The sequence below is a fragment of the Pyrofollis japonicus genome (assembly GCF_033097485.1).
In the GTDB taxonomy this organism is placed as follows: Archaea; Thermoproteota; Thermoprotei_A; order Sulfolobales; family Pyrodictiaceae; genus Pyrofollis; species Pyrofollis japonicus.
This window is the reverse complement of sequence record NZ_AP028634.1, coordinates 1900486-1958156: the sequence shown is the minus strand read 5'-3', so window position 1 is coordinate 1958156 and position 57671 is coordinate 1900486. Positions and strand designations below refer to the sequence as shown.

55 protein-coding genes (2 of these 55 only partly in view) are annotated in these 57671 nt (G+C 48.1%); 13 read left to right on the top strand and 42 right to left on the bottom strand.

All coding sequences use genetic code 11. From position 1 onward, the window contains the following. The 7 genes from SBG41_RS10255 to SBG41_RS10225 all read right to left on the bottom strand — a co-directional run. Positions 1 to 569, bottom strand: the 5' portion of a protein-coding gene (locus SBG41_RS10255; protein ID WP_317895442.1) for a hypothetical protein. 253 nt of this gene lie to the left of the window's left edge; 569 of the gene's 822 nt are visible here — the first part of the coding sequence; it begins with the start codon at positions 567 to 569; its stop codon lies off the left edge, out of view. A 168-nt stretch (positions 570 to 737) separates the two neighbouring features. Then, positions 738 to 2144, bottom strand: a complete 1407-nt coding sequence (gene guaB, locus SBG41_RS10250; protein ID WP_317895441.1) for an IMP dehydrogenase — start codon at positions 2142 to 2144, stop codon at positions 738 to 740. A gap of 185 nt (positions 2145 to 2329) precedes the next feature. Then, positions 2330 to 3682 (bottom strand): RuvB-like helicase, encoded by a 1353-nt coding sequence (locus SBG41_RS10245; protein WP_317895440.1) that lies wholly within the window; start codon positions 3680 to 3682, stop codon positions 2330 to 2332. A gap of 99 nt (positions 3683 to 3781) precedes the next feature. Beyond that, positions 3782 to 4153: a hypothetical protein gene (locus SBG41_RS10240; protein WP_317895439.1), complete on the bottom strand. Its 372-nt coding sequence runs from the start codon at positions 4151 to 4153 to the stop codon at positions 3782 to 3784. Between the two features lie 43 nt (positions 4154 to 4196). After that, positions 4197 to 5159 carry a radical SAM protein gene (locus tag SBG41_RS10235; RefSeq protein WP_317895438.1) on the bottom strand — a complete coding sequence of 321 codons (963 nt, stop codon included), beginning with the start codon at positions 5157 to 5159 and terminating at the stop codon, positions 4197 to 4199. Between the two features lie 201 nt (positions 5160 to 5360). Beyond that, on the bottom strand, positions 5361 to 7583 hold the full coding sequence (locus SBG41_RS10230; protein WP_317895437.1) for a DEAD/DEAH box helicase: 2223 nt from the start codon (positions 7581 to 7583) through the stop codon (positions 5361 to 5363). Between the two features lie 264 nt (positions 7584 to 7847). Further along, a complete protein-coding gene (locus tag SBG41_RS10225; RefSeq protein WP_317895436.1) occupies positions 7848 to 9260 on the bottom strand; it encodes a phosphoadenosine phosphosulfate reductase domain-containing protein in 1413 nt (470 codons plus the stop codon). A gap of 199 nt (positions 9261 to 9459) precedes the next feature. Here SBG41_RS10225 and SBG41_RS10220 point away from each other — a divergent pair, with 199 nt between their 5' ends. Continuing rightward, positions 9460 to 10698, top strand: coding sequence for a phosphoadenosine phosphosulfate reductase domain-containing protein (locus SBG41_RS10220; protein ID WP_317895435.1), 1239 nt, complete (start codon positions 9460 to 9462; stop codon positions 10696 to 10698). Here the strand turns inward: SBG41_RS10220 and SBG41_RS10215 are convergent. Next, a complete protein-coding gene (locus SBG41_RS10215; protein ID WP_317895434.1) occupies positions 10654 to 12411 on the bottom strand; it encodes an ABC transporter permease in 1758 nt (585 codons plus the stop codon). The two genes, SBG41_RS10220 and SBG41_RS10215, sit on opposite strands and share 45 nt — an antisense overlap. A 9-nt stretch (positions 12412 to 12420) precedes the next feature. Further along, positions 12421 to 13785 carry an ABC transporter substrate-binding protein gene (locus SBG41_RS10210; protein WP_317895433.1) on the bottom strand — a complete coding sequence of 455 codons (1365 nt, stop codon included), beginning with the start codon at positions 13783 to 13785 and terminating at the stop codon, positions 12421 to 12423. 249 nt (positions 13786 to 14034) lie between these two features. Between SBG41_RS10210 and SBG41_RS10205 the strand changes: the two genes are divergently transcribed. Further along, the gene (locus SBG41_RS10205) at positions 14035 to 14799 is read left to right on the top strand and encodes a hypothetical protein (RefSeq protein WP_317895432.1); all 765 of its coding nucleotides are present in this window, start codon (positions 14035 to 14037) and stop codon (positions 14797 to 14799) included. Here the strand turns inward: SBG41_RS10205 and SBG41_RS10200 are convergent. Both SBG41_RS10200 and SBG41_RS10195 read right to left on the bottom strand, forming a co-directional pair. Beyond that, the gene (locus SBG41_RS10200) at positions 14796 to 16157 is read right to left on the bottom strand and encodes a TldD/PmbA family protein (protein ID WP_317895431.1); all 1362 of its coding nucleotides are present in this window, start codon (positions 16155 to 16157) and stop codon (positions 14796 to 14798) included. The genes SBG41_RS10205 and SBG41_RS10200 overlap by 4 nt on opposite strands. A gap of 17 nt (positions 16158 to 16174) precedes the next feature. Further along, on the bottom strand, positions 16175 to 17548 hold the full coding sequence (locus SBG41_RS10195; protein WP_317895430.1) for a TldD/PmbA family protein: 1374 nt from the start codon (positions 17546 to 17548) through the stop codon (positions 16175 to 16177). Between the two features lie 197 nt (positions 17549 to 17745). Here SBG41_RS10195 and SBG41_RS10190 point away from each other — a divergent pair, with 197 nt between their 5' ends. Beyond that, positions 17746 to 19104, top strand: coding sequence for a rhomboid family intramembrane serine protease (locus SBG41_RS10190; protein WP_317895429.1), 1359 nt, complete (start codon positions 17746 to 17748; stop codon positions 19102 to 19104). A 136-nt stretch (positions 19105 to 19240) separates the two neighbouring features. Here the strand turns inward: SBG41_RS10190 and SBG41_RS10185 are convergent, their stop codons facing one another. Both SBG41_RS10185 and SBG41_RS10180 read right to left on the bottom strand, forming a co-directional pair. Next, positions 19241 to 19549, bottom strand: a complete 309-nt coding sequence (locus SBG41_RS10185) for a transcriptional regulator (protein WP_317895428.1) — start codon at positions 19547 to 19549, stop codon at positions 19241 to 19243. Between the two features lie 42 nt (positions 19550 to 19591). After that, positions 19592 to 20419 (bottom strand): sugar phosphate isomerase/epimerase family protein, encoded by an 828-nt coding sequence (locus tag SBG41_RS10180; RefSeq protein WP_317895427.1) that lies wholly within the window; start codon positions 20417 to 20419, stop codon positions 19592 to 19594. Positions 20420 to 20533: 114 nt separating this feature from the next. Between SBG41_RS10180 and SBG41_RS10175 the strand changes: the two genes are divergently transcribed. Beyond that, positions 20534 to 21427 (top strand): hypothetical protein, encoded by an 894-nt coding sequence (locus SBG41_RS10175; protein ID WP_317895426.1) that lies wholly within the window; start codon positions 20534 to 20536, stop codon positions 21425 to 21427. Here SBG41_RS10175 and SBG41_RS10170 read toward each other — a convergent pair. Further along, positions 21417 to 22706 carry an aminotransferase-like domain-containing protein gene (locus tag SBG41_RS10170; RefSeq protein ID WP_317895425.1) on the bottom strand — a complete coding sequence of 430 codons (1290 nt, stop codon included), beginning with the start codon at positions 22704 to 22706 and terminating at the stop codon, positions 21417 to 21419. The two genes, SBG41_RS10175 and SBG41_RS10170, sit on opposite strands and share 11 nt — an antisense overlap. Positions 22707 to 22779: 73 nt before the next feature. Here SBG41_RS10170 and SBG41_RS10165 point away from each other — a divergent pair, with 73 nt between their 5' ends. After that, positions 22780 to 23529 carry a hypothetical protein gene (locus SBG41_RS10165; RefSeq protein ID WP_317895424.1) on the top strand — a complete coding sequence of 250 codons (750 nt, stop codon included), beginning with the start codon at positions 22780 to 22782 and terminating at the stop codon, positions 23527 to 23529. Here the strand turns inward: SBG41_RS10165 and SBG41_RS10160 are convergent. Then, positions 23507 to 24067: a hypothetical protein gene (locus SBG41_RS10160; protein ID WP_317895423.1), complete on the bottom strand. Its 561-nt coding sequence runs from the start codon at positions 24065 to 24067 to the stop codon at positions 23507 to 23509. The two genes, SBG41_RS10165 and SBG41_RS10160, sit on opposite strands and share 23 nt — an antisense overlap. Positions 24068 to 24294: 227 nt before the next feature. Then, positions 24295 to 25068, bottom strand: a complete 774-nt coding sequence (locus tag SBG41_RS10155; RefSeq protein ID WP_317895422.1) for a KaiC domain-containing protein — start codon at positions 25066 to 25068, stop codon at positions 24295 to 24297. A 149-nt stretch (positions 25069 to 25217) separates the two neighbouring features. Between SBG41_RS10155 and SBG41_RS10150 the strand changes: the two genes are divergently transcribed. Continuing rightward, on the top strand, positions 25218 to 25718 hold the full coding sequence (locus SBG41_RS10150; RefSeq protein WP_317895421.1) for a DUF2299 domain-containing protein: 501 nt from the start codon (positions 25218 to 25220) through the stop codon (positions 25716 to 25718). A gap of 178 nt (positions 25719 to 25896) precedes the next feature. Further along, positions 25897 to 27465, top strand: a complete 1569-nt coding sequence (locus SBG41_RS10145) for a cation:proton antiporter domain-containing protein (RefSeq protein ID WP_317895420.1) — start codon at positions 25897 to 25899, stop codon at positions 27463 to 27465. Between the two features lie 246 nt (positions 27466 to 27711). On the opposite strand, the gene lig is transcribed toward SBG41_RS10145, so the two are convergent. The 7 genes from lig to SBG41_RS10110 form a co-directional block, all read right to left on the bottom strand. Further along, positions 27712 to 29535: a DNA ligase gene (lig, locus tag SBG41_RS10140; protein WP_317895419.1), complete on the bottom strand. Its 1824-nt coding sequence runs from the start codon at positions 29533 to 29535 to the stop codon at positions 27712 to 27714. Positions 29536 to 29608: 73 nt separating this feature from the next. Then, the gene (locus SBG41_RS10135) at positions 29609 to 30112 is read right to left on the bottom strand and encodes a hypothetical protein (RefSeq protein WP_317895418.1); all 504 of its coding nucleotides are present in this window, start codon (positions 30110 to 30112) and stop codon (positions 29609 to 29611) included. Between the two features lie 66 nt (positions 30113 to 30178). Then, positions 30179 to 30832: a 4Fe-4S dicluster domain-containing protein gene (locus tag SBG41_RS10130; RefSeq protein ID WP_317895417.1), complete on the bottom strand. Its 654-nt coding sequence runs from the start codon at positions 30830 to 30832 to the stop codon at positions 30179 to 30181. Between the two features lie 13 nt (positions 30833 to 30845). Beyond that, on the bottom strand, positions 30846 to 33479 hold the full coding sequence (locus SBG41_RS10125; RefSeq protein WP_317895416.1) for a molybdopterin-dependent oxidoreductase: 2634 nt from the start codon (positions 33477 to 33479) through the stop codon (positions 30846 to 30848). 16 nt (positions 33480 to 33495) lie between these two features. After that, entirely contained in the window at positions 33496 to 34668 is a 1173-nt protein-coding gene (nrfD, locus tag SBG41_RS10120; protein ID WP_317895415.1) for an NrfD/PsrC family molybdoenzyme membrane anchor subunit, read from the bottom strand. A 343-nt stretch (positions 34669 to 35011) separates the two neighbouring features. Beyond that, on the bottom strand, positions 35012 to 35269 hold the full coding sequence (locus SBG41_RS10115; RefSeq protein ID WP_317895414.1) for a hypothetical protein: 258 nt from the start codon (positions 35267 to 35269) through the stop codon (positions 35012 to 35014). Positions 35270 to 35435: 166 nt separating this feature from the next. After that, on the bottom strand, positions 35436 to 36104 hold the full coding sequence (locus tag SBG41_RS10110; RefSeq protein WP_317895413.1) for a metallophosphoesterase: 669 nt from the start codon (positions 36102 to 36104) through the stop codon (positions 35436 to 35438). Positions 36105 to 36267: 163 nt separating this feature from the next. Here SBG41_RS10110 and SBG41_RS10105 point away from each other — a divergent pair, with 163 nt between their 5' ends. Beyond that, the gene (locus tag SBG41_RS10105; RefSeq protein ID WP_317895412.1) at positions 36268 to 36906 is read left to right on the top strand and encodes a hypothetical protein; all 639 of its coding nucleotides are present in this window, start codon (positions 36268 to 36270) and stop codon (positions 36904 to 36906) included. Positions 36907 to 36992: 86 nt separating this feature from the next. Here the strand turns inward: SBG41_RS10105 and SBG41_RS10100 are convergent, their stop codons facing one another. From SBG41_RS10100 to SBG41_RS10025, 16 genes are all read right to left on the bottom strand, one after another. Further along, positions 36993 to 38102, bottom strand: a complete 1110-nt coding sequence (locus SBG41_RS10100) for an SPOUT family RNA methylase (protein WP_317895411.1) — start codon at positions 38100 to 38102, stop codon at positions 36993 to 36995. 165 nt (positions 38103 to 38267) lie between these two features. Further along, entirely contained in the window at positions 38268 to 38918 is a 651-nt protein-coding gene (locus SBG41_RS10095; protein WP_317895410.1) for a 30S ribosomal protein S3ae, read from the bottom strand. A 7-nt stretch (positions 38919 to 38925) separates the two neighbouring features. Next, positions 38926 to 39258, bottom strand: coding sequence for a KEOPS complex subunit Pcc1 (locus tag SBG41_RS10090; protein ID WP_317895409.1), 333 nt, complete (start codon positions 39256 to 39258; stop codon positions 38926 to 38928). Then, positions 39227 to 40510: a hypothetical protein gene (locus tag SBG41_RS10085; RefSeq protein WP_317895408.1), complete on the bottom strand. Its 1284-nt coding sequence runs from the start codon at positions 40508 to 40510 to the stop codon at positions 39227 to 39229. Before SBG41_RS10085 ends, SBG41_RS10090 begins: the two co-directional genes overlap by 32 nt. Positions 40511 to 40666: 156 nt before the next feature. Next, positions 40667 to 41146 carry a 30S ribosomal protein S15 gene (locus SBG41_RS10080; RefSeq protein ID WP_317895407.1) on the bottom strand — a complete coding sequence of 160 codons (480 nt, stop codon included), beginning with the start codon at positions 41144 to 41146 and terminating at the stop codon, positions 40667 to 40669. 146 nt (positions 41147 to 41292) lie between these two features. Further along, positions 41293 to 41868: an XTP/dITP diphosphatase gene (locus SBG41_RS10075; protein WP_317895406.1), complete on the bottom strand. Its 576-nt coding sequence runs from the start codon at positions 41866 to 41868 to the stop codon at positions 41293 to 41295. Further along, positions 41853 to 42521: a Kae1-associated kinase Bud32 gene (locus SBG41_RS10070; RefSeq protein ID WP_317895405.1), complete on the bottom strand. Its 669-nt coding sequence runs from the start codon at positions 42519 to 42521 to the stop codon at positions 41853 to 41855. The genes SBG41_RS10075 and SBG41_RS10070 overlap by 16 nt, the downstream gene beginning before the upstream one ends. Then, positions 42512 to 43603: a KEOPS complex N(6)-L-threonylcarbamoyladenine synthase Kae1 gene (gene kae1 / locus SBG41_RS10065; protein ID WP_317895404.1), complete on the bottom strand. Its 1092-nt coding sequence runs from the start codon at positions 43601 to 43603 to the stop codon at positions 42512 to 42514. Before kae1 ends, SBG41_RS10070 begins: the two co-directional genes overlap by 10 nt. Next, positions 43557 to 43748 carry a 30S ribosomal protein S27ae gene (locus tag SBG41_RS10060; protein ID WP_317895403.1) on the bottom strand — a complete coding sequence of 64 codons (192 nt, stop codon included), beginning with the start codon at positions 43746 to 43748 and terminating at the stop codon, positions 43557 to 43559. Before SBG41_RS10060 ends, kae1 begins: the two co-directional genes overlap by 47 nt. A 51-nt stretch (positions 43749 to 43799) precedes the next feature. Then, entirely contained in the window at positions 43800 to 44180 is a 381-nt protein-coding gene (locus tag SBG41_RS10055) for a 30S ribosomal protein S24e (RefSeq protein ID WP_317895402.1), read from the bottom strand. 63 nt (positions 44181 to 44243) lie between these two features. Continuing rightward, complete coding sequence (locus tag SBG41_RS10050) at positions 44244 to 44678, bottom strand: DUF359 domain-containing protein (protein ID WP_317895401.1); 435 nt, start codon at positions 44676 to 44678, stop codon at positions 44244 to 44246. Positions 44679 to 44806: 128 nt separating this feature from the next. Beyond that, positions 44807 to 45022 (bottom strand): transcription elongation factor subunit Spt4, encoded by a 216-nt coding sequence (gene spt4 / locus SBG41_RS10045; protein WP_317895400.1) that lies wholly within the window; start codon positions 45020 to 45022, stop codon positions 44807 to 44809. A 78-nt stretch (positions 45023 to 45100) separates the two neighbouring features. Continuing rightward, positions 45101 to 45664 (bottom strand): DNA-directed RNA polymerase, encoded by a 564-nt coding sequence (locus tag SBG41_RS10040; protein WP_317895399.1) that lies wholly within the window; start codon positions 45662 to 45664, stop codon positions 45101 to 45103. A 122-nt stretch (positions 45665 to 45786) separates the two neighbouring features. Then, positions 45787 to 46197 carry a PIN domain-containing protein gene (locus SBG41_RS10035; protein WP_317895398.1) on the bottom strand — a complete coding sequence of 137 codons (411 nt, stop codon included), beginning with the start codon at positions 46195 to 46197 and terminating at the stop codon, positions 45787 to 45789. Further along, the gene (locus SBG41_RS10030; protein WP_317896524.1) at positions 46176 to 47426 is read right to left on the bottom strand and encodes a translation initiation factor IF-2 subunit gamma; all 1251 of its coding nucleotides are present in this window, start codon (positions 47424 to 47426) and stop codon (positions 46176 to 46178) included. Before SBG41_RS10030 ends, SBG41_RS10035 begins: the two co-directional genes overlap by 22 nt. A gap of 164 nt (positions 47427 to 47590) precedes the next feature. Then, positions 47591 to 48241, bottom strand: a complete 651-nt coding sequence (locus SBG41_RS10025; protein ID WP_317895397.1) for a 30S ribosomal protein S6e — start codon at positions 48239 to 48241, stop codon at positions 47591 to 47593. 229 nt (positions 48242 to 48470) lie between these two features. Here SBG41_RS10025 and infB point away from each other — a divergent pair, with 229 nt between their 5' ends. Both infB and SBG41_RS10015 read left to right on the top strand, forming a co-directional pair. Next, positions 48471 to 50285: a translation initiation factor IF-2 gene (infB, locus tag SBG41_RS10020; protein WP_317895396.1), complete on the top strand. Its 1815-nt coding sequence runs from the start codon at positions 48471 to 48473 to the stop codon at positions 50283 to 50285. 100 nt (positions 50286 to 50385) lie between these two features. Next, positions 50386 to 51897: a hypothetical protein gene (locus tag SBG41_RS10015; protein ID WP_317895395.1), complete on the top strand. Its 1512-nt coding sequence runs from the start codon at positions 50386 to 50388 to the stop codon at positions 51895 to 51897. Here SBG41_RS10015 and SBG41_RS10010 read toward each other — a convergent pair. After that, complete coding sequence (locus tag SBG41_RS10010; protein ID WP_317895394.1) at positions 51861 to 52739, bottom strand: N-glycosylase/DNA lyase; 879 nt, start codon at positions 52737 to 52739, stop codon at positions 51861 to 51863. The genes SBG41_RS10015 and SBG41_RS10010 overlap by 37 nt on opposite strands. 233 nt (positions 52740 to 52972) lie before the next feature. Here SBG41_RS10010 and SBG41_RS10005 point away from each other — a divergent pair, with 233 nt between their 5' ends. The 3 genes from SBG41_RS10005 to SBG41_RS09995 all read left to right on the top strand — a co-directional run bounded on the left by SBG41_RS10005 (position 52973) and on the right by SBG41_RS09995 (position 54853). After that, on the top strand, positions 52973 to 53968 hold the full coding sequence (locus SBG41_RS10005) for a DHH family phosphoesterase (protein WP_317895393.1): 996 nt from the start codon (positions 52973 to 52975) through the stop codon (positions 53966 to 53968). After that, entirely contained in the window at positions 53947 to 54501 is a 555-nt protein-coding gene (locus SBG41_RS10000; protein ID WP_317895392.1) for a DUF429 domain-containing protein, read from the top strand. The genes SBG41_RS10005 and SBG41_RS10000 overlap by 22 nt, the downstream gene beginning before the upstream one ends. A gap of 106 nt (positions 54502 to 54607) precedes the next feature. After that, positions 54608 to 54853: a ferredoxin gene (locus SBG41_RS09995; RefSeq protein ID WP_317895391.1), complete on the top strand. Its 246-nt coding sequence runs from the start codon at positions 54608 to 54610 to the stop codon at positions 54851 to 54853. A 65-nt stretch (positions 54854 to 54918) separates the two neighbouring features. Here the strand turns inward: SBG41_RS09995 and SBG41_RS09990 are convergent, their stop codons facing one another. Both SBG41_RS09990 and acnA read right to left on the bottom strand, forming a co-directional pair. Then, positions 54919 to 55677 carry an ERCC4 domain-containing protein gene (locus SBG41_RS09990; RefSeq protein WP_317895390.1) on the bottom strand — a complete coding sequence of 253 codons (759 nt, stop codon included), beginning with the start codon at positions 55675 to 55677 and terminating at the stop codon, positions 54919 to 54921. A gap of 127 nt (positions 55678 to 55804) precedes the next feature. Continuing rightward, positions 55805 to 57671: the 3' portion of an aconitate hydratase AcnA gene (gene acnA / locus SBG41_RS09985; protein WP_317895389.1), read on the bottom strand. Its footprint extends 860 nt past the window's final position; the window shows 1867 of its 2727 coding nt (coding positions 861-2727); its start codon lies off the right edge, out of view — the gene reads right to left on this strand; its stop codon occupies positions 55805 to 55807.

Below are 57671 nucleotides of genomic sequence, written 5' to 3'. Positions count from 1 at the left end.
TACTCTGCAGTTATGTACGCAAAGTCTGATCCCTTGGTAAGATAGTAGTCAAGATACGCCTTTAGAATGGCGTCAAGTGTTCCGAGCACTGCTACGAAGTATGGTAGGCGTCTAAGCTGCTCCGAGGGATGTAGTCCAGCCAGATGGAGGACTACCTTGTCTCCCGTGAACGATGAATAAGTTATAATCCATGCAGGGACAACTATTCCGGGCGAGAGGTCGGCGTGCATTTTTACGAGTAGCTTTTTCAGCGAAGAATTAAAGAAGCTGGATACGCCGCCAATTCTTGTACCGCTCTCGCTTATAGCTGCCTCTATGTCGCGACACAACCCCATGAACTCGGAAGAGACGCTACGACAATAATCTTCCCATACGAGCCAGAGCCCGGCCGTCCTACTTATCATTGACACGTAGATGGCGGCGAACTCTGGCTCCGAAGACTCCTCTAGCATGCGTACAACTTCGTCGAAGCCTTGTAGAGGCATAGAGGCGAGCTCCTTCAAAAATTCACGGAACTTGGTCCTATACCGTGTATACACCGGATTTGTGCCAGTATCAACGGGATTCATGGCTTAGCTTGATCCCCTCAGAGAGTTTCCTGTACACTGCTCCTATCTGTCTCTACCTACTACCCCCTTATCTATAGCGCTTCAGACATTAAGGATGCTGGGTAAGGACAGGCAAGGCAGGTAACGAGGATGCTTCATTTTGGAAAAACTTCGTGAACAATATCATGCTTACTCGTTAATTTCGCCTATTGTGTACTTGCGCGGCGCTATACCGAATACCGCTTTCTCCCAGAGTTCGGCAATATTGCGTGCACCTGCGTATCCTAGGCCAGCCTTTATTCCTTCAATGAACTCTTTGAGCACCTTGGCTGCCGGTCCCTTGTAGGCAACGAGTCCTTCTACTCCTTCCGCGGCTCGTTTAACTAGCCTAGTATAGCGGTCTGCTGCAAAGCGCCGACTCATCGCCCCCTTGCTTGCCATTCCGCGATACGGCTTGTAGAGCTTCTCTCCCATAGCTATTAGTGGTGCTGCTGCCTCATCGGTACCCGCGAACACATAGCCCAACATGACGCTACTAGCTCCTGCGGCTAGCGCCTTAACTGCGTCGCCGCTGCTCCTTATACCTCCATCAGCTATCACTGGTGTATCGTCTGCTCCCATCTCTTTTAGGGCGTCTCTTACTGAGGCAACTGCCCACAGTGTTGGCGCATATGCACCGCCGACGAAAGCCGTGGTACATATGGAGCCGCCAGCTATGCCAACTCTCAGCCCGTCTATGCGTTCAATTTCGGACACAACGTCTATCGCTGCGTTATAAGTTCCAATATTCCCTGCAACAAAGTCTGACGTGATTTCTTTTACTAGGTTGCGTGCAGCCTTGATCACATTGGAATTGTGAAAGTGTGCTACATCGCTAACAAGCGCATCAACATGCTTGTCCAGTTTTAGTGCGCGTTCTTTATCGAAAGGTGATATCGCTGCTGCTACTCGCAACCTTCCTTCATTGTCCAATAAGGGGGTTAGCTCTTCTAGCGCGTCGCTAACAAGTAAGGTGCCAACATAGTTACCATTTGACAAGACTATAGCAGCCGCATCAGTAACTCCCCTTACAACATCGAGACGTGCTTCATTAACACTCTTAACACTATAGGTCTTTCCAGGCTTAGTGCTATCCCGGACTCGTTCGTGACCACTATGGCACTCCTTCTCGAGCTCCGAGAAGTATACGTATCCGCTAACAGTAGTGCCGTCAACAACTGGTAAGGAACGTACGCCTAGCTGCCTCATAATCTCAAGGGCATAAGCACATGAATCGCTTGGCCTCAGATAGGCTATTCGGAGCCTTATCGGAGGATGCTCCTTAACCTTGCGAACTTCCTCTACTTGCTGTTCCACTGGCATATTCCTATGAATGACGCCGAGGGCCCCATGAAGAGCAAGTACTATGGCGAGTTCGTGCTCGGTAACAGTATCCATAGGCGACGAGACCACGGGTACTAGCAAGGGGACGTTTCGGCTAAACCTCGTCCTAATGTCTACCTCGTTTGGCTCAACTTCTGCACGGCCCGGAACAAGGTAGACCGTGTCAAAACCAAAGAGTTGCTCAGCTCTTGCTAGCTTATCCTTAAACCCCATTGAGCAACACCATCTTCCGAGCCGATAGGGGCAAGAAATGACTCTTTCCTGGCTAGGCTTTGATTCGACTATATCTTCTCTAGAGGTTAATAAGTAGTCAAAAGAAGGCGTTATGAGTATGTGTCGGTAACATGCATTATTGGAAAAGCAGTACCAATATAGTCGCAACACCGGAGGCCGACGAGTTATTTGAGGAATTTCTCTTCGTACTCTTGTACGTACCTTGTGCTCTCCCTTACATCTACGAAGTATTTTGCTGCCCTCCTCACGTCTTCTGCGGTAACCTTTGTTCTTCCCTCGCGCTCTGCTAGTATGCGTGCCGGCTCCATTAGCTGTACGGCGTAGCGTAGGCTTCTTTCAGCGCCTAGCTTAGTTAGCTCTTCTAGCGCGTCTTCACTTAGTGGTATGTCTTCCTCATCTGCTCTTATCCTTAAGATTTCCTTTATCTCATCAGCAGTGTACGGCCTGGTACGTATAATCAGTAATCTATCAAGGAGGTCAAGAGGTATACCGTGCGGCGACTCTATGTCTGTCCCACGTATCTTTGTCATACCACGGTTCGTTGCTAGTACCAGTATTGGGCTCATCTCACTCTCCATTGCTCTTGTGAGGAAGCTAAATGCTTCTATGTCTAGCATATGTGCGTCATCTATGAAGAGGACGCCCGGTATTAGCTCTGCCTTGCCGCTCTCTATCAGCTTCTTTACCTCCTCGTCCACTCTCTGTCTGACTTCGTTTGGTATCTCCCTTGTAGGAGGCATGCCAAGTAGTGATGCAAATGCTGCCCTCTGTGCAGCAAGGCTTACGTCTAAGTCGTGTAGCGTTAGCGTATAGACTATTTCCTTGTCCTTTTTCACAGGGCCGCTTGGCTCCTCTACGCACCGGTAAGCAGAGACGTCGTATCGCTTCTCCTTGCACACGCTACCAGTTTTGTGGACCTCGCCTGTCTCCGCGTCTATCCATATAACATCGCCTTTGCGGATGCGTAGCTGGAGCAGCTGAACAGCAACATCTTCGCCAACTCTTAGTGTTAGACTATCATCCCTTGTCTCAAGCGTGATCTCTGCTTCACGTGGTATTCTTACGTAGGGGTTATAGGGGTGTTTAACATAAGCGACCCTTATCTTTGAGACAACGCCTTCATAGACTAACCTTCTCTCCTTGATTCTTACGCCTATTGATTTTCGTATTGCTTGCATGAGTACTTCCGTCTTCTTTAACTCGCTGCTATAGATCTCTGCGCCGCTCATTGCGACGAAGGGGGTGTCTTCGCCTAGTTCCTTAGCAATGCCTACTGCTATGGCGGTCTTACCGGTCCCGGATGGGCCTACTAGAAGGACTCCACGACCAGCCATCTTGCCTTCTTTTATCATCTGTACGACTATTCCAGCTGCTTCACGCGCCTCTGTTTGCCCAACCATGCCGTCCGCTATGAACTTTGCGCGTCCTTTTTCGTCAAGTCCGAGGCCACGGATATGGCTATGAGCGCCAACTCTACGTAGCTCTCTTACTGGTTTTACCTCCTTTATTGAAGCCACTTTCTTCACCGAGAGTCTTCATGGGAAGCGCTTCTACAAAAATATTTCATTAAAATCTATAAAGCACTTCTCGGCCACACAGTCTCAGTGTCGCCGAAACTAAGTCCCGGAGAGCTCGTCAAGAAACTCGCGGAGTGCACCTAGAAGGAAAGCTAGCTGCTCCTTATCGTCGGGCCTCTGCATGACGGCCTTGAGAGCATCGTAGAGACTACGAGGGATATGTCTGCCATATACCCCTCTAACAACCCTATACAATTCCATAAGAGAGCTCTCGATATCGTTGCCCAATTCCTTTCGTGCAAGAGGATCACTAACAACGACAAATTTTGATACAAAGTCAAAGAGTTCTGTTACACTGAATGCCACTGAGTCGTCAAGCATGCAGATACGGGCAGCTATCTCGCTGGGTATCTTGATTCCCAGCCGACTGGCTATTAAGAGGAGTTTCCTTGACCAAATACATTCTGTCAAAGTGCATTCACACCTTTTTGTGAGAGCGTGATCCGCCTATATTCTATTTCTTAGCGATTTCAGCTCTTGGTCTCCTTACAAGGAATTTTTCGCCCCCATAGCTTACGACTTCGACGCCATACTTGTTGATAAGCTCCTTAAGGGCAGCCTCTATGCTTAGACCTTTTTCCTCGAAAATTCTTTGCACATAGCTCAGTCTTAGTGGATGAACAGCTACTGTTGCTGCCACAAACCGTAGAGGGTCTTCATGGGGTGGTGGCGGTGGTGGCTCAGGCCTGCCAAGTATCTCTGCCCCTATACCGCGTTCCTCCAACATTCTGTAGAGAGCGACCAGTGCCTCGGCACTTGCTGGCCTAACCCAGGGCTCTGCCGGCGGGCGGACAGGTACCATGATGTATGCCGTTGCCGGCCTTATCTCCTCTATGAGGACGGCTATCTTTCTGAGCTCCTCTATACTGTCATTAACGTCTTTGACAAGCATTGTCTCTGTTATCAGTCTTCCACCATATTCGTCCCTAAACTCAAGTATACCTTCCACTACCTTGTTGAAGCTAAGCGATGGGTGAGGTCTGTCAACCCTCTTCCAAACCGCTTCGTCACCGGCATCTACTTTTACTGAGACGGTGTCGGCTGAGGCTAAGTCTTCTCTAACCTCTTTAATCCATAGGAGAGAGGCGTTCGATAAGACTGCTACTCTTACTCCTAGTTCTTTTTTCAAAGCCTCTATGTCGCGGCCGAGCATTGTGTCTAGCGTCGGTTCTCCACCTGGAACAAAGGTTACATAGTCTACTGGTTTGTCGAGCCCGGCTAGTTTCTCGGCAACGGCTCTAACGATTTCATTGGGGTTGGAGAATGGTTTTCTCTCAATTGTCAATCTTATAGTTCTGCCTAGCTGACAGTATATACATGTATAGCTGCAATACTTGTAGGGGATATTGTTGATACCTAGAGAGAGTCCGAGGCGCCGGGAGTATACGGGCCCGAAGACTATGTCGAATCGAGGCACAACGGCCCACCACCGGTTAAAAATTAAGTTAATGCTCAACGTATACAGTAGGGAAGAAACATGGTTTTGCTTTTTAAGTTGTTCTAGCGTTAAAGGAGAGGCTCTGGTCGGCGAAGCTGTCCTCATCGATTACGGTTCTCAGTCACTGGCGGTCACTTCATAGCCAGTAAGTTGTTGTATTCCCGGGGCTCTTTCTTAAGCTTAGCCGCCCATATAGTCGAATAGTGTCCTCTTGCGCTTGTCATTGTTTTTCTCCCTTGTATTTCTATCTATGGTTCTGAACTGTTGTGCCCTTTCAAGGGCTAGCCGTGCTCTATGCTCGCCGAGGCCTCGTAGAAGGCTCGCTAACTGTTCAGGGCTTAGTTTGGCCACTTCGTCTGGGCTTGTATATCCCTTCTCGTAGAGTATTCTTGCGCGCACCCTTCCTATACCGGGGAGCTTTACTAGTTCCAATAACTCGCGCCGTACACCGTGCTTTATCATCTGCGAGAGGTCTTCGAGGAAGACTGCCCCGGGGTGTGCCTGGAGGCGGGCCAACTGGGATGCCGAGTAAGCGAGCCATGAGGCAGTTTCTACCACTGTTCTCAAATCGCCTGGGTCTGCGCCGTATTGCGAGAGGATTGCGTCCTCGTGAACCTCGTTTATCCAATCAAGTAGTGCCTGTGCAGTATAGAGGGCTTTAGCCGCAACTGCGACATCCATCTCCGTGTAGTCGCTGGGGTACTCGAATCCTAGCTCGTTGAGCATGTCCTCAGCTTCTGCTTCAAGCTCTAGATGCAGACTACGTGGGGGACGAAGATGTACAGCATCGGGGTTCCACAGTATTAGGAACAGAGTTTCTAGGACATAGTGCTCGGGTTCATGTATATTCGATAAGCCTTTTACGATTCTGTGCGCTGTTAATGGGTCTACATAGAGCTCTACAACCCTCTTGCCTATCGGCGTGGCCGCGTAGTATCCTGGTCTCAGCTCCTCGACGAAACCATAGATTTCTAGCTCTGTTAGCGTCTTCTCAACAGCTTTCGCTGGGCTCCCGAACTGCTTCGCGTATAGGGTCTTCTCGAAGACGGAGATCACGTTATCTATTGATGCCTCACCTAGGCCTGCAAGAACTGCTAGGACTTGTGAGCGCATCGACGCCTCTGAGACGAGTTTTGAGACAATAGGCTCCGGGCTTCCCCGTACATATTTAAATAAGAAGCTCCAAGCTTGGTTAGAGTTGCGCGCAATTATCACAGCCTCTCCTTGTTCGTCGAGTCCGGGGCGCCCAGCTCGCCCAGCAAGCTGCTTATACTCCATAACATCTATTGGCTGCGATGAGCCCTTGCTGTAACGATAAAGAGAGTCCACTACGACACGTCGTGCAGGTAGGTTTACGCCGGCAGCAAGGGTCGGTGTAGCAAATATTACGTATATTGTCCTTTCCCTGAAGGCCCTTTCTACAACATCCCTCTGATAGCTTGCAAGGCCAGCGTGGTGTATTCCTATTCCTCTACGGAGGAGCCTTGCAAGCCTCGTGTTGAGTTCCACGTGCTCCGTGCGCGACAGAAGCTGCTCGACATAGGCCTCTACGCTATCAGGAGGATCTAGGAGCTTCTGCAAATCCTGCCTAACTTCTACTATGCGGAGAAGCTTTTCTGCCAGGTCTAGCGTCTTCCTGCGAGACTGCGTAAAGACTATGGCTTGGCCGCCCTGGGCAACCACCTCAAGGGCTGCATCAAGGCTAGGTGTTCCTGTCCTTTTCTCAACGCTCGTTTCTTCGCCATCATCCCAGTATATGGTGTAGTTATTGAAGACGCCTTCCCGGAGAGGGACTGGGCGCCAATCATCCCTTACAAGGCGAGCCCCAAGCCAATTGGCTATCTCATCCGCGTTCGCTATAGTAGCACTCAGCGCAACTATCTGTAGAGAGCCTACAATGTCCGAGAGCCGTGCTATAATCGTTTCGAGAACGGGGCCCCTCTTCGTGTCCGCCACGTAGTGTATCTCGTCAACGACAAGTAAGCATACTCTTGGAAGCCAGTAGGCGCCATGCCTTATCAGCGAGTCAAGTTTCTCGTACGTAACCATTATTGCGTCTGCTTCGCCGAGCCAAGGCTCTACTTTATCATAGTCTCCGGTAGAGACTGCCACGCGGAGCCCAATATCGCCAAGGATTTTCTTCCACTCTGCTGCTCTCTCGTAGACGAGGCTGCGAAGAGGGGCTGCGTAAACAGCCTTGCAGCCAGGCATCTTTGTCAACGCTGCAACTGCGGCAAGAAGCGCTACAAGGCTCTTACCGGAACCCGTTGGTGACGAGACAACAATGCTTTTCCCTTCTAGGAGGCCAGCTTTTATGGCCTTCTCTTGTATTGGGAACAGTTCCTTTACACCTATGCTTAGTAATAGCTGCCTCAAATCCTCTGGCAGCGCCTCGATACCCATTGTGCTAGGCACCACTGCTTCATAGAGACAAGGGGCACACTACCCGGTGATCCTCTAAGGGCGTTCAGCTTAGTATCAAGTATACGAGGGGCCAGCGTAACTATTCGCCCCACTACATGTCTAACCGTATCTTAGGTGCTCAGTCGCCGCTGAAGTCTTCACAGCCCCCCGCCCCTCAGGGGCTCTGAAGCAACAGGGGTTATCAGCACCATAGAGAGGCTGAAAAGAGGCCCGCCCTTATAAAGGAAGTTAGGGGCTAATGAATCACTGGCTACAAATTGCTACACTGTCTGCATCACATCCTTCGCTGTCGAAACCATGCTTGTAACGCCTGCGCAGCCGCATAGAGATAAATCTTCGAAAAATGGGGCTTCTAAGCAACCTCAAATACTCTTTCCTATACTCGCTTATCGCTAGCAACTCCCAGCTACGAAGAGCGGGGCACATGTAGCACCCTATCCTATAGAAACCGGCATAGTACATTGGGTTGAGCCTTAGCCCCCGTGAAAGTATGTATAGTTGTATATGAGCCCCGCTCCACATCTTGAGAGGGGCTGCAGCGATCACATTGCTAGCCGGCCCCGGTCTTACAGGTGGCCGCTGGCTCCTTCGAGGAGACTCGGCATCTCTATCACCTATTACGAGGAGTGTTCTTCCCCTAGCGAGCTCGCGTACCTTTTTCTCGATAGCCTCTATCTTCAGCCCGGTACACCAACGGTTATCGTGGCTAGGCATTGGCATGCTTCCGCTCAGTAATTCCTTATCTATGCCAGCATATGCCTCGACCAGCTTTACTCCAAGCTTTTCGGCGACCTCGTACACGTAGCTCTTCGAGGATGGGAACTCGGTGCCGGTATCAACATACAACGCCGTTACTTTATCGGCTCCAAACGCCTCTATGGCTAGTAGGAGGGCTGCAGTGCTGTCCTTTCCACCGCTCCAAGGCACGATAACAGTGTCGAATTCGCCTAGTCCGAGAAGGAACTCCTTAGAGTAACTTGCTAAGAGGTCTATCGTCTCCCTATTCGCATCTACTAGGCTGTCTAGGCTAACACTTACTGGTTTCGAGCCAACTATGCGCGCGCGAGGCGCTACTCCATAATCTGGTATCTCGAGCTCCGCCCTAACAAGCGGACCATTGTAAACAAGGTGTAGATTCCCATGAGTGCGAAGAACAAGAGGATTATCCCCTATCTTACCCCCTGCAAGCACTGATACAAGTCGGCTAAAGGAGCCAAGACCTATGAAGAGTTCAAAGCTTGGCTCAAAGCCTAGTTTCTCAAGCCTTTTTCCACGAGCACCAAACACGTATATGTTCCTCTTGTCATCCCAGGCTGCGAGGAGGCGAAACTTTGCCCGGGCACGTGCAATCTCGGCAGCGATGAGCTCTAGCCGTGCATTCCTCACGCTTCGCCTTGGCACAACGTGAGCTACTACGCCTGGAGGAAGCTTTTCCTCGATAACAGGTATCTTAGCCTCATCTTCTCTTCCGAGAAGAATAATTGTTGGCTTGGATCCATCCTCCTCGAGGATAGAGTATATATTTGCAAGCATATCATCTACTTTGCGAACGCCTTTAAGCGTCTTAACCTCAATACCCCATCCAGGGTAGAATCTCTCAAGAGCAGCCTTAACAGCCGATGCATCCTTGCTGGCACGCGTCACGATTCTAAACATTCCCAGTATACCTTGTAGTCACCTATGACCGAAAAGCTCCTTATCATTCTTTACTCTAGCATAAAATATTATCGCTGAATAAGGTAGCTTCACTGACTAACGGAGCGGCCGAGCCGTGATGAGGGGTTGAGTCGCCGCGGTATATGAGGAGACCGCCCCCTACAGTCTCTGAGCACCCCATTGCCTAGAGGAGCTTGCCATGACAGAGCTTTACCCGCTCATAGATGGAGGGAGACTTGTTGGCGTTATAGGAAGCGGTGGCGATGCCACCCTGATTTGCAGTCCTAGTGGACAGTGCAGATACTTTCTATGGCTTAACGTAGAGAGAGCAATCGACATTACTGAGTTACTAGACAACCGGGGTGTGCTACGAATTAAGGGCGACAAGGGTGAAGGATTTGCACCAATCGGCCCCTGGGTTATGGCCCCACCATATGTTCATGCACGTGTAGTAGTTGACCTAGACGAGTACGCAAGGTGGCTTGCCCGCCTCGTTGGCAAAGAGATTAGGGGTAGGAGGGTTCTCCTCGGTTTCAGCGGTGGCAAGGACTCTTTAGCAACTTTACTAGTCCTTCTCAAGCTCCAGGAATACATTAGCTTCAAGCTCCACATAATGTATATTCATATTCCTTTTCTCGAAAGCCCCAGAAACGTTAGATTCGTCGAAACAGTTGAGGAGAAGCTGGGCGTCACTATAGAGTTCGTTGAGGCTCCTAGGCGGGAGATGAAGGCATTACTGAAATGGAAAGGCATGCCTAGGCGAGGCTACCGGTTCTGCACAATGTATAAGGCTAAACCCATGCGCAAAGTCCTAAAAGAGGATCCTCGTGCAGTCGAGGTTGTAGGCGATAGGCTTACAGAGTCGCCTAAGAGGTTTGAGCGACTCTATAAGGCGGCTGCTGCCCGCCTTGTACTGGCTGGGCGAAAGTTTAGGCCAACATACATGCTTACACTGCTAGACATAATTAGCCTGGTAAGACAGTCGGGCTTAATCCACCCGGCCTATCTCGAGGGATCACCCCGAGTGGCTTGCGACCTATGCCCTTACCGCGTGCTATACGAGTTTGCCGAGCTACCTGAGCTTGAAGACCCTAGGCTTATAGAGAAGGTGTTTGAAAAGACGTGGAAGAAATGGTATAACTGGACTAGCTATGAGTACTTTAAGGAGCAACACTTGTGGCGCTTTCCCGCGAAGGTAGCGAAGCCGATAGCTTATGCGAAGCAACTTATCGGCGAGAGATCCGAGAATGAGAGGTGTGAAATTCTCAGCAGAGAGAATGTTGTGAAGAGCCTTAGAAAGCTATGGCTAGAAGAGTCCCTGGACGCGCCAGTTGTAGAAGAACCCTGGCTAGTTGCAGAGGCGGCGATTAGGGCATGGAAGAGGAAGATGCCTTTAGCTATGCTTGAAAATGGTGCCAAGCATGTGGGCAACAACTAGGACTGTGGGTAGCAAGGTGAGATAAAGTATTGTTAATGCAAGTGAAAGCGTACCTGCATATTTCAAGCCACTGAGGCTCATATAGCTCGCAACAAGGTTTGTGAGTGGAGCCGGATGAGAAGAACCACTTGCTCCCCCCAAACCTCCTATGGTTATTGACAAGCTTACCTCAGATGCAATGCTTAGTGCAACAAGGATGAGTATACCAGCTGACTTGGACACAAGCTGGGGGGCAATAATCGACCTATATACATAGGTTATCCCTGCACCAAGATTCATTGCCGCCTCCTCCATCTCAAGTGGAAGTGATGAGACAAGAGCAACAAGGGGCTTATAGAAGAGAGGAGCACGTCTAACCACGTAGCCGGCTACGAGGTAAAGCCATGGAATAGATATGGGGGATAATGCAGAGCCGGGGCCAAAGAGACGGGTGAATACTTGGAAATATGCATATGCTAGAACTATTCCTGGTATAGCCATTGTTGACATTACTATCGCGTCCACGAGCTTGCTTCCAAACACTCTCTGTCTAGCAATAACATAGGCTGCGGAAGGTGTTATAATTGAGAGCACTATGATGGATGCCAAGCTGTACAAGTAGCTGTTTACTATGGCTCTTAGGATGTCGGGTGAAGCAAACAACTGCTGCGCTTGCCCAGAGCCGAGCACAGGCAGAGGAGACGCAACCCACTTGTTAGAGAAGCCATAGATTATTGCGAGTGCTTTAAGCATGGCAGGAGGAAGAAGAGCTAGGAGCAGCATTATTAACGGTATACTGGCGTTCTTGTCAAGCCTGGGAACTATGCCCTCCACTTTTCTACCAGTTGTTATACCCCTATACGCTATCGCAATGCTTGGATAACTTATAGCGAAGATGGCTGCCGATAATAGGAGGAGAACGATTGCATAGCCTAGCGCTGTGTATGAGAATCCGCCGTATACCGAGTTTAGAAAATAGGTATAGGCCCGGTAAGCTAGCAAGCTACGAGCACTCGGATCCTGCTCAAAGACAAGAGGGCCAGCAACGTCATCAATGCTTAGTACTGCCGTGAGAGCCAGCGCAGCGACAACGGCTGGGCGTGCTAGCCTAAGCAGCAGCCAAGCCACTCCCCGTAACCGTGCTCCTAGCTGGACTGCTGCCTCGAATTGTTCATGAGGAAGGGAGAAAGCATAACCTGCGAGTATGACGTAAGCAACTGGGATGAGCACAAGAAGCTGATAGACAAGTACACCAGCAGCACCACGCAGGACAAGGACTACGCCAAAATGCTTGAGAACAGCATTGACAAGCCCAATATTGGGGTCAAAGACACGCTGTACGACATATGCCTCAATAAACGGGTAGGGAAGCAAGCCCAGGACGACTAGCATTGTTGAGAGTTTTGCAAGCCTCCGGTAAAGTATGGCTGAAACAACCGCGACAATAGCAGCCAAGACGGATAGTGATGACGCAAGAAGAGCTACCAGCAAGCTTAGCCAAAACGACCCTATTAGAGGAAAATCTACAACAATGACAGTATAGTGTTCGTTTCGGCTTACCTCCACGGGACTATACAGTGTTGATGGCTTCGCAAAACCCGGCTCGCTCAGTACTGCTTTGAAGCTCTCAATTATGGTGCTTGGCGTCAGTAGACCCGCTAGCGGAATGATTACAGCTAACACATATGCTAGTATCATTGGAGCTGCTAAAAGGGCTGCACTATGATTTCTCATAGCTTTGCCTTAGCCCTTGCTTTGAAGCTCTTTGAGAACCTCTTTATAGGTCTCTATCGCGGCTTGTTTGATAGCGTTGTAAAGCTTGTCCCTAGCCGCGTTGTCTCTTAGCTTGTCATTTATCTTCATAGCGTATTCTAGCGTGAACTGTGTTTTCTTACCCGTCCACGGATCCTTTATCGTTAGCGGAGCTAGTTTCTGCACTATTTTCATCCACTCCTGCTGCGTCAGCTTGCCCTCGCTTAGCAAGGTAGCAGCCTTAACACCTATCTCCTTTAGCAGGGCATTTGCATCACTATCTGCTATGGCTGCCTCAAAGTAAGTTGTTGCTGCTAAGTCAACTTTTTCTGCAAGTGTCCGGTTATAGTTGAAGATGTTGCCTTTCATCTTCTCGTATACTTCCTGGACCCACGGGATTTTCACAACATTTCTTACGGGTAAGTAGTAGAAGAGCCTCGCAACCGTTTCTTGTCCTTCAGGGCTTAGCAGCCATAATATGAATGCTTGTGCTTCCCGCGGATGCGGCGCCTTCTTGGCAATAGCTGCTGGTGAGATATATGCAATGCCCTCCCCGTGTGGTATCTCGAAAACTGCTCCTTTGCCGAGCTTCTCGGCCTCAATGCCGTAGCCTATGTAGGCTGGCGCTATACCTACAATACCTTCTGCTGCCTGATCTCTGGCTTTCTCGGAGCTGTCAACGATAGCCGACTCCATTCCGATAACGGTCAAGAGCCTCCAGCCATCATCCCATCCATATATTTGTAGTATACCATGCATCGTCGTTCTTGCAGTACCGCTCTTTGTCGGCCTCGGGAACGAGACAGTATAAGCATTTTGCTGGAGGGGTCTAAGGTAGGCTGGGTCTAGGAGGCTTCCCCACTTTTGGGGCTCTGGGAGGCTATACTGGCTAAGGAACTTCTTGTTCACTATGTATCCGTAGACTGCTTGACCTATAGCAACCCAGCATATATCACCGTTTTTGTCTCGTCCGACAAACTTCGGGTCAAGCTCATTTACTATATTTACTAGCTCCTTCATCGAGAAGGGGGCTAGGACGCCCTCTTTGCAGAGACGATCATAGACTATTTTCTCGCCTATTAGGAATAGGTCTACTTTCCCACTCGTGGCAAGCTGCGGCCATAGGCTGTAATCGACTTTTGTAAACACTATGTCTTTTATGTTATACTTTCTCGCTACACTGCTATTCAGAAATGCCTCTTTTATAGCCTTTTGTTCCTCTGGCGATAGCCTTGTAACAACTTTCAGTACAACCTCCTTGCTCGAAGCTTCAGGTTTAAAGAGGAATACACCTACCACTATAGCTACTGCTATAACGCCTAGAGCAACTAGTGCAGCGAGCTTACGCTTACTCATCACGTACGTCACCTCATACTTCCGGTACCGTGGCTACGTTGGGTAAGGGTGTAAATTGGAGCTTCCGAGTTTCTGCGGAGAATTCTTTAGAAGGGTTTAAAACGAGTTTGCAGGAAGTGACTAAGATACGCAATATCGCTGTAAGATGTATTTTTCTATGCTAAGGATTCGGCCCGACAAGGGTTTCTTTAAGGAAGCCCCGGTAGGATAGGGAGGAGCTAGGATGATGACCTGGAGAGGCTACAAGAATTGGAGGCTGTAATCAGCGAGCCAGAGGCTTGGCTTAAGCCCTACCTTGACACTATTGTAGATAGATTATTAAGAGCTGGCTACATGCTCCCTGGCAACGAGTTCCGCTACTTGTTTGCAGCAGTAGCAGGCGCGCATATAGCAGGCTACGATCCGGTCTACGATTATGTCGTTGAGACATACTATGACTTGCTGGACGCGGTTGATGAGGTTGAACCCCTGGCTACTCCAAGGTGGCGCAAACTGCTCTTTGATTTCCAAGACGAGGTTGAAGCACTAGCAGCCTTTGAAGAGGCCTTGTCAAGTAGCGAGACAGTATTTATTGCTGAACCAATACTCGCTGCAGCGATAGTAGGATTTTATGGAGTCCAGAAGTATCCAGGCAAGTGGTTTAAGGCTGGACTACCGCGATTACCTGGACAACAAGTAATAATAGCGTACAAGGATAAGGCTAAGAGAAAGATCTTGGTGCCTAGAAGCTTGTTTTCCCTAGCAGTTTCAGGGCTCTCCGCTTATGGTGTAGAACCGGGTAAGGAGAAATGCATAATCGTGCCGGATCCGGCGTATGTTAGGAAGAGCGTCCTAGACTCCCATGCACCTATATCATTGTTCAAGGATGTAGTGACAGATGCTGTTGCAAAGTATATGAGGCTCACATTTATGCTTAGAGAAGATTTTGAAAAAGCGTGTAAAACAGAGGGCGTCTTGGTGATAAAGTATTTGTTCGAGGGTCCTTCCGTGCTAAAAGCCCGGTATCGTTGCTAACTCTTTATGGCAACGGTTATGTTTGAGAGTCTTATCTGTGGTGCATAGATTCCTGGGAATGGTTTTCTGAGCGTCTTCGCTACTAGCTCTATGTTGTTCTTCACCTCGCTGTACATGTTGCCAGAAATAACTGCTCCCGGCACCCAGCCCTTGGGCTCCCCGTTCTCATAGAGTATAGCGGGGTTCGCCAATACACTGTATTCGCCAGTGTCGGGGTTTGTTGTATGTGCACCCTGCACTTGGTATACCACTAGTACTTTTCCTTCAAGCAATTCGTCTGGCATCGCATCGCCTGGCTCTATTATTACGTTGGTATAGCCTGGTGCCGGCTTAGAGGCGTACCCAGCTCTAACTGCGTTTCCGGTGCTCTCTCTTCCGGCCCTTCTGCCCCAGTAGTTGTCAAAGATAAAGCCCTTTACTACGCCTTTTTCGACTAGGTGTTTCCTCGAGGTTGCTACACCTTCGCCATCAAATCGCCAAGTATTATCCCCGCCTTTGAGCGTGCCGTCATCTACTATGGTTATCTTTTCCGAAAGAGCTTGCTCTCCCTCCTTGCCAGCATAGTAGCTCCTACCCTGTACAAGAATGTCGCCACGTAACGAGTAGAGTACTGTAGGAGCTAGAAGCTCGTAGAAGACACCCGGCTCGAGCACTACGCTATACTTGCCGGTTTCGACACCCTTAGCGATATTTGCGCATAGCTTTACTTTTTCTAGCGCTCTTTCAACGACGCCATCTATGCTTGGGAAAGTGACGCGACTCGAGTCGATCTCATATATCGCTGGTGTCGTCACTTTTTCTGACTTCATTAATATGTCTATGCCTGCATACGCTATTGTTCCGCTATCAATACGGTACACTCCATTACTGTTTGTTATTGCGCGCTCAATAGTGTATACACCTATGCCTCCGCCGACTACTTGCACACCTTCTTGCTCGAGCGCCTTGCTTAGCATGTATTTCGCGTTTTCGAGAACAGTTTCGGGTTCTGTATATGCTAGGACGTTGCTAAACATGTTGCCAGGCTCTGGGTAACTAATACTTGGATCAGGTAATCCGCTCCAAAATCTGTCTTCTGGCGAGGCCTTTGCCTGCTTTACTGCTTCTCTCACCGCCTCGCGGACACGGTTCTCGTCTAAACCGGTTGCATAGCTGAATCCAAGCCTTCTCCCAACAGCTACGCGTACACCTATACCTGCATCATCAACTGCTTCAAGACTGCTTATCTTGTTTGCTCTAAGGCTCACCTTATACCCGCGCTCAAGGGTTACATATGCCTCCGCTTCCGTGGCTCCTTCACGTATAGCCCATCTAACGGCGAGAACGGCTAGCTCGATTGGTGCTATCCGGTACACCATATGAACCACCTCCCTGCTCAGCGACCACCAACTGTGATTTTCCTTACGCGTACATGGGGTCCTCCATCAGAAACGTATACGAGCTGGCCTTTACCACACCTGCCGTAAAATAGTTGGAAGTCCTTTCCTACAGCATCTATGTTGAATAGTGTTTCAAGTGTGTTGCCAGCAATGCTGAGGTTGCGGACAGGTTCCCCTATCTCGCCGTTAACTATCTCATATGCTTCCTCAATCCCTACTTGGAAGCTTCCATCAAGGTTTGTTTGGCCGCCAGCAGTTGATACTATGTAGTAGCCGAACTTGATTTCTCTCAAAAGCTCGTCTAGGCTATGATCTCCGGGAAGCATTACGGTGTTCCTCATACGCACGAGGGGTGCATATCTAAATGATTCGGCGCGGCCATTACCAGTGGGGTCAACGTTGAAGAGCGCTGCATGTATCCTATCGGTCATTATGTCCTTATGTATGCCCTTCTCAACAATTACAGCCTTAGCCGTCCTAACGCCTTCGTCATCATATTTAAGCGTACCAAATCCATCATCAATGGTTGGGTCATCAACTATCGTTACTAGCTCAGAAGCCACCTGCTTCCCTCTCTTATCCCTAAGCACGCTACCAGACGCAACCAAGTCTGCCTCAGCTAAGTGGCCGAATGCCTCATGCACAAAGACTCCGAGGGCTTCTGGTGCAATAACAACCGGGAAGTTGCCCGGCTTAGGGCTCTTAGCCCTAAGCTGCACCTCAAGCCTATTGAGGAGCTCGTTAGCTGTCTTGTCTAATGGGTATTTTTCCCAGAGCACATACCCTTTTGTCGTACCCTTCACGATGTGTGCAGATGCTCTGACCCCCTCCTTAGAGCCAAACACCGAGGCATACATGTATGCGAGTTCACGTTTTTCTGCAAGATATCGTTCCTCCGTACTAGCATAGTAGCGTTCTTCAACGCGTTCAACATACCTTATTGTCCGGGACTTTACGAGCTGGTTTTGTGCAAGCATCTTATCAAACTCAAGTATGTCGTTCACCTTCAAATCAACAGGTACGTCAATGATGCTCTTTTTCACAGGAGCTTCATAGTAGTCCTCGGCAGGATCCATAAGTACCGGCTTTGGGAGGTCGCCCCTAGAGCCGCGAGCCATAGCATATGCTTTCTTCAACGCACTTATTATTGATTCGCGGCTTATCCTCGTAGTAAATGCGAAGCCCATTGCACCGTTTAGGAAAACCCTAACAGCAACACCATAGTCGTTGCCGGAGGATATACTTGTGGATTCATCGCGCTTCTCTATAATAGTAAACCTTGTCCTTTCGAGCCTGAAGTCCGCGAAATCTACTCCAAGTCTAAGGGCCTCTGAGACAGCACTTGCCAATAAGTCCTGGTACTCGCTCATAAACCACCACCCATCTTTCATACCAATTCTGGCGGAGAAGTACTTACATAACCCCGATAAACGTATGTAGTAGGGTGCTAAGAAGCCTTCCCGCGCACAGATAGAGGAACCTACCATTCACTTAACCATTACCGTAAAAAAGGAAGGCGATTGTCTCAGTAGGCTGGGGCTAAAGCTAGGAGAGGCAAAAACAAGCCTTGAAAAATCTGCGCCTCCCTAAGTTTACTAACGAGATTCCCCTGGCTATTGAGGAAGAACCAACTTACGGATATGAGACGCCCTGGGCTACATACGCAATAATATTCCTCAACGTAGCTGTCTACGCCATCACATCGGCACAGAACTTCTTTATACAGTCAACAGACTACTGGATCTCAAGACTAGGATTCCTGCCTCTAGGGCTTCTAAGCGACACGACGCACTTCTACCGAATATTTACTGCCATGTTTACTCACGCAGATATACTCCACATTCTCTTCAACATGTACTTCCTCTACCTCTTCGGAAGAGCAGTCGAACGCACCATGGGGCACACAAGGTTCGTTATACACTACCTCATAAGTGGCATCTTCGCAGCAATAATACACACGCTATTCATGTATATACTCTCTCCGGCCGGCTTAAGCATACCAAGTGTCGGTGCAAGCGGAGCCATAAGCGGAGTCCTAGGAGCATACCTCCTCCTCTACCCCGGAACAAGGCTTGCCGCATGCATGTTCTTCTTCATAATACCATTCTGCTTCGAACTATCCGCCGCACTATGGATACTCTTCTGGTTCATGCTTCAAGTATTCGAGGGATTCTACCTCGCAGCCTCAAGCACGGTAGCGTTCTTCGCCCACGCAGGAGGCTTCGTGGCAGGAATAGCGTTCTTGCCGATGTTTATTGATAGGCATCGTCTCGCCGTATTAAAGACCCTTGCATCTGCTAGACGCCTCTTCGGATTCATAATATTCGTGCCAATGTATTACATAAAACGCGGACTAAATCCCTTAACAAAGACCGTGCTCCTAGTCCTCATATCAATGCTCCTCATAGGCTCACTAACCCCGCTGATCTACACCAAGAACTTTACAACCGCCACGTACACCGTACACTGGAACAAAGACGGGAGCGAGAAAGCCTACCTCGGCGTATTAGACTCCCATATAATTACCGCAGGGGACACAATAGATTCAAAGGTATTGCTAGATGTATTGGTTAATAGCGGTATAATCTATAACCCGAAACTTGCCGGCAGAGAAGTACTAGGACCCCTTATACAGCTAGGCCATATGACCTTACAGCTCGGAATCCATAGCATAGAGGCAAAGTACGCCATAACCGCGCACAGCATTGTATACGACAAAAGCGGGTTAATGAGAGCTGCAAGCCTCATAGTCAATATAGTAACACCACAAGGCGGGGGAACACTAAATGCAAAACTAGAGCTAGCTAGGCTTCAAAACGCGACAACTTTCATTGAACTCATCGGTCTAGCAACACTCCTCGTAATAATTGGGAGCATGATCGTGGTCGCATTTAAGGACGAAGAACTAGTAATAACTCCTGAGTAAAAATACAAGATAAACGGCCTCGTCGCTCCACATGCATCGTTTTTCGGCTGCTCCTTTAAGAGCATTAAGAGCGGGGCACACCGTAAAACATTGAAAACATAAGTACTCGAATCGAAAATGCATTATCTGTTAAGTGTTATTGTTTCTGCTCGCTCTTTTCACTCTCTTGAAGCTCTTTTTCAAGCTTCTTGAGCTCCTCTTCGATTTCTTTCTCGATCTCCTCTATGGGCTTTGGCGGAGGAGTAGTTGCTAAAGTATAACCTATCCACGCCAGTATCCCCATAACTGCTGCAACGGCTATGAATATTGTTATTTTTATTAGCAGCATGCTAAACTCTTCATTTAGCCCGATAGCGCTCGGCGCGAAGAGGGCAAACGCGTAGAACAATATGACTAACACACCTACAACGAGGAGTGCTACACCGATCGCCTTATCACTAGGCAATAGTATCTCGCCTCACTTTCAAAATATTTATCCACGACTTGTTTAAGATAACCAGCCTTTTAAAACGCTACGGGCACTGCCCACTGTTGCCAATACTTGGGCCTTACAACTATCTACTGGGTCAGAAGTGCAATCAGATTCCAGGACAAAATACTCTGCACTTCCTAAACTCTTTGCTAGGCGAGCTTGAAGCCAGTTAATCCCTCCACACCCTATTGGCAAATGCTCATCTCGTCTTCCACGATTATCGTGCAAGTGTAGACAAATAGGAGTTAGTGGTGATAACGCTTTATCCGCTTTTACCAAGTCATAGCCGTTTATGAAGGCGTGACCAGTGTCAATGCAAGCCATTAGCTTAGGGCTATCAATGCTCTCTACGAGTTTTCGGAGATTTTCTATCTGGTTCAAAGGCTTAGCCCCTGAGGAATTCTCTACAGCGACAATTGGCAAGCCTTCCTTCTCGGCGTACTCCGCTAATTCCGAGAAGAAGCGCTTATTGAGCCACTCTGCTCGATAGCTGCCTACTCTCTTTGAGCTGAATCCGTGGAAAACCACTACTTCGACGCCATAGCTTCCAGCTATCTCGAGGAATATCTTGGCTTCACCAACTGCGTGTTCTAGGCCCTTTCCGAGATAGACTATGAAGTAGTCCTCCCAGGGTGCGTGAAGCGTTACTGGTTTTGCCCCAAGCTTTACAGCGGTCAATAGAGATAAGCGCATAATATTGGCTATTGATGGATAGTCGGTCTCGCTCCTTTCAACATTTGCATAGTTTATATCGATAAGCTCAAATCCCATTGAGTAGAGTATTTCAACAGCTCTCGATAGCTCCACCGGTATCATTCTCGTTGATACAACAAGTGAGCCCATTTGCTACAGCACCCGCTTTTACTTAGGATTTTGCCTACATATTTTGGGTTATCAAGGAGCATAGAATATAGGTTAAAGACCGCGACAGAGTTGAGGCATTGATGGGGCCGGCTCTTGCTCGCCGATGCTATCCTTATACGCAGTGGAAGCGTTTATCGTGACAAGATCCTCTTACTGCTTGAGAGAAATCATGTCTTGATTAAGCCTCTGCAGGCTTATTGGGGTGGCGTTGACGAGGCTTTGCGCAACGGCATCGAGCCCTTAATGGAGCCTAGAATTGGGGGCAGCAGCGGCGCTGGTACCGTCGTTGAGGCCGGCGTTGACGCACTTCCCGATATTCGTGGAAGGTTTGTTGCATTAGCTGGGATAGGCAAGAAGTATTTTCCTCCTCTCGTCGGTAACGGTTTTCTCTCAACATATGCTGTTGTACCCTACTCAATGGTTGCCGAAGCGCCCCGTAAGGAATATGCACCCCTATTACTTTACGCAGCTCTCGCGTGCCACGCTGCTGACGAGCTAGAGCTTAGAGATGCTTATAGCGTAGCGGTGCTCGGGGCAGGTCTTTTCGCCCTACTTGTCTCACATATTGCACAAGAGCGAGGGCTGAGTGTAAGCATCTATCCCACAACGAAGGAGAGCGAACGCATTGCGAAAGAACTTGGCCTAAGAATAAACCCATCCCTGGAACAATTAGGCTCGGACATAGATGCCGCAATTATATCATTGTATGATACGGTTGCCGTTGAGCACTTTCTCGCGAGAAGTGAGCCAAGGATCGCCGTTATTCATCCTCTACTGGCGTTCACAGGTATAAGGGTATCTCCTTCCGACTGGACGCTAATCGTTACTCCACGTGGCGGGAAAAGATACGTTGGGTGTGCAGTAAGGGTTCTTGAGAGGCTTTGGCAAAAAATATCCAAGTACATAGGGTTCGTTGAGGGATTAGCCCCTCCTCCTGATTGCTCAAAACTTCCCGTCCTTGGGTTGATTTACAGGGTTACTTCTTAGACGCGCGGTACTCCTTTATTGCCTCAGCTATTCTCCTTACACCTTCTCGTATCTCGTCTACACTTGGATAGCTGAAGTTGAGCCTCATTGTGTTGTGTCCTCCTCCTCTTGGGTAGAAGGCGTCGCCAGGTACGTATGCTACGCCTTTCCTTATCGCTATGTTCAGTAGTTCCCTGCTGTTGATGTCTTCTGGTAGCCATACCCAGACAAACATTCCTCCTATTGGCCTTGTCCACCTAGTGCCTTCAGGCATATAGTCTTGAAGTGCACCGAGCATTGCGTCTCTCTTCTCGCGGTACAGTTGCTTTATGAAGGGTATTCTCTCGTCTATTATGCCGCGTTTCAGAGCCTCTGCTGCTATATATTGGGTAAAGGATGGTGTATGCAAGTCTACTCCTTGCTTTATTAGCTCAACCTTGGCTACGATGTCTTTGTGTGCTATAACCCAGCCTACTCTCATACCGGGGGAGAGTATCTTGCTGATTGTGCTCGTGTAAATTACTCTGCCACTTTCATCAAGCGTCTTAAGGGGTTTTACATCGCGCTCCTCGAAGGTTATGAAACCATAAGGATCATCCTCAAACACTATTAGGTCATATTCTTCTGCCAGCTCGAGGAGGTGCTTTCGCCTATCCATGGGCATCGTGGTGCCGCCTGGGTTATGCGATGTAGGTATTGTGTAGATCATCTTAGGCTTTATTCCCTGGCTACGTGCTTCTCTAAGCCTTTCTTCTAGAATATCGGTTCTCATACCATCCTCGTCTATAGGCACTGTGATAAAGTTTACATTGAGGCCTTGAAGTGCGCTAAGCATGCCCAGGTACGTCGGCTCCTCGGTAACTATGTAGTCTCCTGGATTTAGGAAGGCGCGTGCAACCAGGTAGAGTGCTTGCTGACTACCAGTCGTGACTATTATATCGTCTTCGTCGTTAACCTTGACGCCGTGTCGCTGCGAGAACTCTTTAACAGCCTCAATGAAGTATCTAACACCCTTTGTTGGAGCATATTGGAGCGCCTTGTCTCCATGCTTATCTATAACTTCTGCTACTATTTGGGCAACTTCTTTTTTAGGAAATGTACGGGGGTCTGGAAGTCCTCCAGCTAAGCTTATTACACCGCCTTGCTCAACTACCTTGAGTAGCTCTCTAACGTCGGAAGCCTTTATCGACTTAGCGAGTTCGGAGAAGTACTTAGTGTAGTCTGTTATCCGGTGCGTCATCTTGTACCATCCACTTATTACTTTGCAAAGGTTAGGATTAATAACGAGTACCGCATTCAAGTTAGTGCATCTAGGTAAGCAGGATATATTGTGATACCACTCTCTAGCAGTTTTACCAGGCAGGCGAAGAATAATGGCAACCATGAACTTGCAAGACGTGCTCGAGGAACAGAGGCTACTGCTTGAAGCGATTACGCGGGGAGAGTACTGCTGTCTAAAGCATGGACTACCCTATATTACACCGGGCATTCTATCCGCACAAGCATTCTGCGAATACAAGGCAGTATATGAGCTTATCGAATCGCCTCGTAAGCCTACAGCTAGCGAGGCGAGAGAATATGTCAAGTTAATCCTTCGTGCAAAAAGGTTTCTCCCAAGAAGGCTTGAGGGCTATTTTGCCCTGGATACCCCTCTTGCCGCACTTATACACTCTGTACCAATTATCGGACGTCCACATAGCATAGTATTCACTAATGGCTACGTAAAAGCAATAGTTATCGGCAAGGTCTCAAAGAAGCATCAGCGCCTATATATCAGCGATAGAGTAAAACTGTATGCCTATGGCCTCCTAGCAGCAAAAGCTAAGCTTCCACTAGGCTCATATACAAGACTAATTCTAGTCTCAGCTAACACTAGAGATAAGCTCCTAGACGGGCTTAGGATAACCTATGAGTGGCTACAAGTAGGCGGCTCGTACCCTCCAAGGTCGCAAGCATATACAATACACTTCTTAGCACACGACGAGGCCCTCGAAGAAGAACTGCTTTCACCCCTCCTTGCATATTGGCGCGGAGAACGCGACGAGAAGCCTAATCCAGGCCCCTGGTGCAAGACATGCCCGTTTAAAGAAAAATGCCCGCTCAGTTCTCCTCACAGATACTAGGAATGATATTGTCAACAATATAGTTGAATATCCGTGCATAAATGAGGGCGTGTAGCCCAAACACTATGATATTTATGAAGAGGTCTATGGAGGATACTTTATACTTGCCTTGGAGTTTTTCACAATTATTCTGAAGCACGTATTCGATATAGTAAAGTGTGGCTATAAAGCCGAGCGGCAAAGCACCCACAATGAAGGGAATCATATCTATACGCGCATTACCACAAACTCTTAGCACTGACATAGTAAAGAGGTAAAGTTCATAGAGCGTGAATACAACCAGGGGAAGGCTTAGGAAGTATATTATTACAAACATCCTTGTAGCATAGTCTAATGGGAATCCAAGGTTAACTATAACTGCTGGTAAAAACGTAGACATAGCACTAAGTATTGCCGAAGACATTATTGCCGAACTTGGAGCATGAAGGAGGCCTTCCGAGACGCTAGCCTTACAACGCATAGTGGTATTATCGTTACCTACTTGTTCAGCTTCATTAGTAGAAGCCATTACCGTCCCCAGGAAGCTTTCGCTGCTCAATCTAGCCGTCTCCATAATAGAATGCGCAGAGGTAAAAATAAGACATCGAGACGTATAATCTAGCACTAATCGGCGGCGATGTGGATCGCCTGCGACGACGATACCGCAGCCCCACGCTTAGGGGCTGCGGGGTGCTGATGAAGAGCCGTGCCGAAGCCGCCAATCGTTACTAGTCTCTTATTAGCTAATAGGGGGACAAGTCAACAGCACTTATATTGACGGTGCTTTTATGCTTCTGTGCTTGCTACGGACTCTTCTACTATGCCTCTTCTTGTTATTCTTAGGACTTTGTTATGGTATATGATTATGCCTTTGTCTGTTATCTCGAAGGGGTGTCTTCTCATACTGTGCTTTGTGCCTCTCATCTTCCAGACGATGAGGCTCCGCTTGAGCTCGCCTTCTATTTCGTCTAGGTCTAGGCGTATGATGCCGTCGGCGGCGTGTTCTACGCCTGGGCCTCCGAAGCCCCTCTCAGTTACAGAGACCTGGCTTACAAGGAAGCTAGTGGTGCCTAGGCCGCTTAGTACGCGCTTTAGCATCATTACTACGCTTCGCGCAACGCTTGGCTTCGTGAGGTAGAGCGTTGATACTGAGTCAATGACGACTCTTTGCGCGCCAGTGTCTCTTATTGCTTCTTTTAGGACGTCTATTAGGAGGCCGACGTCTGATGGATCTCTTACAACGTATTTTTCTCTCTTAGCGGCCTCCCCGATGCCACCAGTAAACGCGTCAACTATTGCAAATGTTCCTTCGCGCTCGTAGGGGCGGACATCCCAGCCGAACTGTGCCATGTTAATCCTCACTTGTACAGGGTGCTCCTCAAGTGCAACATAGACACCGGGCTCACCCATTTGTAAGCCGTTCCAGAGGTATTGTTGGCTCATAATGGTCTTGCCAGTACCGGGGCCGCCGCTCAGCAGCACAACGTTTCTCCTAGGTATACCGCCGTAGAGTATTTCGTCGAGCCCGGGTATACCGGTCTTTACGCGTTCTATTGGCATAGGGTTTCACCATGTGTTTTTCTACGGGTTTTTCTCCTAGAATAGTAATATGTCTCTCTCATATAAAACCGGGTCGCTCAATGCCTTACTATAGGCAAAGCAATAATACTCCTCAGCGTAACTCGGCTCTACCTAGGTGTACAGACTCCTTGAGTAAATTGAGCCGAGACACTGTGCTAGCGTGGCTTGGTGAATCGGGGTTCTTAGTAGCACCTCTAACTGCACAGCTTCCCTCAAACGCTGAATGGGGGCTACTTGTATCAACACCTCCACCATTACAAGTTAAACTAAGGCTTCTTGGGCTCAAAAATGGCGACCTAGTATTTGGTGTCGGTGTTAATTTCTCTGAGAAGCATGTTTCTGAAATAAATAAGCTTAAGCCTGAGGAAAGGGTAAAATTATCAGCAGAGATAATCTCTTCCATTCTCAGCGTTTGCCCCTATTGTAGAATCGCTCTGAGGGAGAGCCTTGCAAACCCAGTAGCTCTTATAAGCGAGATATTAATCAAGGGCGACGAGGTCTCTAAACAGAGGCTTGTAGACGATGCTGCGCGCCTCGTAAATGTGTTTCTCATAGTTAACACTATTCTTTGGAAAAGATTCCCACTAATCGAGGTTGTTGAGGGCAAACAGTCGAATATATTCATGTAAAACATTGTTTTTCTTGCATTACATGTATCAAAACCCTGTATGGATCGATAACTCGAACGTTATGGTGAGATTTTGAGCTGTTAAAGATAGCATTTACACTGGTACACGTTGAATAAAGCAGTATCACTTAGCCAGAGACCGATAAGGGCCGCTTGCTCTGTATCTCAGGTGATGCGTGTTGAATGAAACCGTCATGGCTGCCGTGCTAATAGGACTGCTGCTCTTCCTCTCAAAGCTAGGCGAGGAAGTCGCGCTTAGGCTTAGGCTTCCCGGCTTCCTAGGCTCGGTACTAGCTGGCTTACTGATAAGCGGTGCTATATTAGGCTTAGTAACCCCCGAAGATCTTGCCCCTGCCCTACTGCTCCTCGTCATCGGGATTAATTTTACACTATTCCTTGCAGGCGTTGAGGAGCTTGCTAACCCTGCTTTACTCGTACCGTCACGGCGCGAGATGGCGGTATCAGCACTCATACTAGCTCTTTCGTCAACCCTGGTCGCTGCCGTGACGATGCTCCTACGCATTGTGAACGGGGTTCGAGAAGCCTTAGCTCTCGGCATCGTTATAGCCCTCGTCAGCGCAGGCCCCCTGGCGAAGATAGTGCTGGGGAGAGAGGATATCGGTGAAGAAGAGCTAAGCATTATGAGGATTGGGCTTCTTGTTGAGGTTGAAGGCCTAGTTGTGTTTAACGCGCTTGTAGCTGAAAGTAATATTGCTGAGCAATTAATCCTCTCTGCGACATTTGTCATATTCATATTCGTTGTGGGTAGGCATTACCTTACACAACTATTCCATATCATTGAGCGGTATTTTGCTGTAAGAGAGGCACCATTTGCAATGATAGTATCACTAGTGCTTATGACGGGCTATATAGCTGAGAGCATCGGGTTCAATGCAGCCGTAACTGCTCTACTTCTAGGCATGTTTCTCTCCGAGTACCTTGAGGAAAGACCTTTATACTTAGAGCGCATAAGCGCATTCACGTATGGATTCCTTGAGCCACTATTCTTCATAGGTATAGGTATCTATGCTACAAGGATAACTGCAAAAGAACTTGCTATAGCGATCCTGCTCCTTGCTGTAAGCCTTGCACCAAAGCTAGCCATAGCAAAGATTCAAGGCCTACGTTTAAGTCAAGGCTTAATTTATCTAGCAAAGGGCGGTGTTGACGCGGCATTGCTCCTCTCAATGCTACAGGACGGGCTCATAGGTTTCCAAGTCTATACTACAGCGCTGACAACAATAATACTCTCGATAATAATTGCGTCGATTTACGCATCCTCGCCTCATCCTCATCGTCCGGAAGTCTATCGGCAAAGAATAGTTGACCTAGAGCTTGATAGAGATATAGTCCATATAGATATGCCGGCAGACGAGGCGGCCAAAATAGTTGCTGAGAAGGGTGCACTCGTTGTAGTAGATGATCACCTACGGCCAGTCGGATACATAACTGCGCGAGACTTTGTTGAAGTTGACCCGGATCTACTAGAGAATATTCCGCTGAGGTTCTTTATGAGAAAAGAAGTACCCATCGTTAGCAAAGATAAGACTCTGCAAGAGGTCTTATTTGACGTCTCGCTCCTTAGTGAGCCAATAATGGCTGTTGTTGACGAAGAGGGCAGGGTAATAGGCACGCTGAGGCCTCGAAAGCTCCTTGACGTGCTCCTACGCAAAAGGCAACGTCAACAGACTATTACGGGAGAGGAGCTGGGCTCAGGAGCGCCGGCCCCGCAACATCCCCGCCAGTAATGCAGGCGGGTTCATGATTACCCCGCGAACCGGGATCCCTCGTCATAGCCAATAGGAGGGAAGAGTACACACGACATAATATTAGGATTACACACTGTTTTAATGAGCATTTAACAAGCCTCGCTATAAATGGCCGGCTCGGCGAAACTCTGAACAGTCATAACCCCCGTTGCGAGGGTTCCTACTTGCCGGGTAGTCCTCACAGCCACATGGATATGTGTGATACTGCTCCCGGTTGAAAAATCACTATGCTTGCTCAGCCGTTTGTTCCTCCTTTATTCTGCGAAGTTGCCTCTTGTACATCTCGTAGAGTTCCTTGGTCGTGGTTGCGTCTTCAGGGCCTTTATCTGGCCTCCAGCGCACGAACCTTGGGAACCGTATCGATATCCCAGCGCCTGGCTTTACCCATCCATAGCAACAAGTGTGTATTGGACTCAGCGTTAACTCTGCGCCTATGACTTCAGCCACTAATGCCGGCTCAACCCATACATCAGGCTTCATCTGGCTATCAACTCTAGCCGGTTTGCGGTCACGAATATACGGCTTAAGCATATCGTCCAGGCGCTCAAGGTCCTCATCAGTGAAGCCGCTGCCAACCTTGCACACGCTCTTGAACGTGTCCGAATCTGGGTCATAGGCAGCCATAAGGAGTGCACCAAATTTGCCCCCGCGGCGTCCTCGTCCATAGAATGCACCAATCACTACTAGGTCAACGGTGTCCGTCATTTCTGACTTGTAGTCACGCTTGTACTTTATCCATAGCCAGCCGCGTGCACCTGCCTGGTATATGCTCTTCTCGTGTATCGCTTTCGCCATAACACCTTCTGCGCCATCCTCTATGGCTTTGAGGAAGAACTTTTCAAGCTCCTCTGCACTATTTGTCACAATGCCTTCTGCTAGGCGCCAGGTCTCTTGCTGCTCTATTATCTTCTCGAGGGTTTCTCGGCGTCTGGGTAGAGGTTTCATTGTCAAGTCTTCGCCATTAGCGTATACACACTCGAATAAGAATACTGCCACAGGTATCTCTGAAAGGTATAAGTGTATGTCGTGTTTACGTCTTCTTCTCATTAGTACCTGGAAGGGTCTTAGCTCACCTGTCTCAGGGTCTATTGCAACTATCTCTCCTTCTACAATTGCCTCGTTTGCCTTAATCCATTTCTTAGCCATCTCGACAACGTCGGGATACATGTGGGTAATGTTCTCTAGCCTACGAGAGAATATCCATATCTTGTCTCCCTTCTTGTGGATCTGGGCGCGTTCTCCGTCATACTTGTACTCTACTAGTGCTCGTCCTCCCAGCTTCTTGAGTATCTCTGCTGGATCATTCAAGCGCTCAGCAAGCATCGGCCTAATTGGTATCCCGACTTCAGGCTTTATGTTCTTTAAGGCCTCTATTCCCTGTGTAGCAAGTATCTTTGCAATCATTCCTAGGTCTGCTCGGAGATTATATGCACGCTCTATGATGTTTCTCATGGCCGCGCTTCCACCATATACTACTGCGAGGGCTTCCATGATGGTGGCGTCGCCGACCCCGAGGCGGAGACGGCCCTCAACGAAGCGAGCAATGTATTTTGCTTCTTTGGGAGAAGCTTCTGCTAAGAGGCCAGCAAGGAGTTTGAGCTTGATATCCCTACTTCCCTCGCCCTGTGCCATGGCTATTTTAGCTAATGTGTCATAGACGCGCTCAACGGTGAGCCCTTCTGCGCCACTAGGTTTCTTTATATAGGCAAGTAGGCCGACGGCTTGCTGTTTCTGCGCTTTTTGCTGCTTTATTTTCTCAATAGCTAAGCCTATATCGCCGAGCTTCTTTGCGAGCTGCTCAAGCTCCTGCTCAGATACTTGGAGAGCTATTGATGCGGCCTTTATGAGGAGCTTCTCGCCCACGCCGAGCTCGGGTAATCCTTTCCAGTCTGGCCAAAGCTTTCCTTGAAGAATATAGACAACTTTGTCTATCACGTCGGGAGGCGTCTTCTTAAACAACTCGACGAGGTAGAGGAGCATCTGTGTCCTAGCAGTAACTCTTTCAAGCTTTTCAAACGTCTCAGCAAGTATAGAGAAACTCATAGGCATTACGACTACACCGTCCTCCCAGTATTAGTACCGAGATTTGTAACCTTAATACCCTCAGGCCTCATGTCACGGACTAGCTTCTCTCTATTATTTCGTCAAGTGGCTCCTTGAGGGGATCACGGCTCTCGATTACTCGAACAACCTCGTTGTAAATGCTGCGCACATCTTCATAGCTGGGCACACCCTTTAGGCCGCAATAGATTAGCCTTACATCACTAATCTCAACCCTCTTGTCGCCATTATTTTTAGTTGCAACGGCTACTAGTTCTCCCTTAGCAGGCTTTACACCATTAAGAACGAGTCTGCTAAGACTCTCTTCATGAAGCGGCTTATAAATAAGAAATATTTCGTTGCTGCTTAGAACGTTATGCTCTGATGTCTCGCTTTCGAGAAACATGCTAGCCTCTTGGCGCTCTAGGCGCTTGTATACATCTATTGATAACATATAGCAATCCTTTTCTTTGAGAGGCAATATAAGCACACGCCGAAAGGTCTCGTACCAGTACTCTTTGACACCTAGATCCTTCTCTTCTATATCCGGAAGTGCAGGGAGAGGAGCCTTTTCGCCACGCCTCAAGAAGGAAGCCCAAGACGGGTTTCGGAAAAAGCATAGGGGTGTAAAACTTTCTGTAAGCCTCTGCTCTCATTTCCTTGGCTGCTGCAATACGAAGAAGAGCCTTGGCCTAGTGTTCGCCAATGGACCTTCTGGTGTACCTGGTACTGCTCGGCCCTCGTTAACTATCTGTGCCACCTCACTATTCGGGTCATCAAGATCGCCGAAAATCCTTGCCCCCGTTGGACATGTCTCAACGCATGCTGGCAGTCTTCCTTCAGCGAGCCTATGATAGCAGAAGGTGCACTTATCAACTGTTCTCGTATAGTGATTTACGAATCTTGCTGCATATGGGCATGCAGCTATACAGTAGCCGCAGAGTATACATTTCTCCGGGTCAACAGCTACTATGCCATCCTCTCTCTGGTAGCTCGCTCCAGTCGGGCACACCGCTACGCATGGCGCGTTTTCGCAGTGGCGGCAAAGATTGTGGACGAATAACAGTGATACATTCGGGTACTTGCCCATGTAAAGTCTGTGGACTGTTGTCCTCATCCACACTCTCTCAATAGGCTTCTTTGCCTCCACCGGGTCGTGTTTCTCAGCCGCCTCGTCAAGTGCTCTTAGCAGCGGCGGCTCCTCATAATAACTCGGTGATAGGAGGTTCTCGGCCATACATGCTGCCGCGCATGCATTGCATCCAACGCACTTACTCAGATCTATTACCATTGCATACCTTGCCATAACTATCACCCCCTTAGGCTTTCCTTATTCTTACAATGAAGTCAGCCATTATCCTTGATCCAGCAATAGGGTCAACCACAAAGACGTTGAGTTTGTTTAGCGGGGGCACGTGAGAGTCTCTGAACCTTGCGGGTGCCTTGGTGTTACCATAGTTTGCTGGTATGAAGACTGTGTCTGGTCGTATCGCATCAGTCACAAATGCCCGTGCCCTGAAGCAGTTACCACTCTCGCTGCAAACCTCTATGGTATCGCCGTCCTTTATTCCAAGCTGCCTAGCTCTCTCAGTGTTTACCCAAACAGAGTTCATGTCCCTTGTTGTCAGCTTGAGTGCTAGTAATGGATTGTCCTCTGTGGATGTATATGACATCGTTGGAACCTTGCCCGTTATGGCCACGAATTCGTCTGAACCGAGGTTCTTTCTCACTATCATCCAGCGCGGCGGCACCCATGTTGGGAGCGGGTGCCATTCTGGCTTGATTGGTAAGCCTTTCTTCTTGATGAGGCCTAGTAGTTTTAGTGGAAGTATCTCGATCTTCCCGGTTGGGGAGTTGAGCCAACCATTTTCTAGTATCTTCTTGTTCATTTCTAGGCCCCATTCCTCTGGGGCGGCAACTATTGCGCCGTCTTTTCGCAGTCTGTTATAGTCTATGCCCATGCACTTTGCCTGCGCCTTGACAATGTTCGATGTGAGGTCATCATATCCTTTTGTCTTCATGTATTCTTCTATAACTTTCTTGAAGTCCTCGGCACAGTTGCTCGGCCCTATTTCTTCGGCAAGCATTTCTGCAAACTTCTCGAGCAACGACTCGTCAACGCCAGCTATGATGTCTGCAAGTATTTCGAGCATGTTCTTGCACTCAGCATCGCTTGGAGGTTTGTGGGCTGCGAAGGCAGCTCTCACTATCTTAGCGGTTGTGAATGGGGCGCCAGTAATTGTGTAGCTTCTCTCCGTGTATGCACACTCTGGGATGAAGACGTCGCTGTAGGCAACAGTGTCGTCTGGCGTAATTCCTATGTCTACAATGAGATCTACTGTTGACAAAGAGGCCCATTTCTCAAAGATATCTGCGATGAACGTTCTTGCCGGATTGGCTCCTATTACTATTATCACCCATCCCTCCTCTTTTTGCAACTCCTCGAAGGGCCACCGATACGCATTAAACACTAGGAGCGGTCCCTTGATCTTCGAACCATCACTCAGCGTTATCTCAAGGCTTGCCTCGCCTGGATAAAGCACTGACTTCGGCGAAGCAACCGGAGGACCAGCTCGATTTAATACGCTCTTAATACCGGCAGCGGAAAGCACTACTCCTCCAGGCCTTAGGAGATTACCGGTAAGCGCGGCTAGGACTCCAGCTGCTCGGTAGAGCTGGAAGCTGTTCCACCATCTATTCGTGTTCCAGCCCGTCTCTACTGTGGCCGGCTTTGTTGTAGCGAATTCTCTTGCTATACGCCTAATGGTGTCTACTGGCACATCTGTTATTTTTGACGCCCACTCCGGCGTGTATTGTGAGACGTGATTTCTTAGCACCTCAAAGACTGTTCTGACTCTCTTTCCTTCAAATGTCCGCGCGTTATCAGGCAAGGTTAGAGCTGGCATTCTTGCTTCGCTTACCCATGTGAAGCTCTGTGTTGCTTCATCGTATACTAGAAAGTCTATTAGCTCAACCTCCTTACCCGCTATGCTCCTCTTTACTTTCCTAGTCTTTACGGGCGAGAAACCGTCAGCGGTAATTATCATAGGGGCATTCGTGTACTTTGAGAGATATTCTTTATCGTAAAGTCCTTCGTTTATTATTACGTTTATCATTGCTAGGAGGAATGCTAGATCCGTGCCAGGCTTGATTGGTATCCATTCATCTGCTTTAGCTGCCCACTCGCTTAGCCTAGGCTCGAGGACTACTAGCTTGTAGTTCCTCCTATTCATTCCCGCTTTGGCTGTTTGACCGACGGCTATTGAACCGCCAAGGTTTCTGCCAAAGCTTAGGAAGTACCTTGTGCGCGAATAGTCTGGCACTATTTCGGAGTGTTTTCCGGCTAGCCCCATCATTCCCCATGCGATTGTCTTTGGCATAACGCACGTGGTTAGCGGCATACTTATGACGTTCGGTATGCCAAGTGTCTTAACGAAGCTAGCTATGTGTGGATGATATGTTGCACAGCCTATCTGACCTATTATCACTATTGTCTTCTTTGCTAGTTCTCCCCTTTCCTTTAGTTCGCGCAGCTTCTTTGTAACAATGCTTATCGCTTGCTCCCAGCCCGTCTCCTGGAACTTCCATTCGCCACGCTTGCTGCCAGCGATACGTATCAGTGGCTTCTTTATACGGTCAGGGCTGAGAGCCTTCATGAGGCCTGCGTTTCCGCGTGCACATATTCTTCCAGCGTTGAGTGGAGCCGCTGCTGGGTTGCCGAGTATTCTCTCGGGGCGACCATTTCTTACCCGTACCAGTATGCTACACTGGGCTGTGCACATTCTACATATGCTCGGCACGTAGGTTACATTGACGGGGCCAAGCTTCTTTGACTGAAGCGCTAGTATTTTCTCGTTCCTGGCCGCTAGATTCTTTCCAACAGGTATTGATACTGCTGCAGCAGTTATGCCTGCAATCTTGAGGAATTCTCTACGACTAACCTGCATACTCATATGGTTCACCCCTTATTCATTTTTGGAGAAAACGTGGAAGGAGTGCTTCAGCAACAACATATACTAGGAGACCGAGGGCAAAAGCCCCAATAACTATAGCAGCTTCGCTTAACTCAACGTGGTAGCTGGCACCCTCGTGTACTATATAGTAGGGGTTAAGTGCCGCGCCGAGGTATTGGTACTTAGCACGTACTATCTGTGCACCTATTATGATTCCATACTTCTCTGCAAAAGCTGCTAGTATGAAGAATGTTGAGGCAAGCAATGTTAGCAGCTTGTCTCCTCTGCGGAGCAGTGCCGTGACGGCTATGAGTGGTGCCAGTATATAGCCCAACAATATCTCTACGCCATAGAATATCGCGGCGTGGTGACCGCTGCTTAGCTCTTCGAAGAGGAGCCTTGTAGGCTCTGAGACTGCTGACATAGACTTCCACCAAGCAACAGCAATGCCGAGAACTACTGCTACGGCGGCAACAATGGCGGCAGGCATGTTTGTGACAAAGGGCTCTTGTTTCGTCCTTGTCTCAGGAGCTTCAGCAAAACGGATAGTGGGCAACACTATTACCGCCATCCATGCTGCTCCTAGGCCTATTGCCGCTACTAGGAACATTAGGCCAAGATTCGGTGAAGTGATTGCTTGTAGCCCAACCGCGTTCCCAAATACTTGGCCAAGGTTGATCTCAAGGCCGATGCCGCCAAGAATTGTTATAATTGCTAGTACTTTATCGGCGAACGTGAACTCTCTTCGAGTAAAGAATGTATTGTGGACTAGTATGAGGAATGCTGGCAGTGCTAGTACGCCGTAGAAGACGGGCATCCACGCGATTCTCGAGGAGGACTGCCATCCTTTGAGAAGCCATACAGCGTGATCAGGCCTTCCTAGATCTGCTAGTACTATGTACCATGCTGGTATGAGGAGGCCAAAGACAAGTATGTAGAGATGTCGTACAAGTCTAACTACTGCATCATCGCTGGGGCGGTAGAGGAGAAGGATAGATGCTATTATTGCTACTCCTGCTCCGGAGCTTGCAAAGAACACATAGCTTGGAACCATTATCCCCCATGGAAATACAGCTCTCTCCTCCCACGGAGTTGTAGGACTGTATCGTTTTGCTGTAAACCATGCACCAATAGCTGCAAGCACTACTAGCACGACAATGCCTGCGAGAAGTGCTGTTTTCCCGCCCATATACGAGCCACCCTTATCCTCAATGTCAAATTATACGCGTAACATTCTAAAATAATAAAAACCGGGTATGTCAACCTAAAAAAATATATAGCTAAATATTTTTACAACGTTAATGAAACATCAAAACTTGCTTAAATCACATATTAAAAATAGAAATAAAATAAACTTAATATAGATACTATACACTATTATTCTAAACAAGATAGAAAACATGCAAAATGGGTATTGGTCTATATCGTGAAGAAGATGAGGTAAGAACTAAGACGCAAGTACTTAGTACCATACTGGCTAAAGGATTAGAAAATTAGGCCAAACACGCGAGTACCAAAAAGCTTCCTTAATATTATATCCGTCTACGCGGTTGCTGCGCACGAAGCCAAGGAGTTATGGGCTCTAGCTGGCGACCGCAGAACGGGCACTTGTAGTGAAGCCTCTTAGCATCTGCCGCACAGAAGTATGCATCGTATCGATCTTTACAGTAGGGACACACATAGACTACATCAAGTGTTAGGTCCAGCTTCTTGGCACAGATCCTACACTTTACAGTTACCCAGCCCTTGTGCCCTACCGCGTTTATGCCTTTGAGGCCTGCCGTTGACAACCCTTATCCCCGGTGCCTCGCTAAGAGACTCCAGTACTATATTAGTTGCTCTCCTAGAGACACCTCTAAGGGGTCTGTGAGGAGAGCGCTCTTCGCTGAAAAACATATATGTAGAAAAGGCCGGGATTACCGAGACCCTAACGAACCTAGACAGCTCAAAGGCTGATTATAGCCGTTTTAGTCGCACAATATAGACATTATTCTCTACATCAACCAATACTACTGCATAGTTTCCTCTCTGGAGAGGCCCTGGGTTTAGTGCAAGGGTTACGCCTATGTTGGTTACTCCTGGAGCCTCGTGTATATGACCACTAAACAGAAGCCTCGGCTGATATTTCTCTATCAGTTCACGCAGTGATTTGCTTCCTACGAATTCTCCTCCTCTGACAAGGTCTAAGCCGCTGCGATATGGCGGTGTATGAGATATCACAACAAGCCTGCTGTTCTCAACACCCTTTGTTTTTTCTAGGAGTTCACTAAGCTTCCTGCCCAGATATTCATCGCTATACTCAAAAGGTGTGTTGAAAGGCGTGTATATTGAGCCCCCCATGCCCACAAACACGAGTCCTTCTAACTCAACGATCTTTTCGTGAGCAGGATACGTATTCTCTACATTAAGCTTGACGCTCTCGGGGCTATCACAGTTACCGGGAACCCATATCACGGGAGAACCTTGAGAGGCAAGTTCTTCTAAGACTTCACGCGCCTCATCCAGGGAACCACACCCAGCAAGGTCACCAGCAACAACTGTCAAGTCCCGTTTAATATCACGAAGACCTCTTACATAGCGCATTGCTGCATGTATGTCAGAAATGACTAAAAGCTTACGAAACATTGCTCTATCACCCTCCTTCCCTCTTTACTATACCCATCCATTTATTTCAGAAGTGTAATAGTGACATAGCAATAAGTAAATTTTTCAATATAAGCTGTACATGTTTTGACGAAAAATGCGAGAAGTGTTGGAGCAATAATCATTTGTAGGAAAATTCGTGAAAATGATAACCATATTAAAAGCCCTTGGGCTCAGCCTAGAACGAGGTGGAGAGAAAAGAGAGGCTGAGAGCGGCTTGGCTTGGAGAAACATGATGACAAACATAATAGCGTCCTCGATCGAGACTGTTAAGAAATCTTGCCTTGAAGGAGAGCTTGAAGCAGAAGAGTGCGCCAAAGCATTAATAGCTGCCGCTGACGCCGTGTACTCTCCCTTAAAACCCGTAGATTCAGGACTTGGTGAGGCTAGGAGGATAGCAGGTATTCTTTCCTCTATACTTGCAAACGCGTTTATCGTCATGTTTGTAAATGAGAGAGGAGAGGAACCTCTGAAGGACGTGCTCAACGCGCTTAAAGAGCTTAGGGAAGGCGATGTATCTGATAAGGTTAAAGAGATCTTGGAGGCTGCCCAAGTAGTTGTAGAGCCTGCCACGGCACCGGAGCCTAGAGAGGCCATGTACAAGGATATAGAGGAGTACGTAAACCCGCCTCAGCCCCAGATTCCTAGAAGAAGGAGGCAGCAAGTACGCAAGCCCGACCCTAATCAGAGACTGCGTCGACTCATACGAGAGCTCGGTAGACGGGACCCAATACTCGCGAAAGCGGTTGCACGATTACTAAGAGAAAGAGGAATTAGCGCCTAAGAGAGGAAAACATGTTTGAAACCAATCACAGCTAGCTAACTACCCTTTTTCAATAATAGCTGCTTTTCTCGTATTTATAATTACTTTTAGTCTTCCGGTTGTAGTTGTTCCTCTTCTTCACCAGGCTCCTTTGCCAGGTAGTCGTGAACCGCGCTTCCAATAGCTATTAGTGCTGCCGCTGCTGCGTACTCGGTTGAAAGGGTTATTCCGGGGGCTATGTCAAGAACAAGGTCAGCGAACCTATACACGCCTTCCGGTATGCCTTCGCGTGACCCGAAAAGCAGGTTAACGCGCCTATGTTTCCTTAGTAGCTCGTATACTTCTTTTGCTCTCTTTGATATATGGTCGCCCTCGGGCTCAAAGACTATTATGGCTTCATTGCTTCTACTACGCACTAACTGATAAAGGTCCTGAAGATACACGGGAACCTTATGAACACTTCTTCCATAGCTCTTTTTCTGTATATTATATCTTGATTCTATGCCTTCGAAGACCCCATCGAGGAATGTCTTTAGCTGAAGAGCATCTACAAGGCCTATCGGTGCTACCACGAGTTCTCCAACCTCAAAGTTTTGAACTTCTCTACCAATCCTTACCCCCATTGTCCGACAGGCATCAAGCGGACCTAGATACGGCATTTGAACAACGGCTATCTTCCTATAGATCTTGTACAAGGGATACTTTCCTGGCTTCATCTTCTTCCATTCTCTTGAACCCGGGTAAAACGCTATGTATGCACGATCGCCGATTATTTCGACTGCAACAACTTTGTCGGGAAACCTCAAGTTAACTGAAGCTCCAGTAGCTTTCCGGACAGCATCTCCGACAACAACGTTTACATCTATGCTTGTAAAACTATGTCTGCCTCGCCTTACAGTCCTCACGGCAAAAGTCTCATTGCTTGAGATAAACCGTGGGGCTAGACTGGCCGCTACTCTTGCTATTTCACTAGGGACTGCTGGAGCACAACCCTCAATAATTTCTACTTTCTCTACTTCGGGAATACGATTCTCTATTTCCTTAGCAACTTCGTATTTATTTTTCGATGGTTTAACAAGGACGAGTCCTTTAAATCCGCGGGGAGAAACAATGACTTCAGCTTTTGGATCTATTTCTGAAATGTAGCTAGCAGCTACACGCTCCATACCTAGAACGGTTTTCACAAGTATATAGTTACATTGTTCTTCTGCTTCCATCTTGCTGAAAACACCTCTTGACTGGGCTCTCAGCACGACTATACCTTCCATAAAGAGAAAGAGAATAACCTAGAACCTTGCATTAATCTGCTTAGTACACCAGGAGACGAGAATAAAAATACAAAACAGGCCATAAAATCGTTCTTGTAGTATCTGTGTTGACTTTTAGCGTACTTCGAACATTAGCGGAGACACAACCACTGCTGGCTGAGGCTTTCCGTCTGGCCCTGGAACAGTTAGCAGCTTTGACTTGTATATCTCGACTTTTCTTATTGGGTAAATCTTCTTGGCTGCCTCGAATATCTCATTAGCTAGCTGCCCGAACAGCATTGCCTTAATTAGCTCGTCTAGCGTCATTTCCGCAGTGCGCTTCGTAATTATCTCTCCCATTATCTTACGTATCGCCTTCTTTTGGCTTGTCTTACAGCGATAGGTTGTAAGCACTACTCCCGTTATTCTTAGGCCATAACCGTCCTTTGTCGTAACGTTGTATATGCCTTGGATCTTGCTACTCTTACGCCTAATGAAGCTTTTCATATAGTCTCTTGCGAGTTCGTGACCCTTAAACCTAGTGATGGCCCTCATGTTTTCCTCGTCTACATCTATTACCTGGAAGTAGAGGTGAACATGCACTAGCGAGAAGTCGCCTGTTATATCGTATAGCGTGGTCTCCATTACTCTGCCTATGAGCTTACGTGGATCATCCGCAGGCGTTGTACCCAGGACAACATTCCCGAAAACGGGAGGCGCAATTACCTCGTACCACTTCTTTAGACGCCACGTATCCCTTGCTCCGCCGTAGCGGCGTCGGCTCATTACAGTCCTACCCCCGTTCCGTGGACTCGTTGCCTGCCTGCTTTAAAGTCTTAGCAGCCTCCTCTAGTGTTTTGAGTAAGGAATATATGAACTCTAGTATTTCGTCAACCGTATTTTTCACGGAGCCTACTCGATAAGGCTGCTCTATAAGAGCTTCAACAACTATGCGTAACCCTTTGGCCGCTATTTCTTCCTTTATTCTCAGCCATGGAGGCGCTGTTAAATTATCAGGCTTAATGGCCTTTAAGAGAGCCTCGGCCTCTCTCTTGCCAAGCTCTTCTATAGTAATGTCAACCAGAACTTTCATATTATTTGCATTTCTCTCGTTGGACTGCTCCAAAGAGCGACCCCTCTATGTAGTCAATGCACTTCTTTTCTATTGCTTCTTCGAGCCAAGGATACCCGTATGTATAGAGAAGCTGTTCTAAAAGAACTATAATGCCGTGCCCTGTAGCTGCACCAAACACTTCTCCCTCACTGATATGCCCTAGCTGTTGTAGTATTCGCTCAACTATTGGATGAAAATGCTCATCTACCTCGGCTACTCGTAACCGTAGCTTATTTAATATAAGCGACTCAGTACCTTTGCTAATCACTTCCTCGATGCTTTCTATCATTTTCTCGAAGCTGCTCATATACATGTAGTAAGCTGCCGCCGCTAAGGGCTCCTCCATAATTCCTATCATGCTCAATTGCTGCGCATATCTGCTTGCAGCATATCTTGCCAAAACATATTGAGCTTCTCTTAAATCGCGTAATGGAAATACAAAACTATAGTAAGTTGTACCGATGAGTTCAGTTGGCCTACGAGGCCCTTTACTACTCTTCTTGAGAAGCTCGTAGAGTTTTTCGCCAAGAACAGTGACACTTTGCTCCGGAGCTTCCTTTAGGGTCTTTCCTATAAGTGGCGCAATCCTAGGATCAGATTCAAGGAACTTGATTGCGTTGCCCAGATGCCCGCTAAGCCCTGGTAGGAAGGGTTCAAGGGTGAGCGATATTGCCTCCTCTGTTCCAAGCTCTTGCCACCGGAAAAGCCTTAAATTGAAGCTTTCTTCAATCTTATTCTCAAGCTTTAGCATGTCAGCTATACCGGCTTCTATTCCCACGAACTCGGCTTTCTTGCCTTTGTCAAGTTTCCTCCAGTAGCCTGCTATGAGCCCGTAGATCGAATTGTACCCGACAACAGTTAATTCGGAGAAAACAGCGGCAGTTAGTGCAGCTACGCTTGAGTCCATCGAGGAAGTAACAGCAACGTGGAGAAGGCCTTGGGGTTTTTCGCCGAAGCCTATCAGAGCGGATGGCTTACTAGCTCTTATTTCCTGAGCAATATAGGCTGGATACCCGAGAAATAGTGTAGGCTCGGATACTTGGCGTGGAACTATTGGTGCCATGCTTATAGTGAAATCAACCCCGTTACGATATAGCGCGCTAACAGCTATTGCTGAGGCCAAAAGAGCATCAAGTGATGGAAAAACGACTATATCAACGTACCCATATTCCTTTACTGCTGCGCCTATTTGGCTTGCTGCAGGCTTCAGTAGAGCAGCCTCCCTTTCGCTAATAATTTTCTCAAATGCCTGGTCTAGCGACAATCCCCTACCCGCTTAGTCTACAAGCAAGAACAGAGAAAAATCCTACTAGGATAAGCGCCGGTTCTCTTGAACTAGTACACCACGTCTAGGCTATTATTATAAAATATTTAATTGAGTTATTGGAAGGCTTTAATAAAAAGGCCTTGTCTTGTTGTTCTACTTTGCAGCTTCGATGTAGAGGCCTCCGGCTACGAGTAGTTTCGCTCTCTGCGGGTCGTATTCCCAGTCTGGTGGCAGCTTACCTTCTCTCTTGTAGTACTTGACTATTCTCCTTATCTTAGCCTCGAGATCCAGTAAGCCCTTCTTGGCGTGTGTGTCCTTAGGGTGCTCCTCAAGATGTCGTCGCAGATTTACAGCCTTCTGAATGAGTCTGAACAAGTCCTCGGGTACGACCATCTTTATGCCGTGTTCCTCGAGGACTTCTGTTATAGTCTTTCCTAGTATAGGCTTTACCAACGGGATACCAAACTGGTCTCGGAGTATTATGCCTATCATGCTTGGTGGATAACCTTTCTTGGCTAGGTCTACAATTATTTCCTCAATCTCTTCTGGGTCGTATTGAACCCACTTTGGTATAGCTGGGCTAGCTGGCCTAGTTGAGTGAGATCTACCCTTCTTTCTCCTCTTTCCAGCCATTTCTAACACCCCGATGCGAGGCGAGCAGGAGCCAAATTACTTCTTATAGGGCCCCTGCTCCCCCAGGGGCCTTTGAGCTACTACCAGTCGGTGGCACTGAGAGCCTACGGGCTTATAAAAATCGCGAGCCTATGCCTCAAGTACTCCTATGCAATAAGATGGCCGTTCTCATACAGCCATTCGCAGAGCTTTCTCGCACTCTTACCTCTGTGCGAGTACTTGTTTTTCTCAATAGTGTCTAGCTCGGCGAATGTTCTATCAGAGCCCTCGGGCACGAATATTGGGTCAAAACCGAATCCTTTTTCTCCGCGTGGCTGTGTTGAGATAGTTCCTCTAGCCTCTCCTTCAAATACCTCTACACCATTCTCGTGGGCAAGAGCTATTACTGAGATAAATCTCGCACGTCTATCGACGACTCCGTTTAAAAGCTTAAGGATGCCGCTTATGCCAATAGTTTTGAATACGTACGCAGAATAGGGGCCCGGAAACCCCCTAAGGGCGTCAATAAATAGACCAGCGTCCTCAACGATAACGGGCCTGTGTATGATATTGAATGCTGTTGATGCAGCAAATATCGCTATCTCCTTAAGGCTATTACTCTGAACTTCTATCTTCGGCGCGTCAACGGGTGCGACGCTGTACCCGCATTCTCTTAGTACACTGTTTATTTCTTCGACTTTGTGCATATTTCTGGTAGCTATTGCTATTATGCGTTCCCCCATAGTGTCCTCCTCTCTGCCTTGTATCTTCCCATCAATCTGATCTCATTAACGATGCTGAGTACTTTAGATGTTTTCTCGGAGCCACGTACGCTTTTATAACCTTCTATAAGAATCTGGAATAAGTCGTCGGCGTGCTCGGGGTGTGTTGATTCGAGACTTCGAAGAAATAGGTGAACGTCAATTGCATTTTCCCTCTCGGTGCTATGAAGCGAGGATAAGCCGAAGTCTATCAAATAGACGTCGTCACCTACTAATACGTTGCTTGTAGTTAGGTCTCCATGGCTTATGCCGCTCTCGTGTAATATTGCTATATATTCTCCTAGCTTTCTTACTGCTTCAAATCCTTTTTCATCGTTGTCGTCTATTAGCTTACTGAGGCTCGGGTAAGGCAGATACTCCATGACTATGACCGCTTCTATGGGATCCACGAAGTAGAGTGCTGGCGCCGGAACTCCGAGCTCGAGCGCCTCCTTGATCGCTCGAGCCTCGGTTACGGTTCTTCTACGTCTCAAGAGCGTATCTATCTTGGAATGACGGTAATTCTTTGGAATTCTATGCTTTAGTAGTGCTTTTTTCCCGAACCAGTCTATGAGGTAAAGGTAGGCTTCCGCGCCCCTGTAAATAGGCTTAATGCTGCTAACCCCTAGCGCCATGGTATCTCAACCTCGTCTGGCCGCCAACGCTGCCTAACAACCGATTCCTCTATGGGCACCGTTACACCTGCAAGATAGTTTAGTAACCCAACCCATGCTATCATAGCACCATTATCTCCCGCTAAGGGGGTAGGCGGCCAACCAGCTTCTGCCCCGTGATAGGCAGTCATCGCTTTGATTTTTTCTCTTAGTATAGGGCTAGCAGCCACACCACCCGTCAATAATACGCTTGATTTCCGGGTATGCGCAAGACCCCTCTCGGCAACCTCTGTAGCTGCACTATACGCTATTTCCCTCAGTCCTAGACACACTGATGCCTTTTCCTGAGCCGTTTTCGCTTTATTCCATGCCCGTAGCGCTGCGGTCAATAGGCCGGAGAACGAGACATCCATACCCTTTACAACGTAAGGCAAGTCTGCCGGCTCATGGGCTCCTACAGCGCATCTGTCAACGACATGCATTCCTTCAACAACGTATGGAGGAGCTAGACCAGCATCACGGGCAAACGTATCAAGAAGATTGCCGAGAGCAATGTCTATAGTCTCGCCGAAAACACGGTATCTCTTCTTAGCAAATGCCGCAACCATTGTGTTGCCTCCCGAGACGTAGAGGACGAGGGGGTCGTGAAAACCGGTGTAGAGGCGGCCTATCTCTATATGGGCTACTGCGTGGTTTACCGGTACGAGGGACTTCGAGTAGTATGCTGCTAGTCCTCTAGCTATGGTAGCACCTATTCTTAGAGCCGGGCCTAGTCCAGGGCCAAGAGCTACTGCTATTGCATCAACATCTTTGATACTGACTCCTGCACTGCGAAGTGCTTCGGCTAAGACATGAGGAGCTACACGTGCATGGTGGCTCGCCGCTTCTCTAGGATGAATGCCCCCCTCTTTGGGGCGATACGTGTCGCGTACACTTGAAAGAATATAGGGTTCGTGAGTAGAGGCTATGCCTACGCCAAACGTGTGTGCAGTTGACTCTATGCCGAGAACTATTGCATCCTTCTCCCATTCGAGACGAGGATAAAGCTTACGAGGATCACCTCTTGGCTTCCCTAACGAACTCGGTGTGTCCACATTTACCACAGTGCCACCTCGGGACGGGATACTTGTGGAACGCCATGAAGCTTCCGCATCGTGGGCATATCTTGTTCTTCCTCTTTATGGTTCCCGTGTTGTAATCGTACTCGTAGAGGCGATGGACGTATAGTTTAAGTCCCTCCTTTGCCATTGCTTCTTCACCACCCAGGCGATTTTCTTGTCTCAATCACCTTTATAGGGGTTATTCCTCCATTTCCTCTGGGAGCTTGTTGCGTTCTATAATGTATTTTGGCTCGAATTGCAGCGCTCTTTCCACGTCGTCATACACGTGTACTTCGATGCGGCTAATGCCTACTCCGTACTCTGACTTAACGCTTCTGATATAGACGCGCTTAAAGTCAACATTCAGCGCCTTGGCGAACTGTGTTCTAAGTTTCATGCGGCTTGGTGTTGGCTTTCCAACATGTATTATAGTTGCATCAATTTCTCTTCTCTTGATAAGCGGGTTATACCAGTCCTTAGTAACATATACCTCGTAGCCTTCACCTAGGTCTACTTCAAGCTTCTTAGACCCCTTTGGTATAAACATCTCGATTACTTCACGCGGTATTTGCTGTGACACTTGCAGGCACCCCGCCGTGCAGTCTATAGTGTTCTCCCGCAGAGCGTGTTTGCCCCTGCGGGTTTATTCCTTTTTACCCTTAGCTGGGCAGGGAAGAAAGAATCGCAACAGATTGGCGGCTGAACGTTTATGCTCGTAGTCAACCTTAATCAGAACAGCTGCCAGTCCTGGCATCCCGTAAACAATGTATGCACCTATTGGTGCATAGAGCGCTGCAGGCAGGGCCAAGAGGTCCTCCTCACCTATTACGCGGATAGACGTGTTTCCTTCCCTTAGCGCCTCCTCTATAGCCTTGAGCGCACCAAGCGTCAATGTTGAGCGCGGATTCTCTACAGCAACTTCTCTATGGCTCGCTATCTTTGGGCAACTCCTCTTCTGGCGGCGTTCTACACAGTCATAGATTGCTACCCAGGGCGTTATCCCGCTGACGAGAAGCTGCTGAGTAACATGATCACCTACACTTATGACCCGCTTATAGCGCAGCTTATCTCTAGCCAAAAGTATGCTTCCTACCAGCTTAGCGCGGGGAGGGGTTGATGAGAGATACGCCCTCATACTGGCTGGAAGACATAGATCTGTCGGGAAAAACAAGCTAACATAGCTCACGGCTGCTCGGTTCCTCAGCATTATCTTACCTTAATCGCATACCTACCAGGCTTTTCGAGCCCAAGGGTTTTCGCTATCTTCGACTTCTCGGGATCAATAATTATTACCGCGCCTTCCCAATCATCAGAAAGATCCGTTGAGCCGCATACTGGGCAGCGTGTAGCCTCACGTGGCACTAAGCTTTTACACTTCCTACATGCCTTGAATGGTGGAAGACGGGCTCTTCGGACACTCATATCCAAACACCTTCTACATAATTAAACAGAGCAGTATTCACTATGAGCTTTTCCTATAGCTTTGAACTGATAAGGTTGTTATGACTGCTCTTCTTCCTTTTTCTTGCCCTGTTTATACCATTCAGGGCGGCCGAGATATGGTTGTCTTAACGTTAGTTGTACTCTTGGCCTCAAAGTAGGCTCTGTAGGCATTGATACGGATACTACTCGCGCTCTCACAACATTCCCGACTTCTATGATTTTTCTCGTCTTCTCGCCTATCATCGCCCTACGCTGCTGGTCAAATATAACGTGGTCGTCCATTAGCTGGGTTATATGTGCAAACCCTTCTATCGGGCCTAGGTTAACCCAGATACCGTATTGCTGTGCATTGACAACAACTCCTTCAACGACTTCCTTGACACGAGGCTTAAATGCGAGGACGCTATACTCCGAGTCATGATATGTTGCACCATCGCCTGGAAGTATGCGTCCATTAGGATCAACATTTACATCGAAAATAGCAACTATGATCCCCATATCTGGGTGGACAAAGCCAACGTACCTTTCCGTTAACACCCGTAGCGCTGCTTCCTCGAGAGGTGCTCCAAAGAGGCTTGGTGGAATCCTTACAACGTCCTTAACCCGGTAAACGACGTACAATTTGTCACCCTCGCCGCCATTTCCGAGACATACCGCTTAGGAAGTGCCGCTATGCGTACAAGGGGTACAGGAAGTATTAATAGATAGATGCTAGGCTTAACAGCTCCCACTAATAAATGCATTCATGCCTCGAGCATTAGGCCGTGTCGTGACTTCCTATAGTAAATGTTTGGAAGGCCTAGCTCGCGCAGCCTCCTCCTAAGCTCATTATCCGCCGTCACAACCACAGCATCTTTCAACGCTCTTGCAAGCTCTATTATTGCATCGTCAGCACTCTGCCCTACGTCTACTATCTTACAGCCCTTCTTTTCCATTACCTGAAGCGCTAGACGAGCTGCTCTTCGTTGATGCAAGGTCTTATCCTTAGCCGATGCTATTCTTTCAAGCTCCTCGATAACCGGTTTGGGCACAATGCATTCAGGTTTTGAGAGAAGTAGTTCTTCCGCCTCTTCAAAAACTTGCACACCATCGTAGAGAAGCATGAGGGCACTAGTATCTAGTATTATGCGTCTTATTCTCTGACTATACCCCAACCTACGAGCCTCCAACGCCCCATGATTTGCCTCGATATAGCAACTCTCGCACCATCCCATGCCACTACTGGCCTGCGAAGCGCGACTTCCATTTCGTCTTTGCTAAGTTTCGTTATTATTCCAAGAGTTACTGCTGTACCAACTGTAAGCATGACGATTTCCCGCTGCCTCATGGGCGGGACTTTAACCAGCTCCTTAGTACCGACAACTCTTTCGAGCAGCTTGTACTCTATGCGAAGACTATTCATAACCGGAGGAAGGTGACCTGGTCTACCTAGGACGTTTCCTACTAGGTTATCCGCTTTGGTTATTGCGGGGTCAAGCTTTGTTCCAACAGCTACTAGTCCGCCTGGACGTGCCTCGTCGAACTCTAGGTTGCCGAAGCGAAGGCTCACTACCTCTGTTACTACTGGCTCATAGCGGACTCTTCCTCTCTCTTCAACACGTATACCTGGTGCAATTTCTATTTCGTCGCCTACGCGTAGGACTCCTTGAATCAACGATCCGCCGACAACTCCTCCTTTAAGTTCTTCGACCGGTGTACCGGGCTTGTTAACGTCGAAGCTTCTGGCTATGAACATCAGAGGGGGCTTAGAGGGGTCACGCTTAGGAGTTGGGAGGAAGTACTCCATTGCCATGAGAAGGGCATCAATGTTTACGCGGTGTAGCGCACTGACGGGTATTATTGGAGCGTTTTCGGCAAATGTTCCTTTAAGGAACTCTTTTATCTCATTATAGCTCTCCTTAGCTCTTTCCGGTGTAACGACGTCGACTTTGTTCTGAACAACAACTATGTCATGAACACCTACGATATCTAATGCAGCAAAGTGTTCACGGGTCTGAGGCTGAGGACACTTCTCGTTAGCAGCGATGACTAGTAACGCTCCATCCATCAGTGCCGCGCCAGAAAGCATTGTAGCCATCAATATTTCGTGACCTGGTGCATCAACGTATGAGACTTTTCGTAGAAGCTTGGGGACTGTTCCTTCGGGGCAATTCTCGGGGAAAGGCTGATAAGCATCAGGGGGTTCTGCGCCCTCGCAGTACCATATTTCACCCTCGGCGTAGCCGAGCTTTATCGTCATACCTCTCTTCAATTCCTCGCTGTGCTTTGCGGTCCAGACACCAGTCAGTGCTTGAACAAGCGTCGTCTTGCCATGGTCAACGTGGCCAGCAGTACCAATATTCATCTCTGGTTGCCGGCGGCGCTGCGCCTCAATCTCGTCCATATCAAGTCTCGCCACAGAAACCACCCCATACCTTCAAGCTACTAGCCTACCCCTATAAGAGCAAAACTGAGACACTTACAGAAGTGCAGGAAAAACATCGTGTAAAGGAGAACAATGATAAAAACACATGCAAGACCTTCACTCAGCGAGAATATCTAGCAGAGCTACTTCTTTGAATAAACTATTACAGTATTAATTTGGACTGTATCATGCGTTACCGTGTTACCGCGAACAGTCTTTCTTCTGCGTTCTCCCTTCTCTCTGGGATGGAAGCCAGGCGGCCCTGACAATAGTACCTTCTTCTTTACCGGCCCTGGAAGCGTTGGCAGCATCGGAAAACCGCTATTATCGCTTCCTCCACGTATCTCTAGCTGGTAGCCAGGTAGCCCCACAAGTGAGCCGTCAAACTTGTCTCCGATCTTGAGCCCTATCAGCTGGTCCGCTTGGGGACTCGCTATAGTTATTTGCCACGCTTTTGCGCGAAAAGCAACGCCTTCAGCTTCCTCCGCGCCGGTTGCGTCGCCGAGCCATTCGAGGCTTACTCTGACCTCGTCGGGAGGTATGGACTCGTCTTCAACAACTTTACAAGTATGCTTGATTTTTTTCTCCTCTTTGCGTATCCTTATAGTTATAATGCCGTGCTCGGCGTTTAGCTTCTTGACTAGTTCTGGATTGGCCTTACAGATTGGCAGCTTTTTCTGAGACTTCTCTGCATCACCATATTCTATGTTTTCGTCTCCCTTAACCTTTACCTTGATCTCGGGTATATCTGCTCCTGCCTTTGGATCCGAGATTACGACCTTGAACTCAGGCATGACGTACTACCCCCTAGTGGTTCATCCCCGGGCCCTAGTGGGCCCAGCATCCCCTCCCCAAGAGGGAGGGCTCGGGAGGAAGCTTCATTCACTGCCCCTTCTTATACCCTCTCGCTGTAAAGGCGGTAAGGGATATCGAAGCTAGGTTTAATGATCGAGCGTCGCAGAGAAAGAGAGACACTCATTATAGAGGGGCTGTGTGCAAGAAGGTTTAAGGGGGTGTTAGGGTATGAGCGCAGAGAAGCAGAGCGGTAAACGACTAAGACAACCAATTGTTGTTGTCCTCGGCCACGTTGACCACGGTAAGACAACGCTTCTTGACAGAATCCGTGGAACAACTGTTACTGCTAAAGAACCTGGGTTAATAACTCAGCACGTTGGTGCAAGCCTTGTACCTGCAAGCGTTATTGAGAAACTCGCCGAGCCACTGAAAAAGATAATTCCATTCAAGCTGATAATTCCTGGCTTATTGTTCATAGACACGCCTGGCCACGAGGTCTTCACAAATCTTAGGAGAAGAGGGGGCAGCGTAGCAGACTTCGCAATCTTGGTTGTAGATATAAATGAGGGGTTCCAGCAGCAAACTTACGAATCAATAGAGATACTACGCCAAAGAAAGGTGCCCTTCATCGTTGCCGCCAACAAGATAGATAAAATCCCGGGCTGGAAGCCGCATCCGAACGAACCCTTCCTAGTATCGTACCAGAAGCAGGCGCCGCGGGTTCAGGAGGAGCTTGAGAGAAGACTATGGGATAACGTCGTAGCAAAGCTCTACGAGCAAGGATTCCAGGCCGACCGCTTTGATAGGGTAAAAGACTTTACGAGAACAGTGGCAGTGGTACCTGTCTCCGCGAAGACGGGCGAAGGCATTCCGGAGCTGCTGGCTGTTTTAGCAGGTCTTACGCAACGCTATCTACAGCATAGACTACGTTTCGCTGAGGGCCCAGCCAAAGGCGTCATACTAGAGATTAGAGAACAACCAGGCATGGGCACGGCCGCCGATGTAATAATCTACGATGGTGTTCTACGCAGAGGCGACATAATAGTTACTGGTGGGCTCAATGGCCCAGTTATAACACGTGTACGTGCACTGCTGATGCCTAAGCCTCTTCAAGAGATTCGTGTGGCTAAGAGAGAGCTTGAGCCCGTAGAGGAGGTATACGCTGCTGCGGGTGTGAGGATAGTTGCTCCAGGCCTTGAGGAAGCTGTAGCGGGTGCGCCGATACTTGTTGCCCAAGATGAAGAAGAGGCAAAGAAGCTAGCAACGCATGTGATGAAGGAGATAGAATCGCTCAGAATTAAGACCGATAAGGAAGGAGTTGTAGTAAAGGCAGACACGCTTGGAAGCCTTGAAGCCCTGGTAGAAACACTCAGGAGGAGAGGCATACCGATACGATATGCGGACGTAGGCCCTGTTGCAAAGCGCGATGTGATTGAAGCTGTTGCAAGCAAGGAAATTAACAAGTTCTATGCGGTAATACTAGCATTTAACGTGAAGACCCTTCCTGAAGCAGAAGAAGAGGCCAGAAAACACGGCATAAAGATATTCACCAATAACGTGATCTACCGGCTTCTCGAGGACTTCGAGAAATGGTACAAAGAACAAATAGAAGCAGAGAAACGAAAAGAGCTCGAACAGCTAATTAGGCCGGGCAAGATAAGGATAATCCCCGGCTATGTATTTAGGCGCAGCAACCCTGCCATCGTCGGTGTAGAAGTACTTGGAGGTATCATCAAGCCAGGCTACCCATTAATGAGGGAAGACGGTAAACGAATAGGCACAATAATGCAGATACAAGACCGTGGAAAGACCGTGCAAGAAGCACGCGCAGGAATGGCCGTCGCAATCTCGATAAAAGGCCACGTACTCGTCGGAAGGCACATAGATGAAGGAGACGTACTTTATACTGATATACCGGAGAGGCACGCAATACTATGGCTCACAAAGTACAAGAATGAACTAAGTGATGACGAGATGATGGTGCTCAAAGAAATACTAAAGATAAAGAGGAAACAAAACCCGGCATTTGCCATAACGCTCTAGCAAACAACTCATTTTTAAATTATGACTATGTGATTTTACATTACTGTGTCTATTTACAGTTCAGCATCGCAGCTACTTGGTCTCGGTGCAACAATTGCACATGTCACAAGAATTCGAACGACTCGTAGAGTACCTCGAGAACATAGACGAGATCCTGCCTGGGTCAAGATTTGAAGAAGAGCTAGTGGAATACATTGTAAACATCCTGGATAAAATTAGCGACATCGAGTACACTGTGACAAAGATCAAAGTGAGTTCATGGCACGAGAAATCGTCAATAGCTTATTCGGGTAATGAGGTTAGGGCACTGCTCTGGCCCATGTGCAAAACCATAAAAGAACCAATTGAGGCTCCATTAATCACCTTCGAAGAAGCAAGAGCATTAACAAATCTTTCACAATACATTGTCCTAGTAAGAAGGGACATAATTTCCAACTCTCTTAGTCATTATAAGCAAGTATACGCGGAACTCGCTGCTAGAAAACCGCAAGCTATAATTCTTCATTCGCCGAAAACTCTGAGGAGCATTGCTACGGAGCCACCATTCACTATTACAAATATCTGCGCCGGCATAGTGCCCGTACTCTCTACTAACTCGCATCTAGACGGTAAAGTAGGCCGCATAAAGATCAACGTAGATAGCAGAAGAATAGCTAGTACTGGCTATATTATTGAGGCGTGGAGTAAATCGCCAGCCGAAAGACCCTTTATACTTGTAGGGTCAAGCACCGATTTTCTCCGAGGAAACAGCAAGCGTGGGGTAATCAACGCGCTTAAAATATTTCTAAAACTAGTGAAAAATAATGTAAATTCTAGGCTACTCATTGTCTCTGCTAATGCTCTAGGCGATCCACTTCATCCTTCATATCATACCGGGTACGGGGCACGTCTCTACAACATGACTATAAGGAGGATGTTGTTAAATACATATGCTGGACTTGTTATTTGGTTTGAGAACTTCGAGTACTCGGATAAGGTGCAGAGTTTAGCAATACCACCGCTTACCAATATCACTGGACACTCTGCAAGACATGAAGGGGGTTCGCTTTGGAGCAGTGCTGTCTGGTTTCAATTAATAAACGGTATTCCAGCGATAGTTTTCCGAGGCAATGGTAAGAACTTTGATAACAAGCCACATGGTATCGAAAATGTTCTCAACAATGTAAAGAGCCCCGCTTGGTGGCGCTCTTTAGTCGACGAGTGCATGAAGTACTTTTATGAAAGAGCGCTCGTGCTTCCTAGTCTCCCTTTAAGAAACACTGTTTATAAGTTTAAACGTCTCATAGACAAGCTCAACGACTCATTGGATATTATTAAAGGGTTGAGCGTTTGCCGCATGCTGATTAGGAGCGGCTTTAGGCTAATGGATCTCGAAAAGAGGGAGAAACATAGCGTTAGTTATGTCACTTTCCCGCCCCTTGGATGCGTCGATGAGAGGGTTGAGTCATGCTCCGATATAGCTGGCGGGAATGTGTTTAAAGGCCTCAATGTGGCTGGAGATTCTGAGCACCGCGAGCTTATAAGACACTTGGCCTATATAGCATCGTCACGGATAGAGCACGAGCTAGAGAGATATTATTTCTTGGATTTACTCTTTGAAAAGATATCGTAATATAATATCTCGGTTGCAACGCGTTTAGCAACATCCCATTTTATTAGGCCTTGACTATAGTCTACGAGGCGTTTCGCGTACTCTTCACGGGCTGCCTCAATACCCATCTTGAGATATTTTTCAATACCCTTTGCCGGCAACCATATTACTGCATCAAGGTGCAAAGCTGGCATACCTGATATCTCGGATACACGTCTCCATGCTGTAATCGCTTCGTCGCGTAGCCTTTGAAGTATTATCTCTGGCTCGGCAACTATGAGCCCTGAAGTACTTGTTAGAAGCGCAACACGCCTATCAATAGGTAACGGTATTTCCTCGGCGTTTTTAACATTAATTCCGAGTGCTCGATAGGCATAGTAGGCCATTTTTGCGGCAAAGACTATTGTTTTCTCCCAAGGCCTTGCTCCAAGACTTGCCGCTATTCTATTAACGAGCAATCTCAGATCGCGGAACAGTAATGGATTTACAGATATTGATTGAAGAGCCCTTGATGCCTTCTGTATTCTTGAAAGTTTCTGTCTGTGAAGCATGCGGTTGCCTCGGCTGATTGCAAGGAATCTTGAGATAATGATAGAGATGTCGTTATCGCAGCCTTCTGTTGATAGGTAGTTTGCATATTCGAGCCAATAGTTTTCTCCTGGAAGGCTAAGTCGGTAGCTTATGAGCGCGTTAGCTACGACAAGGGCCACTCCACGTGGACCACACTTCTCTATAATTTTCTTTACAGCTGTGTACTGAGGGTCATTAGACTCAATAACGTGTACTGCATCTAGCGGAATGCGACTAAGTGCTTCTCCCACTCGACGTACCCTGTCAGCGTTGATAATACTTGAAAAACTCAATGCACAGTACACCTTGCCAGAAGTCCCCAAGCCCCCTTTTACACGCGAATAGCTAATAACCTTAGAGAGGTAAGCGTTACTAACTGACAGGACCGGTGATGACGAACACCGAGGCGAAAATCCTCGACATGTGCGGGGTCGGCGTCACTGAGGCCCCTAGAAGCCTGCGTCTTGGGCATTATTGCTCTTCTCCGCGGCATAGCTGCTCAATCACGTTTACTGGGTGATGTAGGTTGTCAACACTGATAATAACGCATACGGATTTAGATGGAGTAGCTTCTGCTGCGATATACCTACGGCTCCACGGCGGAGAGCTCGGCGAGGACGTAGATGTAGCATTTACTGAGCCGTATAAATTACATAAGACGTTAAGCAATACTTCCCAAAGGCTACAGCGCATCGCTGTAATGGATTTAGGCCCTAATGCTGACACCTTCAGCGAAATAACTGCTCAATTAAAAAGGCTCGTTTCTAATGGTGTAAGAGTTGAATGGTACGACCATCATCGCTGGCGCGACGAGTGGGTCAAGGAGCTGGCTGGTCTAGGAGTCCACGTACACGTCGATACCTCTACTTGCGCTGCTGGCGTTGTGGCCAAGTACGCGCCGGACGAGCTCGAGTCACAAACAGATGATTTCATTGAGATGCTTGTTCGCGCAACATGCGCGGCTGATCTATGGAAATGGGACGATCCTTGGGCTCCTAAGCTCTATCGCATCGTTGGTAGGTATAGGGGGCCTAAAGGCGATAAGTGGAAAAGGGTTCTTGTCAAAGGTTTTGCAGAAGGAGCAATATGGTGGCCTGATCTAGATGAAGCACTACAAGAATACCTTAACAAGGAGCTCAATGGGTTCAACAAGGCTCTCCGCAATACGGAAGTAGTTGAAATACACGGCTGTAGAATCGTCTTTGTACTGAAGGATCCGGGGCCTCCAAATGCAAGCATTCTTGGCAATAGTCTTCTCTATAGGTTTCAGGGAGACATAGCGGTAATCGTTCGCAAAAGGGGTACCGGAATAAGCCTCAGATCGATAAAGGCTAATGTTCAGAAAGTTGCGTATGAGCTTGGTGGTGGGGGCCACCCACGCGCCGCGGGAGCGCCTCTTAAATTATCCTTGCCTAAAAAGTTGCTCTCCATTTTCTGGCCGAAAGTAAGACTTCATGAAGCCAAGAAGCAGGTTTTAAGCGCCATGGAGAGGCTGGGTGGATGCGGCGCATTGCTGGACTAGACTTAGCTGCAATACATCGACGCCCCACAGGGTTAGCAATACTTGATACAGCCACGCGCTCTATTATTTTCCTTGAAGAGGTTTTTAGCGATGAAGACGTAGTAGACCCGATTATGCACCATAGGGTCGGGCTAGTCGTTGTTGACGCACCGCTTTCTTTTCCTCCACGAGGACGAGGCTTCAGAGACGTTGAGCGAATGGCTATGGCAAAGGGGGCTCGGTTTTTACCACTCACAATGAGGTCAATGATTATGCTCGCCGAGAGAGCTATAAGATTGAAGAGAATGTTGGAGGTAGCTGGCATAATCGTTGTTGAGACTCATCCTTCGAGTTCTTTAAAAATAAGCGGTTGTTCGTTTAGCCAGCTTCTTGAAGAACTTAATGTATCTCTACCTCGTAGACCCAGAAGCAGACACGAAGAAGATGCTATAATTGCTGCCCTCACTGGTCTCTGCGTTCTTGAAGACTGTGCGGAGTTATTTGAAACAGGTCATGATAGACTAGTACTATTGAAGCAAATTTGCAAACACTAATATTAACGCGTGTTACATAAGTCGCTGGGTTACTACAATACCCTAGATGACACAAACGGAAGCACTTATATCCCTCATTCGTGTCAAGAATATCACGGTGAAAACCGTGGCCAAGATACGCGTCTGGATAGACCGAGACCAGTGCATTGCAGACATGGTATGTGTAAGCCTCTGCCCAGACGTCTTCGAGATGAGCGAAGAGGATGGAAAGAGCCAAATAGTTGCCAAGTGGAGGACTGATCCAAACAACCCCGCAGAAGGTGTCGTCCCAGAGGATCTGAAGGACTGTGTACAGTCAGCAGTAGAGAGCTGCCCCGTCTCCATAATCCACATGGAAGAAATACAAGAGTAACCCTATTAACATTAAACTGCATTTTAATTCAGAAAATCGCGCCTCTTTTTCCAAACAATTCCTTATCACTTCCCAGCAGGAGACTTTCCACGGGGATCTTGTCCTTTATCTGCACTAGACGGCTTCCACGGAGTATTGAATATCGCATAAATTTCTCTAGCCCTAATCTCGCCTATACCTTCGACCTTCATAAGCTCGTTTATGCTTGCATTCGCTATTCTCCTCAATGTTCCAAAATGCATTAGTAATCTCCTTGCAAGAATAGGGCCTACAATGCCCTCAGCAACGTATAAGATTCTATCGTTTAGAGACATCGGTTTCTTTTCAACACGTAAGCGAAGTATGCGCTTCTCCTCTGTTTTTCCAAGACTCTTTGCTTTTGCTGCTATCCATGCTGCTGTCGCATCCTTATTGTTGGTAGGTATAACCGGTATACCCCAGTCAAGAACGAGCTCGTCAATTATTCTAAGCACTGCAGTCAGATTCCACTTGGTCTTCTTCTCTATTAGGCCAAGCCATCCTTCAAGAACAATTACGGGCCTTACACCATCGTGGCGAGCCGCTTCGCTGAGCCGCTTTGCCTGGTCCCATATCCTGTTATCCCTTATACTATTGGCTAGGTCAAGTACTGTTTTCCGCTCAACAAGTAATGCCTTGGACGGATCGGGTGCTAGTATATAGTAATCACCAGCTTGTAGCTCCATCACTGCAACCTTGACTCCTTTCTGCTTAATCTTTTCCACGATATCTTTGTTCTTGGATGCCTCTCGGCTATCAACGATAACATCTACTGGCGCAAGGAGCTTCTCAGACACTATTGGCATAAGTGTCCCCGTTTATGTTCACAAGCATGTTACCTAGTATTGGTTACGTTGTGTACAACGCTACTATTTTGCAACATAAATAATATGAAGGGAGGAACTAAGAACAAAGTGTTCCTAATAAAAAGGCTTACTTTTGGTGCTTCTTTTGCTCGAGGCACTTCTTTATCATATTTCTAAGCACGTAGTGTAGTATACCGCTATGCTTGTAATACTCTACTTCTACCCAGTTGTCGAGGCGGGCAACTACCTCGAATTCTATCTTAGTTCCATCCGGTCTGCGCGCTATTACTTTTAGCTTCTTGCGTGGCTCGAGGCCCTCACTTATCCCTATAATGTCGTAGACCTCGTCTCCCCTTAGGCCGAGCGTCTTCGCATTCTGGCCTGGCATGAATTGAAGAGGCAGTATCCCCATGCCTACCAAGTTGCTTCGATGTATGCGCTCAAAGCTCTCCGCTATTACGGCTTTGACTCCTAAGAGGTATGGGCCCTTTGCTGCCCAGTCACGGCTGCTTCCGGCACCATAGCGCTTGCCGGCTATCACTATTAGCGGTATTCCTTGCTCTTTATACCTCATTGCCGCATCATATACGGTCATTATTTCTCCTGTGGGCCAGTAAATCGTGTATCCTCCTTCTCGGTCTACTAGCAGGTTCTTTATCCTCGGGTTTGCGAATGTTCCTCTCATCATGACTTCGTGATTGCCTCTTCTTGCGCCATATGTTCCGAATTCGGATGGCTTTACACCATGCTCTATTAGGTATTTGCCAGCAGGGCTGTCCGGAGGAATCGGCCCGGCTGGTGAAATATGGTCCGTTGTTACCTTGTCGCCAAGCATTACTAGGACTCTTGCGCCTATTATGTCGCTAGGCTTTGGAGGCTCGAGGGTGAAGCCTTCGAAGAATGGTGGTTTCTGTATGAATGTTGAAGATGGGTCCCATGCGTAGAGATCGCCACTTGGAGCCTCTAGCTTCTCCCACTGCTCCGTGCCCTTGTATATGTCCTTGTAGATTTTCTTGTAGAGGTCCGGGCTCACGTATTCTCTTATCATTTTCTTAATCTCTGATGTGCTTGGCCATATATCTTTCAAGTATACGGGCTCGCCGTTTGGATCATAGTCTATGGGCTCTGTCTCGGGGTCCCAGTCTATGGTTCCCTTTAGAGCGTAGGCTACAACGAGCATTGGGGACGCTAGGTAGTTACCCCGTGTTAGTGGGTGGACTCTTCCAAGGAAGTTGCGATTACCGCTCAGCACTGATGTAGCGAAGAGGCCTTGCTCGCGAATGGCCTTCTCCACTTGGGGTATTAGTGGGCCGCTATTGCCTATGCATGTCATGCAGCCGAAACCTACGACGTGGAAGCCTAGTGCCTCAAGGTATTGGCTTAGGCCGGTCTGGCGCAGGTACTCGACGACTACGCGGCTACCGGGTGAAAGGCTTGTCTTCACCCATGGTTTTCTCGTTAGTCCTCTTTCGACGGCTTTTTTCGCGACAAGTCCTGCGCCTATCATTACGTGCGGGTTTGACGTGTTAGTACAGCTTGTTATGGCTGCTATAGCGACTGCTCCGTGTGGTACCTCGTACTCTTCTCCGTCAAAGCTTATCTTGACGCCCTTCTCTGGCACATTAAGGCCTTTCTTCTTTGCCTCTTCGAAGTACTTTGCAAGAACTTCTCTGAAGCGTTTCTTGGCCTCTTTTAGACTTACCCGCTCGTCCGGGTGAGCTGGGCCGGCTATGGAGGGCTCAACGCTTGATAGGTCGAACTCTAGCTTGATGCTATACTCTGGCTCCGGTTCATTATCTGTGTAAAAGAGGTGTTGAAGTCTTGTATACCATTCCACAAAGCGCACATGCTCCGGGTCGCGTCCTGTGAGGCGGAGGAAAGCAAGCGTCTCCTCGTCTACTGGGAAGAATCCGGTAGTGCTGCCGTACTCGGGCGCCATGTTCGCTATAGTTGCTCTGTCGAATGCGAGCAGGTACTTAAGGCCGGGCCCATAG

Coding starts and splice junctions, on each gene's coding strand:
- guaB (WP_317895441.1), bottom strand. CDS start 2,144: ATGGGGTTTAAGGATAAGCTAGCAAGAGCTGAGCAACTCTTTGGTTTT.
- SBG41_RS10230 (WP_317895437.1), bottom strand. CDS start 7,583: ATGGGTATCGAGGCGCTGCCAGAGGATTTGAGGCAGCTATTACTAAGC.
- SBG41_RS10225 (WP_317895436.1), bottom strand. CDS start 9,260: ATGTTTAGAATCGTGACGCGTGCCAGCAAGGATGCATCGGCTGTTAAG.
- SBG41_RS10220 (WP_317895435.1), top strand. CDS start 9,460: ATGACAGAGCTTTACCCGCTCATAGATGGAGGGAGACTTGTTGGCGTT.
- SBG41_RS10215 (WP_317895434.1), bottom strand. CDS start 12,411: ATGAGAAATCATAGTGCAGCCCTTTTAGCAGCTCCAATGATACTAGCA.
- SBG41_RS10210 (WP_317895433.1), bottom strand. CDS start 13,785: ATGAGTAAGCGTAAGCTCGCTGCACTAGTTGCTCTAGGCGTTATAGCA.
- SBG41_RS10200 (WP_317895431.1), bottom strand. CDS start 16,157: ATGGTGTACCGGATAGCACCAATCGAGCTAGCCGTTCTCGCCGTTAGA.
- SBG41_RS10195 (WP_317895430.1), bottom strand. CDS start 17,548: ATGAGCGAGTACCAGGACTTATTGGCAAGTGCTGTCTCAGAGGCCCTT.
- SBG41_RS10180 (WP_317895427.1), bottom strand. CDS start 20,419: ATGGGCTCACTTGTTGTATCAACGAGAATGATACCGGTGGAGCTATCG.
- SBG41_RS10165 (WP_317895424.1), top strand. CDS start 22,780: ATGGCAACCATGAACTTGCAAGACGTGCTCGAGGAACAGAGGCTACTG.
- SBG41_RS10155 (WP_317895422.1), bottom strand. CDS start 25,068: ATGCCAATAGAACGCGTAAAGACCGGTATACCCGGGCTCGACGAAATA.
- lig (WP_317895419.1), bottom strand. CDS start 29,535: ATGCCTATGAGTTTCTCTATACTTGCTGAGACGTTTGAAAAGCTTGAA.
- SBG41_RS10130 (WP_317895417.1), bottom strand. CDS start 30,832: ATGGCAAGGTATGCAATGGTAATAGATCTGAGTAAGTGCGTTGGATGC.
- SBG41_RS10125 (WP_317895416.1), bottom strand. CDS start 33,479: ATGAGTATGCAGGTTAGTCGTAGAGAATTCCTCAAGATTGCAGGCATA.
- nrfD (WP_317895415.1), bottom strand. CDS start 34,668: ATGGGCGGGAAAACAGCACTTCTCGCAGGCATTGTCGTGCTAGTAGTG.
- SBG41_RS10110 (WP_317895413.1), bottom strand. CDS start 36,104: ATGTTTCGTAAGCTTTTAGTCATTTCTGACATACATGCAGCAATGCGC.
- SBG41_RS10105 (WP_317895412.1), top strand. CDS start 36,268: ATGATAACCATATTAAAAGCCCTTGGGCTCAGCCTAGAACGAGGTGGA.
- SBG41_RS10100 (WP_317895411.1), bottom strand. CDS start 38,102: ATGGAAGCAGAAGAACAATGTAACTATATACTTGTGAAAACCGTTCTA.
- SBG41_RS10095 (WP_317895410.1), bottom strand. CDS start 38,918: ATGAGCCGACGCCGCTACGGCGGAGCAAGGGATACGTGGCGTCTAAAG.
- SBG41_RS10080 (WP_317895407.1), bottom strand. CDS start 41,146: ATGGCTGGAAAGAGGAGAAAGAAGGGTAGATCTCACTCAACTAGGCCA.
- SBG41_RS10075 (WP_317895406.1), bottom strand. CDS start 41,868: ATGGGGGAACGCATAATAGCAATAGCTACCAGAAATATGCACAAAGTC.
- SBG41_RS10070 (WP_317895405.1), bottom strand. CDS start 42,521: ATGGCGCTAGGGGTTAGCAGCATTAAGCCTATTTACAGGGGCGCGGAA.
- SBG41_RS10060 (WP_317895403.1), bottom strand. CDS start 43,748: ATGGCAAAGGAGGGACTTAAACTATACGTCCATCGCCTCTACGAGTAC.
- spt4 (WP_317895400.1), bottom strand. CDS start 45,022: ATGAGTGTCCGAAGAGCCCGTCTTCCACCATTCAAGGCATGTAGGAAG.
- SBG41_RS10030 (WP_317896524.1), bottom strand. CDS start 47,426: ATGGACGAGATTGAGGCGCAGCGCCGCCGGCAACCAGAGATGAATATT.
- SBG41_RS10025 (WP_317895397.1), bottom strand. CDS start 48,241: ATGCCTGAGTTCAAGGTCGTAATCTCGGATCCAAAGGCAGGAGCAGAT.
- infB (WP_317895396.1), top strand. CDS start 48,471: ATGAGCGCAGAGAAGCAGAGCGGTAAACGACTAAGACAACCAATTGTT.
- SBG41_RS10015 (WP_317895395.1), top strand. CDS start 50,386: ATGTCACAAGAATTCGAACGACTCGTAGAGTACCTCGAGAACATAGAC.
- SBG41_RS10000 (WP_317895392.1), top strand. CDS start 53,947: ATGCGGCGCATTGCTGGACTAGACTTAGCTGCAATACATCGACGCCCC.
- SBG41_RS09990 (WP_317895390.1), bottom strand. CDS start 55,677: ATGCCAATAGTGTCTGAGAAGCTCCTTGCGCCAGTAGATGTTATCGTT.